The following is a 48,894-nucleotide window of genomic DNA, read 5'->3' on the forward strand; positions in this document are numbered from 1 at the left end:
GGACAAGTCCCGGTGGCCCCCGCCTCTGTGCGCGCCTCCTGCCGCGGGCCTTCCGCCACCGGCTCTCCCACCACCTGACTCCTCATGCGGCCCTGTCAGCGCCGGCGGAGGGTTCCGATGCCCAGGAGCAGAGTCATGACCCGATGCGACGGAGACCGTGCAGTGCGTCGGTCCATGCCTCGATACAGCGCACGAGGGCGTCACGGTCGGTCGGCGCCACCGCCCTCTTCTGCTCGCGCACGTCGATGACGCGCTCCAGCCAGCAATGCCTCTCGTACTCGTCGGAGGCCTCGTCGTGCAGGACGACGTAGTGCGCGGCGAGCTCAGTGCTCACCGCGACGAATTCCTCCTGTAGTAGAGCGAGGTCGGCACGGTGGCGGTGACTCACGGTGCTGGTGTCCCATCGTGTCGGCGAGGCCCGGCGGCAGCGGCCGGCTTCGCTCCACGCGGTCGCGATCGGTGCGGGAGCGGAAGCACGGCAGAACACTCGCATCCTACCCTTACGTAAGAGTAGAAATACGGTTCGGCTCACCGCGGGAACCCTGACGTGTCTGCGGCGGGACTGCTGGAGAGCCGTGGCGACCGTTCGGGGATTCGACGTGAGCGCGTCGGCAGGCGCCGGGGTCCGAGTCCACCCGCACAACGAGCAGGAGGGACCGATGAGTGCCCGGTCCCAGGAACTCATCCGGTGGGCGACGCCGACGGGAGGGCTCACTCTCCGGCCCCGGCACGACCTCCGCGGAGCGGGCTCCGGTCCAGCCGATGAACCCTTCGCCGTGCGGGCGCCGGTACGGCCGCACTGAGCGGAATTGACGGCGGCACGGCGGAGTGGTGACATTTGGGCATGCTGATGTCAGCCGACGGCCACACCACCGACGAACCCGGGCCGAGCACCGGAGGCGACCCCGCGGGGGTGGCGGTGAAGCTGTTCGGGGATCCTCTGCGCGCCCGGATCGTGCACCTGCTCTCCACCGAGCAGATGTGCACGTGCCACCTGGTCGAGGAGACCGGCGCCCGGCAGTCCACCATCAGCCATCACCTGCGCGTCCTGCGTGAGGCGGGGCTGGTCTCCGCCGAGGCCCGTGGCAGGTTCACCTACTACGGTCTGCGGCCCGAGACCCTGGCCGCGCTCGCCGCGGACGTCACCGCGCTGGCGGTTCGGGCAGAACGGGCACGCACACTCCGGCGCCCCTGCGACTGAGCAGTGCTGGGCGGTGGGCGGGGTCCGCACCGCCACCCACCCCTCCCGGGCGGGTCCGGCACACACCGCGAGCTTCGGTGCAGCCCTCCTCGCGAAGGCGGTAGCCGGCTCAGGGGGCGGGGCAATCGGAGCCGTCCGCGCAGGGAACCGTGCCGGGCCCGGTCTCTCCCTCCGGACGCCGCCTCTCCAGCAGGACGGTGTCGCGCCAGATGCCGTGGTGGCGGGCGATGCGTTCGCGTATGCCGACCGTGCGGAAACCCGACTGGTGGTGCAGGGCCAGGCCGGCGCGGTTCTCGGGGAAGATCGAGGCCTGCAGGGTCCACAGCCCGGCGGTATCGGCCTCGGTGACCTGCCGGTACAGCAGTGCCTTGCCCACACCTCGACCGCGGGCGTCCTCGGCGACGTAGACCGACGTCTCGACCGCCCCGGAGTAGGCCTCGCGCGCGGAGATGGGCGATGCGGCGGCCCAGCCCACCACGCGGCCGTCGTCCTCCGCGACCCAGCGGTGCCCCGGGATCCACGGGCTCTTCAGGGCTTCCGTCCCGGGCACCTCGGTCTCGAAGGTGGCGTGGCCGGTCGCGATGCCCTGGGCGTAGATGTCCCGGACCGCCTCCAGGTCCGCGTCGGCCATGGCGCGGGTGGTGATGCCGGCGGGCAGGTCGGTGGGGCAGCAGGGCCGGGCGTTCAACATGCCCATCACGGCGTCGGCGGCGTGGGGCAGGCCGGTGCAGCAGTCGGGGTTGACCGCCACCCGGGTGGAGGTGCCGACCCTGGTGAGGGTCACGAAACCGACGTCGGCGAGCTTGCGCAGGTGGTGGGAGACCGTGGGCTGGCGGACGTCCACCATCTCGGCGAGCTGTCCCACGCTGACCGAGCCGGGGGTGGTGGCGATGGCGTGGAGCAGCTGGACGCGCATGGGCTCGGCCAGGCAGGCGAACCAGGCGGCGTAGGTCTCGGCCTCGGGCTGGGCCAGGGCGGGTGCGGTGTGCTCGGGTTGCGTCACGGTCATGCCTCACATTATCGACGACGATCTATGGTTGCGTCCATCGGTGAGCATCGATAGAGTTCCATTTCATAGACACCAATCGATGAAAGAGGTGTGTCATGGCAGAAGAGCGTCCCGTCGTGGTGATCGGAGCCGGACCCGCAGGGCTGGCAGCGGCAGCGGAACTGGTCGCACGCGACCTTCCGGTCCTGGTCCTGGAAAAGGGCGACCGGGCCGGAGCGGCCGTGTCCGAGTGGGGGCACGTGCGCCTGTTCTCGATGTGGCGCGACCTGGTCGACCCCGCGGCCGAGAAGCTGCTCGCCGCCACCGGCTGGCCGCGCCCGGACGACGGCGGATACCCGACCGGCCGCGAGTGGGTCGACTCCTACCTCGCCCCCCTCGCCGAGGTCCTCGGCGACCGCGTCCGCTTCGGCGCCGAGGTGACCGGGGTGAGCCGCCTGGGCCGGGACCGGGTCGTGGACGCCGAGCGCGGCGACCAGCCCTTCACCGTGCGCTTTCGCACCCGGGACGGCGAGGACCGGCTCCTGGCCCGCGCGGTCGTGGACGCCTCGGGCACATGGAACTCGCCCAACCCGGTGGGTGGTGACGGACTGCCCGCCCTGGGCGAAACAGCTGCGGCCGCACACCTGACCTACCGGATTCCCGACCTGGGCGATGAGAGCGCTCGCAGCCGCTACGCCGGACGGACCACCGCCGTGGTCGGGCGCGGGCACTCGGCGCTGACCGCGCTGGTGGCCCTGGCCTCACTGGCCCAGGAGAGCCCGGGGACGAAGGCGGTGTGGGTGCTGCGGCGCGGGGAGATCGGCGACGCCTTCGGCGGCGGGGCCGCCGACCAGCTCGCCGCGCGAGGCGCCCTGGGCCAGCGGGCCCGTGCGGCCGTCGAGGCGGGGCACATCGCGGTGGTGACCGGGTTCCGCACCACCGAACTGCGACCGGTGGACGGCCGCCTGGTCCTGGTGGACGAGGGCGGCAGGCACCTGGAGCCGGTGGACGAGGTCGTGTCCCTGACCGGTTTCCGACCCGACCTGTCCTCGCTGTCCGAGGTCCGCCTCGGCCTGGACACCACCCTGCAGGCGCCGGTGGAGCTGGCACCGCTCATCGACCCCAACCAGCACTCGTGCGGCACCGTCTACCCGCACGGCGCAGCCGAGCTCTCCCACCCGGAGGAGGGGTTCTTCCTCGCGGGGATGAAGTCCTACGGGCGCGCCCCGACCTTCCTGGCCCTGACCGGCTACGAGCAGGTCCGCAGCATCGCCGCCCACCTGGCCGGCGACCACGAATCCGCAGCCCGCGTGGAGTTGGTCCTGCCGGAGACAGGGGTGTGCGGCGGCGCCGGCCTGTTCGAGGACCCCACCGCCACCAAGTCCGACGCGGGCGACTGCTGCGGCACCGCCCCCGAGTCCGTGGAGGAGCCCACCGCGGAGCAGGGCGGCTGCTGCGGCGGCCCCGCCGCCTCCGAACGGCCGGTGATCTCCCTCGGTGAGAGCCCCACCGTGCCGGAGACGGCTCCGTCCGCCGGGAGCGGTTGCTGCGGCGACCCGGCACAGCAGGCCGAACCGGCCCGGGTTTCGTGACACCTGCGCCCGACAGGGTCTCCGGCGCGCCCGCTCCCACCGCGGTCGGTGCGCGCCGGGGCCTGTGGGCCCTGTGCGTCACCGTCACCACCGGCTACGGGGTGCTGTTCTACGCCTTCCCCGTGCTGGCTCCGAGCATCACCGCCGACACCGGGTGGTCCTTGGCATCGGTGACCGCGCTGTTCTCCGCCTCCCAGGTCGTGGCGGGGCTGGCGGGCATACCGGTGGGACGGTGGGTGCAGGCCCGGGGCCCGCGTCCGGCGATGACGGCGGCGGCCGTGGTCGCGGCCCCTGCTGTGGCGGCCATCGCCCTGGCCCCGAACCTGTGGGCCTTCGCCGCCACCTGGCTGGTGGCGGGAGCGGCGATGGCCGGGCTGTTCTACCCTCCGGCCTTCGCCGCCCTGACCCACTGGCACGGGAAGGGGAGGGTGCGGGCTCTGACCACCCTGACCCTGGTCGCCGGGCTGGCCAGCACCGTCTTCGCTCCCCTGACCGCGGCTCTGGAGGGGATGTGGGGGTGGAGGGGCGCCTATCTGGTGCTCGCGGTCGTGCTGCTGGTCGTGGTGGTGCCCCTGCACGCCTTCGCCCTACCGCGGGGGTGGACCCGCGACGACGTGAGGCGCCCGGCCGACCCTGGCCGGGAGGCGCGTGCCGTGATGCGCAGCCGGGCGTTCCTGGCCTTGACAGCGGCCCTGGCCCTGGGGTCCTTCACCGTCTACGCGGTCGTGGTCAACATCGTCCCCCTGCTGGAGGAGCGGGGCTTCGGTACGACGGAGGCGGCCTGGGCCCTGGGCGTGGGCGGCGTGGGGCAGGTGATCGGCCGCCTGGCCTACGCGCCCGTGGAACGGCGGACCGGCCCGGTGACCCGCGCCGCGGTCGTACTGGCCGCCTGCTCGGCGACCACCCTCCTCCTGGCGCTGGTCCCGGGGCACCTGGGGCTGGTCCTGGCCATCGCGGTCCTGGCGGGCGCGGCACGGGGCATCCTCACCCTCCTGCAGGCCACCGCCGTGTCCGACCGGTGGGGGACGGGGCACTACGCGGTCCTCAACGCCGTCATGCACACCCCCCTCATGCTGGCCATCGCGCTGGCGCCCTGGGCGGGCGCCGCGCTGGCCGGTCCGCTGGGCGGGTACCCGGCGGCGTTCGTCGCGCTGGGAGCCCTGGCCGCTCTCGGTGCGCTGACCGCCCTGGCCACCCGCGCCAGGAGCGAACGGGCCACCTCCACCGCCCTTTCCTGACCATCCCCCCGGGACGCTCCCCCGCGCGGCGCTCCACCTCCCCCAAACGAAGGGATCCCCCTCATGGAGGACGTCCACCTCGCCGTCATCGGAGCCGGTCAGGCGGGCCTGGCCACGGCCTGGGCCGCCAACCGCCGAGGCGTGCGGCCCCTCGTCCTGGAGGCCGCCGACCGACCGGGCGGCTCGTGGCCGCACTACTACGACAGCCTCGCCCTGTTCTCCCCCGCACGCTTCTCCTCCCTGCCCGGGCACGCGATGCCCGGTGACCCCGAGCGCTACCCGGGACGGGACGAGGTGGTGGACTATCTGCGTGACTACGCCGCACGCCTCGACGCCGACCTGCGCTGCGGCAAGCGGGTGGTGCGCGTCGATCGCGACGGGGACGTGTTCGTGCTCGCCACCGCCGACGGCTCCCGGGTGCGGGCCGCGGCGGTGGTCGCCGCCACCGGAGGTTTCGCCCGGCCCCACCGTCCCGCGCTGCCGGGGTTGGAGGGCTTCACCGGGACCGTGCTGCACGCGGCGGAGTACCGCTCCCCCGAGCCCTTCGCCGGTCAGCGCGTCGTGGTGGTCGGGGGCGGCAACTCCGGGGTCCAGATCGCGGCTGAACTGGCCCGGGTGGCCAGGGTCAGCCTGGCCACCCGGGCTCCGGTGGCCTGGGCGAACCAGCGCCCCCTGGGCCGGGACGTCCACTGGTGGCTCGTGCGCAGCGGGCTGGACGCCGCCCCCGTGCGCCGGGTCTGGGAGAGGGGCCCGGTGCTGGTCAACGACGACGGCCGGTACCGTGGCGCGTTCGCCTCGGGCAACCCCGACCGGCGGGAGCTGTTCACCCGGTTGGAGGGCGGGAAGGCGGTGTGGGACGACGGCACGGTGGAGGAGGTGGACACCGTCCTGCTGGCCACCGGCTACCGGCCCGCTCTGGACTACCTCTCCCCCACGGGGGCGCTGGACTCCCATGGGCGCCCACCGCACCGCGGTGGAATATCCGCCGCGGTCCCCGGGCTGGGATACGTGGGACTGGAGTTCCAGCGCAGCTTCTCCTCGGCCACCCTGCGCGGGGTCGGCCGGGACGCCCGTCACGTCGTGCGGCGGCTTCTCGCCGGAGCGCGCCGATGACGCGGGCGTCCGAGTCCGTCCGACGGACACACGCGCCGGAGGCCGTCCGAACCGGATCACCCGCCTTGGAAGGACGAGGATCATGCAGCAGGTAGAGGCCACCGTGTCAGGGACGAGCAGTTCGGAGGAGCAGGCGGTCTCCCTGCGCCACCTCAGCGCGGCCAGGCGCCGGGCGCTGCGTACCCTGTGCGATGACGGTCCGGCCTCGGCCGAGGACATCGCCGACATGTGGCGGGCCCGGACTCCGCTCACGGCCCGGGCCCACCTCATCGCCCGGCTGCTATGGGTCCTGGAGTCCCTGGACTACGCGGAGCCCACCGGGGCACCGGGGGTCTACCGTGCCACCGCGCTCGGGGCGCGCGCCCTCCAGTGGCACTGAATCCGCGCCCCCTCACCGCCTGGCGGCAGGTACCCCGCCTTCGAGGTCCCGGGTGATCTGTGCGACGGTCGCCTTGGCCGTACGCGCCGCGCCGATGAGGGTGGCCGAGGTCGGCCCCGTCCAGTCCCCGTAGCCCAGGAGGTGCAGGCGGGGTTCGGCCACCACCCGTGTGCCCTCCACCTCGACCCGGCCCCACCGGTCCCCTGTCACCAGGGGTGCGAGGTGGTCCAGGACCGGCCGGAATCCCGTGCACCACAGGATCACGTCGCAGTCCTGGGTGGAGCCGTCGGCCCAGGCCACACCGGTGCGGGTGAGGTGGTCGAACATCGGCTCGGCCTTGAGGGCCCCGCGTTCGCGGGCCTCGCGCACACTCGGCACGACCACGATGTCGCCCAGGTCGCCGATGCTGCTGGGTTCCGGTCCTCCTTGCGCGGCTGCCTTCTGGGCACCGGTGGCGATGGCGAAGAGGGCCCGCCCGTCGATGTCGTCGGGCAGGAACCGGGGCGGTCGCGGGGTGGCCCAGGTGGTCCGCGCGACCGAGGACAGCTCGGCGAGGATCTGGGCGGCGGAGTTGCCCCCGCCCACGACCACCACGCGCCGCCCGGCGAACTCGTCGGGGCGGCGGTACTCCACTGTGTGCAGTTGTTCGCCCTCGAAGACGTCCCGGCCCGGGATGTCGGGGGTGTAGGGGGCGCGCCAGGTTCCGGTGGCACTGATCACCCGCCGGGCCAGCCAGGTGTCCCCGCCGGTCACCAGCCGCAGCCGGTCATCGGCCCGCTCGACCCGCCGTACCCGGACCGGGCGGTGGACCGGCAGGTCGTAGCGGCGTTCGTACTCTCCCAGGTACCACGACACATGGGAGGCCGAGGGATACTCCTGCCCCTCCTCCTCGGGCATCCACCAGCCCGGAAGCATGCTGTGCGCCGCCGGGGAGAACAGGCGCAACGAGTCCCAGTACTGGGGCCAGGCCCCTCCCGGACGGTCGTGGTCGTCCAGGATGACGAAGTCGGCCTTGGCACGGCGGAGGAAGTACCCGGCGGCGAGTCCGGCCTGACCGCCGCCGATGACGGCGACGTCGACGAGGTGTTGTTCGGTGTGCATTCCCGCTCCTTCGGGGGTGGTCGGTGCTCCGGCGGCCGTCGCCCGGCAAGGCGCCGTGCGCGGAGGGGCGGGGCCCGCGCGGAACCGCCGGCACCGGGCCCCGCCCCCTGACGCGCCTCCTAGCGCAGGCTGGGGGCGAAGCGCTTGCGCCAGGCCAGGGACACGTAGACCAGGGCGATGAGCACCGGCACCTCGATCAGCGGGCCGACGACCCCGGCCAGGGCCTGGCCGGAGGTGACACCGAAGGTGGCGATCGCGACGGCGATGGCCAGCTCGAAGTTGTTGCCCGCCGCGGTGAAGGCCAGCGTGGTGGTCCGGTCGTAGTTCATACCGATCGCCTTGCCGAAGGCGAAGCTGCCGAACCACAGGATGACGAAGTAGGCCAGCAGGGGCACGGCGATGCGCACCACGTCCAGCGGCCGGCTGGTGATCGTCCCGCCCTGGAGGGCGAAGAGCAGCACGATGGTGAAGAGCAGGCCGTACAGCGCCCACGGGCCGATCCGGGGCAGGAAGGCCGACTCGTAGCGCTCGCGTCCCATACGCCTCTCGCCGAGGAGGCGGGTGAGGAACCCCGCGACCAGGGGGATGCCGAGGAAGACCACCACGTTGAGGGCGATGGTCCAGGCGGAGACGTCGAGACCGCCGGTGTCCAGGCCCAGCCAGCCGGGCAGCAGGTCGAGGTAGAACCAGCCCAGCAGGCCGAAGACGAGCACCTGGAAGACCGAGTTGAGCGCGACCAGGACCGCTGCGGCCTCGCGGTCGCCGCAGGCCAGGTCGTTCCAGATGATGACCATCGCGATGCAGCGCGCCAGGCCGACGATGATCAGCCCGGTGCGGTACTCGGGAAGGTCGGCCAGGAAGATCCAGGCCAGGGCGAACATCACCGCGGGGCCGACGAGCCAGTTGATCACCAGGGAGGAGACCAGCAGGCGGGTGTCGCGGGTGACGGTGTCCAGCCGGTCGTAGCGGACCTTGGCCAGCACCGGGTACATCATGATCAGCAGGCCGAGCGCGATCGGCAGGGAGATCCCGCCGACCTCCATCGCGGCCAGGAGTTCGTTGAGCCCGGGGATCAACCGCCCCAGGCCCAGACCGATGACCATGGCGAGCAGGATCCAGACCGCCAGGAACCGGTCCAGGAACGAGAGCTTGGCGACGACGGACCCACCCGGGTCCGTCGTCGTCCTGTCGGTCGAGGTCATCAGCAGGGCCTCCTGTTGCGGTCGGCGCCGGTGGCGCGGGCGGTGGCGGCCAGGTCCGCCAGGTGCGACGCCACGGTTTCGAGGGACTCCGGACGCAGTCGGTAGTAGGTGAACCGGCCGCAGGGCTCGGTCTCGACCACCCCCGCCTCGCGCAGTATCCGCAGGTGGTTGGACAGGTTGGTCTGCCGCGCCCCGGTCTCCTCCATCAGGTGCGTCGTACACAGGGTCTCGTGGGCGAGGAGGGACACGATCCGCAACCGCAGCGGGTCGGCCAACACCTTCATCACATCAGCTTCTACTGATATCAGCATATTCTGATACTATCGCATCAACCAAGGCTGATGAGTTGTCGAACAGTCCCGCCCCTCACAGAGGAATCCGGAGCATGACCACACCCGACCCCCAGCCGCTCCCGAACCAGCACGCCACCGTGGGAGCCGCACGCCTGGCCGCCCGCCACGAGGGGCGCTTCTCCGTCGAGACCGTGCAGGCCCTCATTCTCGACTCACACCGGCTTCTGGCGGCCACCGCCCGGATCACCGGCCACCTGAACATACTGGCCGAACGCCTGGCGGCCGAACGCCTGGACGCCCTCGCCTCCGTTCAGCAGGCACCCGGCCCCCGGCCCCCACGGGTACTGTTCGTGTGCACGCAGAACTCCGGGCGCTCACAGCTCGCCGCCGCCCTGCTGGCCCATCGAGCCACGGGACCGGTCACCATCTCCTCCGCCGGCACCGCACCCGTGGCAGACGTGGAGCCGGAACTGGCCCGCGTCCTCCAGGAGGTGGGTGCGGACCTCGGACCCGCCTTTCCCAAACCGCTGACCCAGGAGGTCGTGGAGGCAGCCGACGTCGTGGTCACCCTGGGCTGCGGGGACGCGTGCCCGGTGGTCCCCGGTCGCCGCTACCTCGACTGGCCGACGGACGACCCCCACGGCGCCTCCGTGGCGGACCTTCGCCGCATCCGCGACGCCATCGACACCCACGTCAGCGACCTCGTGGCCTCCCTGGCCTCACCCTCCACCACCGAAACGAAGTAGGGGCAGTGACCATGACCGACTCCGCCAAGCCGTCCGTGTTGTTCGTGTGCGTGCACAACGCCGGGCGCTCCCAGATGGCCGCCGCCTGGCTGCACCACCTGTCCCAGGGCCGGATCGAGGTGCGCTCCGCCGGATCCGCGCCCGCCGACACCCTCAACCCCGCCGTGGTCGAGGCCATGGCCGAGGTCGGCATCGACATCACCGACCAGCACCCCAAGCTCCTCACCGTCGACGCCGTCGAGGCCTCCGACGTGTGCGTCACCATGGGCTGCGGCGACACCTGCCCGATCTTTCCCGGCAAGCGCTACCTCGACTGGGAACTGCCCGATCCCGCCGGGCAGGGCGTCGAGTCCGTGCGCCCCATCCGCGACGAGATCAGGAAGCGGGTCGAGGAACTGATCGAGGAGACCGCCCCCCACCAGGGCGCCTGACGGCGCGGGCCCCGCCCGTGCCGGGTTCCGGTGCCGCGTCGGCGTGCGCACGAACGTCCGTGCGCACCCGGGACCCGGAGCCCTCGCGATCGGCACCGGCTCCGGACGGGGCCCACCTCTGCCGTGACGCCCGGGGAGCCCACCCGGTCTCAGGTGAACAGAGACCACAGGAAGCCCGCCAGCGACGCCGCGAAGGCCGCGGACGCGCAGAGGATCGTCATGCGTTGCGCGTCCCTGAACACGGGAGCGGGTCGAGTGGAGATGAACAACCCCTCCTCCTCGTCGGCACAGACCACGACCCCGCCGGTTCTCCGCGCAACGGTCCCGTGCACCAGTAGCCGGGTCCCCGGGGCAATGGCCCACTCCCGCAGTGTGCACCCGCTGTCCGTGGCCACACGTTCGGCGGGTGACCCCGCACCGATCGGTTCCCCCTCCTCCGGTTCGAAGGATTCGTGGGTGAGGGGAAGCCTGTCCCCCGAGGCGTCGTCCGGTTCGCACAGCACCGCCCCGGTTCGGTCCCGCAGGGTGAACGGCGTGCGGCTCTGCCTCGTGTACAGCAGGGTGTGGTGGATCCGTTCGTGGTAGGTGTCGGGGTTCGGGCGGCGGTCCCACACCTCGATCCGGTACCAGACACAGGCAGCCCCCGAGTACGGTGCGGTCAGAAGTCCGTCGGGGCCCGCTTCGGCGTTGCCGTCGACCACGACCTCCGTGCCGGCCTCGGGCAGGTCCCGCAACGGCGGGTCCTGCGCCTGCTCCAGCGTGCGCAGCCGGGTGTGGGCCCGGTGGGCGAGGCGGAGCAGCAGCCCGGTGGCCACCGTGGCCATGAGCGTGAGCACCTGCAAGGCGGTTCGCGCCTCGCCCACCAGCATGTCATCCATGAATTCACCTCCCTCCCGCCCCCGGCGGCACGGTTCAGTCCTGTCCCCGGGGCGGCACCTGGTCGGTCTCGGCGAGGTCGTCCCGCCGGGTGTCCGTGGCGATGGGGGTGTCTGCCAGGTATCCGGCGCGGGCAAGGGCGTTGCCGCCCACTGCCGCGGTGGCCAGCTGCACGATCAGGGCCAGGCCGATCTTGAGGGCGTTCTCCACGGTGGGGAACCACAGCAGCAGCCCGAGCAGCAGCAGTGCCGTTCCCAGGCCGGCCGAGACGGAGATCCCGTGCAGGCGGGCGTAGAAGTCACGCAGGCGCACCAGGCCCCAGGCTCCGACCGCGAAGACGGACGCACCCGCGAGGACGCAGAGAACGGCGAGTCCTTCGAGGAGGGTCATCGTTTGCCTCCGGAGACGAGTCGGGCCAGGGACAGGGCGGCGAGGAACCCGACCAGGGTGCACACCAGGACGACGTCGACGACCACGGCCGAGCCCAGCCGCAGGCCCAGGACGATGACGATGCCGACGAAACCGAAGAAGACGATGTCGGATCCGGCCCCCCGGTCGGCCTGGTCGGGACCAATGAGGATCCGGTAGACGGCGGCCACCATGGCGACTCCGAGGAACAGCAGGGCGATGTCGAGCGGGTTCAACGGTGCTCCTCTCCCGCAGCGGTGCGCGGGTGCGTGCTCCGGGGACGGGTAATGGCCAACAGGTAGTCCTCCATCTGGCGGATGTCGTCGTGGAAGGCCTGCTCATCGGCGGTGTACAGGCCGTGGACCCACAGGGTGGGCGGGTCCAGGCGCGTGGCCACGGTCACCGTGCCAGGAGTCAGGGAGACCATGTTGGCGATGGCCGTGACCTCCATGTCGGTGCGGCAGCGCAGCGGCACCCGGAGGAACGCGGGCGTCGCCGAACTGCCGGGAGTGAGGATGTCCCTGGCGACCTGAAGCGAGGAGGCCACCACCCGGGCGCCGTAGAAGAAGGGGAACCACGCGATGCGCGCGGCCCTGCGCAGCAAGTCGTTCATCGACTCGTCACCGCCTCGACGTAGGTGGAGGTGTCCAGCAGGTGGGCGGCGGCCTGCGCGCTCAGGTCGAGCAGGACCTGGCCTCCCAGGCCGAGGCCGAGGGTCACGGCGGTCAGTGCCACGGCCGGCAGGACCAGTCCGGTCCGGATCCGGACGGGGGCCCGGGTGGCGATGGCGGTGTCGCCTCCGGCAGGCTCTTGCGGATCGGGTTCGGGCGGTCGGCCCCAGAACACCGAGCCCCAGATCTTGAGCATCGACATCAGCGTGATGAGGCTGACCGCGATGGCGACCACGGCGACGGTCCACTGACCGGCCTCGAAGGCCGCCGCGACCAGGGTCAGCTTGGCGACGAACCCGGAGAAGGGCGGCAGCCCGGCCAGAGACAGGGCCGCACCCAGGAAGGCCAGCGCCAGCAGGGGTTCTCTGCGCACCAGGCCGCGCAACCGTTCCAGGTCACCGGTGCCGTGGACGTGCTCGATCGCGCCAGTGGACAGGAACAGGGAGGCCTTGACCACCATGTGGTGGACGAGGTAGAAGATCCCGGCCATGAGTCCGAGTTCGGTGAACAGGGCGACACCGAGCAGGATGTACCCGATCTGGCTGACCATGTGGAACACCAGGATCGAGCGGGTGGTGCTCTCGCCGACCGCTCCCAGCACGCCGATGGCCATGGTCGCGGTGAACACGACCAGGCCGATCCACAGCAGTGAGGCGTCGCCGTCGAAGACGAGGGCGTACAGGCGGTAGACGACGTAGATGGCGACCTTGGTGTGCAGCCCGGAGAACAGGGCGGTCACGGCAGGGGAGGGCGCGGTGTAGGTACGCACCAGCCATCCGTGCACGGGGACGACCGCTGCCTTGATCATCATCGCCACCAGGACCAGCCCCGTCGCGACCGCGATCACGGGTGACTCCTGGGCGGCGCCGGCGAGTTCGCCCAGCTGCACGGTTCCGGCGGTGCCGTACACCAGGGCGACACCGGCGAGGAAGAGAGTGGAGGTGAGCAGGTTGGCGGTGACGTAGGTGCGCCCGCCCCGCAGGCCGTGCAGGGTTCCGGCGATGGCCATCAGCCCGTACGAGGGCAGCAGCATCACCTCGACGAAGACGAACAGGTTGAACAGGTCGGCGGTGAGCAGCGCCCCGTACACACCGGCCGACAGCACCAGGACCAGCGAGGCGAAGAAACGGCGTTCGGCCTCCCCGGTGGCGATCGCGAAGGCCGAGCACACCAGGACGAGCAGGGCGGTGGTGGTCACCATCAGGGCGCTGAAGGTGTCGGCCACGAACGGGATGGCCACTCCCGCCGGCCACAGGCCCACCTGGTGGGCGTACACCTGTCCGTCCCGGGTGGCCCAGAGCAGGGACAGCCCGGCGGTGAGCGCCCCTGCGCTGGTGCCCAGGAAGAGGATGCGGGAGACAGGGCCGGTGGTCAGGACGGTCAGCAGGGCAGCACTGAGCAGGGGCACCGCGACCAGGAGCGGGAGGAGCACGGTGTTCATGAGGCGTCCTCGGTGTCGTCGCCCTTGCCTGTGGCGGCGAGGGTGAGCATGTAGATGGTGATGGAGAAGGCGATGACGATGGCGGTCAGGACGAACGCCTGCGGCAGCGGGTCGGCCAGGAGGCCCCCGGTCCCCTGCGCCAGGAGGGGCTCGCCCCGCCGGAAGACCCCGCCCGCCGACATCAACAGGAGGTTGACGCCGTGGCTGAGCAGGACGAATCCCAGGACGATGCGGACCATGCCGCGCTGCAGGATGAGGTAGACGGCTCCGGCGGTCAGGATGCCGATGGTGATGGCCAGGGTCATCGGGTTCCTCCGGTGGCCAAGCCGTGCGGGACGGGATCGGCTGTGTGGTCGGGGTCGGTCCCGGGGCGCGGCAGACCCAGCTGGTTGAGCGCGGTCAGCATCACGCCGACCACGGCCAGGTAGACGCCGACGTCGAAGACGAGCGCGGTGGTGAAGTGGTAGTAGCCGCCCCACGGCAGCGGAATGTCCGCGTGCAGTGGCCTGAGGAAGGAACCGTCGGCGAAGCCGAGAAGCCCGGTGACCACGGCGATGACGACACCCGCGGCGATGAAGGCCGGGTAGGCCAGGCGGATCCGCGCCACGGAGGCGCTGGGCGCCACCAGGTAGGCCAGGGCGAAGGCCGAGCCGCCGACCAGACCGCCGATGAACCCGCCTCCGGGAGCGTTGTGGCCGCGCAGGAGCAGGTAGAACGACCAGACCACGAGAAGCGGGATCAGGACGCGGGCGACGGTGCGCATGATGACGGTGTTGGAGTCGGCGTCCCAGACCGGGCTGGTGCGGGCCACCGCCGGAGGGGTCCCGCTGGTGGCGGTGAGTCCCGCGGAGTGCAGGACGGCGATGATGATGAGACCGGCCACGCCCAGGACGGTCAGTTCGCCCAGGGTGTCCAGGGCCCGGTAGTCGACCAGGATGGTGTTGACGACGTTGGTGCCGCCGGTGTCGGCGGGGGCGTTCTCCAGGAGGTGGGCACTCACCGCCGAAGGCTCCCTGCGTCCGGTGAGCAGGTAGGCGCCCAACCCCGCCGCCGTACCGAACGCGATGGCGATCACCGCGGTGAGGACGGTGCGCGATGGACGGGCCCGGTGGAACCGGGCGGGCAGTCGGCGCAGGACCAGCACGGCCACGACCACGGTCAGGACCTCCACCAGCAGCTGGGTCAGGGCCACGTCGACGGCGCCCAGGAAGAGGAACCAGACCGCGACGGCGAACCCCGCGACACCGATCAGGGCCAGTGCCGCCAGCCGGGACCGGGTCACCACGGCGGTGAGCACCGAGACCGCCACGAGGGCGACCACCAGCCAGTCCAGGGGCTGGGAGGTGTCGCCCATCGGTGTCCCGTAGTCCAGGCCCAGGGCGGCCACCGCGCCGGCGAACACGATGATCAGGACGAAGGGGACAACCAGGTGGCGGGTCGGTGCATCGCTGCGGGTCGGATCCCCGGTGCGCACACCGACGGCGATCACCCCGGCGTGGATGCTCTCGAAGACCGCCGTGCCCCGCACGGGGACCCTCCAGCGGGACGCCGCGGGACCCCACGCGAAGGAGCCCCGGACCAGGAGTGCGCCGATGAGCAGAGCGGCGGCCGACATCGCCAGGGCCGGGTTGAACCCGTGCCACAGCGCCAGGTGGGCCTGGGCCTGTTCACGGGTGGCATCGGTTGCGGCGCGTTCGACCATCGGATTCATCAGCGGCACCACCAGCCCCAGGGCCAGACCGGCCAGGGCGGTGACGGCCGGAGCGGCCAGGAAGAGGGCACCCGCTTCCCGTGGCTGTTGCGAACCCGGGTGGCGCACCTGGGGGCCACCGAAGGTTCCGTACACGAACCGGAAGGCGTAGGCGACGGTCAGCGCTGCGGCCAGGACCGCGGCGGCAGCGGCGGGCGGGCCGATCCAGGAGGGGGTGGGCGTGTGCAGCAGGGCCTCGAAGACGTTCTCCTTGCTGACGAACCCCAGCAGCGGTGGCACCCCTGCCATGGAAAGCGCTGCCAGCGCACTCACCGTCGCCGTCACCGGCATGGCCCGTGCCAGTCCGCCGAGCCTGCGCAGGTCCCGGGTACCGGTCTGGTGGTCGATGACGCCGACCGCCATGAACAGCGTCGCCTTGAACAGGGCGTGGGCCACGGTGTGCACGGCGGCGGCGATGAGCGCCTGGGGGGTTCCCACACCGATGACGGCGATGAGGAATCCCAGCTGGCTGACCGTGGAGTAGGCGGTCAGCTCCTTCAGGTCGTGGCTGCGCAGGGCGAGGAGCGCTCCGATGAGTGCGGTGACCAGGCCCGTGACGAGCATGGTGGTGCCCCACACAGCCGTGTCGGCGAAGGCAGGGGAGAACCGCATCGCCAGGTAGACACCGGCCTTGACCATGGCCGCGGCGTGCAGGTAGGCGCTCACCGGGGTGCTGGCGGCCATCGCATCGGGGAGCCAGTAGTGGAAGGGGAACTGGGCCGACTTGGTGAACACCGCGACGATCACCAGTACCGCGACCGCGGTGGTGAACCCGGTGTCCTGGGTCCAGGAGAGGTCGCCCAGGATGGTGCTGAGCCGGGTGGTCCCGGTGCGCACCCACAGCAGCACGACCGCGGCCAGGAGCGCCAGCCCTCCCAGAGCGGTGAGCAGGAAGGTGCGCAGCGCCGGGCGCGAGGCGGCCGGGCCGGACAGCCCGATCAGGTAGAAGGAGCAGATCGTGGTCAGCTCCCAGAAGACGAACAGCAGGACGAGGTCGTCCGCCAGTACCAGGCCTGTCATCGCCAACGCGAAGGCGCTCATCAGCACGTAGAACCCCGTACGGCGCCCGGGCGGGAAGTAGCGGGCGGAGTAGGCCATGACGAGCGCGCCCACACCCAGGACCAGGACGCAGAACAGCCAGGCCAGGCCGTCCATGCGCAGGTCCAGTCCGATGCCCAGTGTCGGCATCCAGGGCACGGACGCCTCCAGCGCCGGGGCCCCGTCCCAGAGGCCGGGGCCCCAGGTCAGGACCGAGGCGGTGAGCAGGGCGAGCACCGCGGCCAGAGGCCAACCGGTGGCGCGCCCCAGCAGGCGGTCGAGCACGGGAACGCACAAGACGGTCACGGTGAGTACAGCAAGGAGGAGGAGCAGCGGCACGCCGCGTCCTTTCGCGATTCCTCGCCGGTTCCCCGGGCATGCGGGCGCACGCCGAGGGAGGCCGTGCCAACGGGCACGTCCACCGGCGATCAGGGAACGAGGATGTGGTGGGGCACTTCAGGAGTGCCGCGCACACGACCGTGACGGGAAGGACCCGTCGACTCCACTACCGCGGACTGGAGCCCGGGCACGCCGAAGCGTCCCGTGCGGCAGGAAGGTCGTGCGAAAAGGAGAAGAGCCCTCGGCAGAGGGACGGGTCAGCTGCGTCCGGGCGGGCAGGCGCTGAGCTCACCGTGGGCGCTGGTACCCCACGAGGTGGAGTAGCCGTTGGTGCCCAGGGGCCGGGGGTTGCGCACCAGAATCCTGTGGCGCTCCGTGAAACGCAGTCGACCGGCGGCGAGAAGAGAGAGTCGCGCGCGGGACGGCGGCTGTCGGCGGGAATCGGGTGAACGGTGGTTCACCGGAAGTGAGGTGGCGAAGGGAAGCGGCGACATCATGACCGACTCCCTTCCGTTCCTCGCACAACCGACAACGACACCAACCCTACCACCTGCCACTTCCTGGGACGAGGGGGGTACCCGAGGACACATTCGCACTCCTCGGTCACACCTGGAGACAGGGTCCGCAGCATCCGCCGCCGGACGCGGGCCCCGCGGAAGTCCTGTCAGGTGGTGAGCAGGTGGGGGGCGAGCAGGACCGTCCCGGCCACTCCGGCGGCCACCGTCAGCACCACTCCGGCGAAGCCCCTGCGCAGCGGCTTCGCGGGGATCAACCTGGCGAGGCGTCCGGCCAGGAGGGAAGCGGCCACGGCTGCGGCGGCGAATACCGCGATGACGGCGTGGTCGAGGTCGGCCGCGGCTCCGGCATGAGCGGCCAGACCCGAGACGGCGTTGACGGCGACGATGGCGAGGGAGGTGGCGACGGCCTCAGTGGTGGTCAGGCCCAGCAGCAGGACGAGGGCGGGAACGATGACGAATCCACCGCCGACACCGAACAACCCGGTGAGGAACCCGACGGCCGCGCCAACAGTGAGCGCCTTGGGCAGGCAGCTGCGCCAGTTGATCCCGCCCGCTCCGGTGCGGCACGCACCGTCCTGCTCCGTCTGGCCGCGGAGCATGCGTACGGCGACGACGAGCATGAGTGCGGCGAAGCCCAGCATGAGCCAGCGTTCGGACAGGAGCCGGCCGATCGCGGCTCCCGCGAAGGCGGTGGGAAGACCCGCGATGCCGAAGACCAGGGCGACCGGCCAGCGAACCACGCGTTGGCGCAGGCGCGGGACCAGCCCGGCCAGGGCGGAGGCACCGACCACGACGAGGGAGGCGGGAACGGCCTCCTGCAGGCCCATGCCCATACCGAAGACCAGTGCCGGCACGGCGAGGATGGATCCTCCCGCTCCGAGCAGACCGAGCAGCAGCCCGATGAGCAGCCCGAACAGTAGCGCCATGGTCATGGTGTGAGCTCCCTCGATTCGCATCTGCGTCGCCGGCCGGGCGCACGGGTCCCACCACGGAGGGCGACGGTCCGGCGGAGGCTCCCTTGTACACCCCGGGGGGTATGCGACCAACAAATATGAGCGCGGCAAGAATCACTTGCCGCGCGTTCCGGTCAGGCCAAGGCGAGGAAGAGCTTCTCCAACTCCTGCTCCGTCATCGGCGGCTCCTCTCCCCGCTCACGCGCGGCCTGGCAGTGCCGCATTCCGCTGGCCACGATCTTGAAGCCCGCCCGGTCGAGCGCCCGGGAGACCGCGGCGAGTTGGGTGAGCACCGCGGCGCAGTCCTCGCCCTCCTCGATCATCGAGATCACGCCGGTCAACTGACCCTGCGCGCGGCGCAGTCGGGTGAGGGCATCGCCGACCATCTCCGGAGAGACATCCATGTTCCACCGCCTTTCACCGCTTCCAACGTACCCCCCCTGGTATATGTTCCCCGCCCGGGACCGGGGCTCCGTCCGCGCCACACCCCTTACCGGGGTGCCGGTCGACCCTGTTCGACCTGGCCGCAGACCGAGGGCGCGGTCGGTTCGCGGTCGTGCTCGCGCCGGGAATAGGTACACCCCGGGGTATGTTGTGGCGAAACAGAGTGATGACGAGCGGGAGCGCAGGCCCCGAGCCAGAGGGGCGCGGTGGACCGGCCTCTGCGGGAGCAGGTCCGACCGGGTTGCGAAGGCCCACCGGCCACACAGCCGGGGAAGGCTTCCCGAAACTCGTCCGACCCGCCCGCAGGACTCTCCACCGTGCCTCCGGGGGCGAAGGGTCTCCGAAGGCAAAGGTGGGAACCGATTTCGGGATACCCCCGGGGGCATACAGGTCAACCTGATACCCCCCGGGGTTTCATAGACAAGGAGTGAACCGTGATCTTCACCCAGTACTACCTGGACTGCCTCTCCCAGGCGTCCTACCTGGTCGCTGACGAAGGCACCGGCAAGGCCGTGGTCATCGACCCGCGTATCGACGTCGACGAGTACCTCGACGAGGTGCGCGACCGTGGCCTCACCGTCGAGGGGGTCATCAACACCCACCTGCACGCCGACTTCATCTCCGGGCACTTCGAGATCGCCGAGCGCACCGGAGCCTGGATCGGCTACGGCGAGACGGCCGAAACCGAGTTCCCCGTCCGCCGCCTGGCCGAGGGGGAACGCATCAGTCTGGGCGAGGTCACCCTGGAGATCATGCACACCCCCGGCCACACACCTGAGTCCATCAGTGTGCTGGTCTACGAGAAGCCCGACCACACGGTCCCCTACGGTGTCCTGACCGGTGACGCGCTGTTCATCGGTGACGTGGGACGACCCGACCTGGCCGCCTCCTTCGGGCACACTCCGGACAAGCTCGCCCCGATGCTCTACGACTCGGTGCACAACAAGCTCATGGCGCTGCCCGACGCCACCCGCCTCTTCCCGGGCCACGGCGCGGGGTCGGCCTGCGGCAAGAACATCTCGACCGACACGCAGTCCACCATCGGTGACCAGCGCCGCTCCAACTACGCGTGCCGGCCGATGAGCAGGAAGGCCTTCGTCGAACTGGTCCGCGAGGGACAGGAGGCCATCCCGAACTACTTCCCCTACGACGCGGCCCGCAACAGGCAACAGCGCGACCCCGTCGACATCGACGCCCTGGTCCGGCCGCTGGAACTGGACGCGTTCATGGCCCTGCGCGCCGGGGGCGCGGTGGTGGTCGATGCCAGGGACCAGCAGTCCTTCAGCGCCGGACACCTGCGCGGCGCCCTCAACATCGGCACCGAGGGCCGCTTCGCCGAGACCGCGGGGATGATGGTCGAACCCGGGAGTTCGATCCTGGTCGTCACCGACCAGGGCCGGGAGCGCGAGACGGTCACCCGTCTGGTGCGGGTGGGGCTGGACGACATCGCCGGTTTCCTGCCCAGGCCCGAAACGGCCATGGCCCAGGTCCCCGGAGAGACCGCGCAGGCCCCGCGCGTCAGCGTCGGCGAACTGGACAGCGCGCTGCGGGACGGGCGGGCGGCGCCGGTCGTGGTGGACGTGCGGGGCGGTGCCGAGCGCGAGGGCGGCTTCATCGAGGGCTCGGTGCACATTCCGCTGGCCAACCTTCCCGAGCGGATGGACGAACTGGACGCCGACCGCCCCGTGGTCGTGCACTGCGCCGGCGGCTACCGCTCCAGCGTCGCGGCGAGCTACCTTCGTTCCCGCGGCTTCCAGGACGTGGCCGACCTGGTCGGTGGCTTCAACGCCTACCGGCTCGCCTCCTCCTGACCCTCGAACGCCCCCGCGGATGCCTTTCCGTTGGCCCCACTCTCCCGAACTCGCGGCTCCGTAGCGGACCGGCGCCCGGGAACCGACCACACCAGGAGCCACCCATGCCCGCACAAGCCGTCGATGTCGCCACCGTCCGTGCTCTGGTCGAGGCCGATCCGCACGTCCTGCTCGTGGACGTGCGCACGCCCGCCGAGTTCGAGAGCACACACATCGAGGGTGCGATCAACCTGCCGTTGGGGCAGGTGGACCGCCATCTGGAGCAGATCTCGCAGGACGCCGGTGGTCGGATGGTACTCATCTGCCAGTCCGGCAACCGCGCCGAACTGTGCCAGGACAAGCTGGCCGGGGCCGGGCTGCGGGAAACCGCGGTGATGTCGGGCGGCATGAACGCCTGGGCCGCCGCCGGGGCGCCTGTCGTCCAGGGTCCCGAGCGCTGGGCGCTGGAACGTCAGGTACGCCTGGTTGCCGGGAGCATCGTGCTGCTGTCCGTGATCGTCGGCCTCTGGTGGCCGCCCGCGGTGTGGGGCGCCGGATTCATCGGTGCCGGACTGACCTTCGCCGCGATCACCGACACCTGTGCCATGGGTATGGCCCTGACCAGGCTGCCCTACAACCAGCCCCGGAACAAGGTGGATGTCGGGGTCTCCCTGAGCAGGATCAGCCGCGACGCGGACTGAGCAGGGGAGATCGGTGTGCTCCCGTTGGGGGCTCACCGGCCCGCTCCGGGACCTCCGCCCCGACGGCCGGGCCCAACGGCCCGGGTCCCCGCGGGCCGGGAACGGCAAGGATACGGAGAGCACACGGGACACGCGGGACCCTTCCCGGCAGGGAGGGAGGTCACGCCAGGAGGCAGGGAGGAGGTGTCGGTCCCATGGGCAGCGATCTCAGCCGCAGGGTCGCAGCGCGCCGGGAGGAGCTCGGGCTGACCCGGGAAGAGGTCGCGAGCCTGGCCGACATGGATCCCGGGTACGTGGCCTACCTGGAGGAGCACGCTCCCCGGTTGACCCGGCAGGCGCTGTACCGTCTCGCCGCCGCGCTGGGCACCACCCAGGACTACCTGTTGGGCGCCGACACCGCCGTACCGCCCGGCTCCGCGACCACGGCTGCACCCCTGCCGACGACGACCGAGCTCTCTCCGCACAGGTGCATGGAGCTGGTCGGCCCGGGCGGCGTGGGAAGGATCGGCCTGGTGGCCGGGGGCGACACCGCACCGACCATCCTCCCCGTGAACTACCTCGTCCGTGACGGCGTCATCGTGTTCCGGACGGCGGAGCACGGGGTGATCGCCGCCCATCTCCCCGGCCAGGCCGCCTTCGAGGTCGACCGCGTCGACGGCGCGATGAGCGAGGGATGGAGTGTCCTCGTCACCGGTCGGGCCGAACCCGTCGCGGAGGAGTCGGAGGCCGTGGCCCTTCGCGTTCGTGCCCCCGTGCGTCCGTGGGCGGGGGGCGAACGCGACCTCTTCGTCCGAGTCGTCCCGGACAGGATCAGCGGGCGCCACGTGAGCGGCCGGAACCTCCACTGACGTGTCCGGGCACGTCAGTGCCGACGTCCGCGCCTCGAAGGCAGGTGCCGGACCGCCCTTGTGGGTATAGGCACAGGACACGCGACGGAGCGCGCCCCGGTCCGGCGAAGGTCACCCTGTCGGGGCGTCACGCTCTCGTCCGTGGGGAGGGGGTGCTGGGCGATGCCGAAGGCAGACCAGACCGTCCGCGTCTTCCTGGTCGACGACCACGACGTGGTGAGGCAGGGGATCATGGCTCTGCTCCAGGACGAGGAGGACCTGGAGGTGGTCGGCGAAGCGGCCACGGCGTCCGAGGCCCTCAGACGTGTGCCGGCCGCACGGCCCGACGTCGCGGTCCTGGACGTGCGCCTGCCCGACGGCAGCGGGGTGGAGGTCTGCCGGGAGCTACGGGACCGGTTCCCGGACCTGGCGTGCCTGATGCTGACCTCCTACGCCGACGACGAGGCCCTCCACGCCGCCGTCATGGCCGGAGCGGCGGGCTATGTGCTCAAACGGATCCACGGTTGCGACCTGGTAGGCGCGGTCCGCACGGTCGCCTCCGGCGAGTCCTTGCTCGACCCACACAGCACGACCCACGTCATGCGGCTGTTGCGAGAGGGAGCGGACTCCGAGGACCCGCTGACCGGTTTCTCCGACAAGGAGAGACGCGTCTTCGAGCTGATCGGGGAGGGGCTGACCAACCGGCAGATCGGTGAGCGGATCTTCCTGGCCGAGAAGACGGTGAAGAACTACGTCTCCAGCGTGCTGTCCAAACTGGACATGCAACGCCGTTCCCAGGCCGCCGCGCACGCCGCACGGCTCAAGGCCCGTTCCACACGTGGTGAGCCCTGGTGAGGCCGTCCCGGCGCGGCTCCGGAGGGAGCGGGCACCGGAGGAGGCACCCGCGCCCCGACGAACCCGTGGCGTCGGGGGTGGCCCCGGTCCTCGGGGCCGCCCGGCCGGGACGTCCGTCCCCGGGGCAGGCGCCCACGCGCTCCTAGCGTGGCCTACACGGTTCCACAGCCGTATTTGGAGGAAGCCATGGCCGAGACAGCGCACACAGCCATCGTGGCCGCGGTCAACGGTTCACCGGCGAGCGAGCGGGCCCTCGACTGGGCTGCGGACGACGCACGTCAGCGGGGCCTTCGCCTGCGCATCGTGTACGCCTTCGACTGGCCGCTCTACCATTCACCGCCGCGTGGCCTTCCGGGGTTCGACGCGGACGAGTTCGCTCGCCGCATCGTGGACGAGGCGCGCCGCCGGGCGCTGGAACGGGTGCCCGAGCTCGCCGTCGAGGCGGTGCACATCACCGGTGACCGGGAACCGGTCCTGCTCCTTGAGAGCCAGAAGGCCCACACACTGGTCATCGGGGCACACCGTATGAGGACCATGGACGCGGTGTTCCCGAGCTCCACCACCCTGGCGCTGCTGGTCTCGGCCTCGTGCCCCGTCGTGGTGGTGCCCGACCGCGAACCGGGTCCTCCCACCGGCCGTGTCATGGTCGGCGTGGACGGGTCGGCGCACGCGGAGGTCGCAACCGGGTGGGCGTTCGCGACGGCCGACGCCCGAGGTGAGGATCTGCGCGCGGTAGCGGTGTCCAAGGGGGTCTCCCGGGAGCGTTCGGGCACCCTGGGGGAGTCTCCAGCGGTTGCGGAGGCCGAGGCCCGGACGGCCGCGGCCGTGGAGGAGACCCGCAGGATGCTGGCGGAGTCGCTCGCGGGCGAGCGCGAGCGCAGGCCGCAGGTGCGGGTCGAGGAGGTCGTGAAGGTGGGGCACCCCGTCGAGGTGCTCTCCACCATGGCCGAGGACTGCGACCTGATGGTCGTGGGATCGCGCGGGCGGGGCGGCTTCGCCGGGATGCTGCTGGGCTCGGTCAGCCGGAACGTGATCTCGCACAGTCCGTGCCCGGTCGCGGTGGTACGCGCTCCCCGGCACTGACGGGGAGCGGCCGTACGTCCGCCGGCAACGGCGCTCACGCAGCCCGTCGGAGATCCTCCCGTGCGGTCCCCGAGCGGATCCGTGCCGGTTCGCACAACCGTACGTCCCCGCGCGCAGGGACGTACGTCCTGTTCGCACGCGCCCCAGGGCCCTGCTCGCGCGGCACCGGAGGGGGCAGTGTCCGAGGGGAGGCGGCGGGCAGAGGGTCTGCCCGTGGGGAGGTGTCCCGACATGGCGTACGGCGGACGTTATCCGGTACGGGTCGAGGCGGTGCCGGATCCGGGGGTGGGCCGCTGGCTCTGGCTGTTCAAGTGGCTGCTGGCGATCCCCCACTACATCGTGCTGTTCTTCCTGTGGATCGCCTTCTGCGTACTGACCGTGGTGGCCTTCTTCGCGATCCTGTTCACCGGCCGCTATCCGCGTGGGATATTCGCGTTCAACACGGGGGTCCTGCGGTGGAGCTGGCGGGTCGGGTTCTACGCCTACGGGGTGCTGGGCACCGACCGCTACCCGCCGTTCGCCCTGTCCGCGGACGTCGACTACCCGGCACGGCTGACGGTTCGGGAACCGGAGCGGATGTCCCGGGGGCTGGTCCTGGTCAAGTGGTGGCTGCTGGCCGTGCCCCAGTACCTCGTGGTGGGGCTCTTCGTCCACGGGGGCGTGAGCTTCGTCGCGAACGGCGCACGGGCGAGGACCCCCGAGGCAGGGGACGTGGTGTTCCAGTCGCCGGGCCTCATCGGCCTCCTGGTCCTGTTCGCGGCCGTTTCCCTGCTCTTCACCGGAACCTATCCGCGGGGCCTGTTCGACCTCGTGGTCGGCCTGAACCGGTGGGTCCTGCGGGTCACGGCCTACGCCGCGCTGATGACCGACCGCTATCCGCCCTTCCGTCTGGACCTGGGCGGGTCGGAACCGGACGGCGTGGGTGCGGACGCCACCCGCGGGAGCCCCGCCGGCGGCGGGGAGGTCTGACACGGGGCTGCCCGAGGGCCCGTGCCGGAGGAGCCGGGGAATCGTTCAGGGGGTCGATGCCGTCACGGGTACGGACGGCCGCCTCCGGGCCCGGCCCACCTCGCCCACACGGACCCCGGCCTTCCCCTGCCACCCACCCCTGTTCGGGCGGCTCAGGCAGAAGTCGGAGGCTGTGGGCCGCCACGGCCCAGGTCTTCCGGTCCCGCGCCTGCGTCCACATCGGCGAGCACGTGGAAGTTCTCCTCCTCCTGGGTGAAGCGCAGGCGCAGCACCGCGTACAGCTCGATGGCGAGCCGGGCCGCACGTCGGCGCGCCTCCGAGTCCCCGACCTCCTCCAGGGACGAGCGCATGCGCCTGGTCAACTCGGCGATCTCCGTGTGCCCACGGCTCATCGTGGCGGTCGTGTCGGGCCCGCCCAGGGCCAGCAAGGGCGACGACGTCGCTTCCCAGCCTCCGGCTGAGCAGCGATCGAACGCCCCACACGGCCGAGGCGACGGTGGTGGCCGCCAGCAGGGCGGCCGGAACGGTCAGGTGCGGGTTCCTCCCGCGTTCCCCAGTGCCCATGCCGTCCGTTGTGAGCCGCCCCCGAAGCGCGTGGCAGAGCAGAATGTCGTGTCCGGACGGACACGATGGTCCCGGACAACGGGTGGTCAGCAGGGCTCCCGCGCCCCTTGGGGCAGGAGTTCGGCCAGGTCGGACACCACCACGTGTGCCCCCCGCTCCAGCATCTCCCCGCGCACGCCGGTCCGGTCCACCCCGACCACCAGGCCGAAGCCCCCGCGCTCGCCCGCCTGCACGCCGACCAGTGCGTCCTCGGCCACGGCGGCCAGACCCGGCTCGGCCCCCATCAGCCGAACCGCTTCCAGGAACAGCGCCGGGTCGGGTTTTCCGGGCAGAGCCAGGCGTATCGCGTCGACACCGTCCACACGGACGTCGAAGAGGCCGTCCACCCGGGCGGCGCGCAGCACCCTGGCGCAGTTGCGGCTCGCCGAGACCGCGGCGACCGGCACACCGGTCGAGCGCAGCGCACGTACGAACGCCACGGTGCCGGGGAAGGCCCTGACCCCGTGGCGACCCACGAAGTCCAGGAAGTGGCGGTCCTTGCGGTCGGCCAGCCACTCCACCGTCACCGTTTCGGCGTGGTCCGGTACCGCTTCCTCGGGCAGGTGGAGACCGCGTGAGGCGAGGAAGGTCCGCACACCGTCCGCGCGCGGCCGTCCGTCCACGTAACGCAGGTAGTCCTCACGCATGTCGAAGGGGCGAAAGCGTGGCCCCCCGGACCGGGAGCGGTCGAGCAGGAACGCGTCGAACACGCGCTTCCACGCAGCCGCGTGCACGGCGGCGGTGTCGGTGATGACGCCGTCGGTGTCCAGAACCACTGCGCGCACGCGGTCGAGCAGCAGTCCCCTGTTTCCCCCGGTGCCCATGGGAGCCACCTCCTTCCCCCGCCGGCAGCCGCCGGACAGGACCGGTGCGTGTGTCCGCCACCTCCGCGGCGCGGCCACCGTCATCGCCCCGTACGCACCTGGCGGGGGGCGACCCGGGCTCACGGACGCAGTACCGCCGCCCCCTTCACCCGGTCGGCGGCCAGGTCGGCCAGGGCCCGGTCGGCGGACTCCAGCGGGTACGGGGTCACGGCCACGACCAGCCGGTTCCCGGCCGCGAAGTCCAGGAACTCGCGTGCGTCCGTGCGGGTGTTGGCGGTGACGCTGCGCAGCGAACGCTCCTGGAACAGGTCCCGCTGATAGTCCAGGGCGGGGATGTCCGACAGGTGGATGCCCGCCACCGCGAGCGTCCCGCCGCGGTCCAGGGCCCTGAGCGCGGTGGGCACAAGCTCTCCCACGGGTGCGAACAGGATGGCGGCGTCCAGCGGCTCCGGAGGCGTGTCGTAGGCACCCGAAGCAGAGTGGCAGCCGAGCTCCAGGGCCAGCGCGCGGGCTTCCCCGGACCGTGTCATCACGTGCACCCTCGCTCCCCGGGCGAGTGCCACCTGGGCGGTCAGGTGGGCCGAGGCGCCGAATCCGTAGAGACCGAGCACTCCCTTCTCGGGCAGTTCGGCGCGTTCGAGGGCTCGGTATCCGATGACGCCCGCGCACAGCAGTGGTGCCGCCGTGATGTCAGGCAACGCCTCGGGCAGGGGGTGCACGAACCGCTCGTCGGCGGTCAGGTACCGGGCGAACCCTCCGTCGCGGTCCCAACCGGTGTAGGTGGAGTACGGGCACAGGTTCTCGTCACCGCGACGGCAGTAGGCGCAGTCGCCACACGTGGAGGCGAGCCAGGCGACGCCCACCCGGGCCCCCGGTTCGTACAGACCCGTGCCGGGGCCGCAGGTGTTGACCCGGCCGACCACCTCGTGCCCGGGAACCGTGTCGGGGCGGCGTGGTGCGAGATCGCCCTCGGCGAGGTGCAGGTCGGTACGGCATACGGCGCAGGTGAGCACCTCGATCAGCAGCTCGCGTTCACCCGGCTCGGGAACCCGTCGGCTCACCCGGTTCAGGGGCCCGGTCGCGATCGGCCCGGGGCGTGTCACCGCCCAGGCTTCCATCATCGGTTCCATACGCCCAGCACAGCACGCCGACCCGCCACGGCCCAAGGGGCCGACCGTCCCGTGACGGCGGAGTCCATGGTCCCGGCGCGATCGGAGGCGGAGGGCGAACTACAGAGGTGACGGCGGGAGAACCTGGAGTGGTCCACCGCCCCAGGGCCTGGGGGCGGCGATCCTACGGGTGTGTCATCCGACGTCGTCGGGGAGCGGCACGCTCCACCGCAGGACTGTTCCGCCTTCCGCACCGGGCCCGGCCGCGAAGGTACCGCCGAACCGCGCCGCCCGCGCCGCCAGATTGCGCAGCCCGCTGCGGCGCCCGCCCCCGGGAAGGCCCACGCCGTCGTCGGTGACCTCGACAGTGAGGTCACCGTTCACCGCCACCCGCGCGTCCACCCGCCGGGCCCTGGCGTGCCGGGTGACGTTGGACAGCGCCTCCTGGAGCACGGCGACCGCCTCATCCGCGAGGTGGGCGGGCACCCGGCTGTCGAGTGGCCCGTCCATCCTCAACCCGGTCACGAAACCCAGGGCCGTGTTGGCTCCGTTCACCGCCTCCACGATCCGTTCACGCAACCAGGGGTGTTCCCTGCCCTCCTGGGCGGTGCTCAGGGCGAAGATCGCCGTACGGATCTTGTGGACGGTGTCATCGAGGTCGTCCACCGCCTGGCCGACACATCGGGAGGCCGTCGGCTCGTCGATACGTCCGACCGCCCCGGTGAGGGACAGCGCGACCGCGAACAGCCGTTGGATGACGATGTCGTGCAGGTCGCGGGCGATGCGGTCCCGGTCCTCCAGCACACTGACACGCTCTGCGTCGGCACGCGCCTCGGCGAGTTCCAAGGCGATCGCCGCGTGCTCGACGAAGGTGTGCAGGGTCTGCACCGTCGATGGGGAGAACTGCTCGGCACCCACTCCCCTGCCCAGGCACAGGACTCCACGAACGGTGTTCCTCTGTCCCAGTGGCAACAGCAGAACCGGACCGACCCCCATGTCGCCCAGCAAGGGCGCGCCGCGTGAACCGGAACGGGAGATGTCGGTGGTCACCGGCTCGCCCGAGGTGTAGGCCCGACCGACGAGCGACCCCTCCACGGCCACACCGCGCTCTCTCATCCCGTCGGCTCCCCCACCGCTCGCGGTCCGCACCACGAGTTTTCGGCCGGTGGTGTCGGGGCCCACGACGACCGCTGTGTCCGCCTCGGCCATGCGGCAGGCCCGCCGGGTGATCATGAGGAGGACATCGTCGGCGTCGGCTCCGCTCAGCAGCCGCGTCGTGACCTCTTCCGCCGCGTCCAACCACATTTCGCGCTGCCGTGTGCGCTCGTGGACGCGGGCGTTCTCGATCGCCGCCCCGGCTGCCGCGGCCAGCGCCACCATAATGGACTCGTCGTCCTCGTCGAAACGGCCGCCGCCGCGCTTCTCGGTGAGGTAGAGGTTGCCGAACACCTTGCCGCGTACGCGGACCGGAACGCCCAGGAAGCCGCGCATGGAGGTACGGCCCTCGGGGAGGCCGTACGACACGGGGTGGTCGGAGACGTCGTCCAGGCACAGCGGCCGGGGGGCCTCGGCCGACAGCCCCAGAGCGCCCCGCACCTCGGGCAGGTTCGCGATACGGGCGATCTCCGCGACGTCGGGGCCGGCCGGGACGAACCGCTCCGGGAAGCCGTCGCGCCCGACCACGCCCATGGCTCCGTGGCGGGCCCCGACCAGGGTCGTGGCGGCTTCGACGATCCGCCGCAGGGTGCCCTGCAGGTCCAGACCGCTCCCGATCATGACCACGGCGTCCAGGAGGAAGAGAAGACGTTCGCGGCCGACCAGGGCCTCGTCGACGTGCGACCGCGGTTCCTCGTGCGGCCGGTCGGACTCCGCCTCCGGATACGGCCTGCGCCTCCGTCCGTCCAAGGATCGGGCATCCTCGCTCACAGCCACCACCCCGCGACCACCACAGCGCTCGTCTTCCCCTGCGCCCACTCTAGGCCGGGCACCCCTCGGAACGAAGGTGCTGCGCCCGGCGGGCCCGACGTCCCCGCGCGGGAAGCCGTTGGTCCCGGTGCAGAGCGGGTGGGTGCCGGGCACGTTCTGGGGGAGTCAAGGACGACGTCTTGTGGCCGGTACCAGGAGGGAGTCGTCCGCGGGCGGTACGAGCCGCCCGACGCCGGAGCACCCGTCAGCCCTCACGGCTCCACCATCAGGGGAGCGAGCGCATGAGCCGGTGGACACTGGTCTACGAAGGGTCGGACCCGTCCGGCACGGGCATGCGCGAAGCCCTGTGCACGCTGGGAAACGGCTACTTCGCCACACGCGGCGCACACCCCGAGGCCCGTGCCGACGGAACCCACTACCCGGGTACCTACGTCGCGGGCTGCTACGACCGCGCCTCCTCCGTGGTGGACGGCCACCGGGTGGAGAACGAGGACCTGGTCAACGCCCCCAACTGGCTGCCCCTGACCTTTCGCACCGGCGACGGCGACTGGTTCGAGCGCCCCGAGCCGACGCTCCCCCAGCGCACGGAGCTGGACATGCGCCACGGGGTACTGACACGCACCTTCCACGTGGTGGAGGTCGGCAGGAGGACCCGGGTCACCCAGCGGCGCCTGGTGTCGATGGACGCCCCCCACCTGGCGGCGTTGGAGACCACACTGGTTCCCGAGGACTGGAGCGGGCCCCTGGTGGTCCGGTCGGCCCTGGACGGCACGGTGTCCAACTCCGGAGTAGCCCGGTACCGCGACCTGAACGGCCGGCACCTGTGCCCGCTGAACACCGGATCCGACGCCCCCGGACTCGCCTGGCTGCGATGCCGGACCCTCACCTCGGGTGTCGAGGTCGTGCTCGCCTCCCGGACCCGCGTCACCCGGGGCCGCGAGCCCTCGTCCTCCAGGACACACGCGCTGGGGGACTGGGTGGCCACCGACCTGTGCCTGGACCTGAGGAGGGGCGAGCCGACCACCGTGGAGAAGACGGTGGCCCTGTACACCTCACGCGACCACGCCGTCGGCGGCTGCCTCGGCGCGGCCCGCGACGCGTCGGCCGAGGCGGGGGGCTTCGGCGAACTGCTGCGCCGCCACACCACCGCCTGGCGGCACCTGTGGCGCTCCTGCGCGCTGGACGTCGGCGACGAGGAGGAACAGCGCTTCCTCAACCTCCACCTCTTCCACCTCCTGCAGACGCTGTCCCCCCACACCGCCGACCTCGACGTGGGTGTGCCGGCGCGAGGGCTGCACGGCGAGGCCTACCGGGGCCACGTCTTCTGGGACGAGCTGTTCGTCCTCCCGTTCCTCAACCTCCGCTTCCCCGAGACCGCGCGTGGACTGCTGCGCTACCGGTGGCGGAGGCTGCCCCGAGCACGCGCCGCCGCACGCGCGGCCGGGCTGAGAGGTGCGCTGTTCCCCTGGCAGAGCGCGAGCGAGGGCCGCGAGGAAACCCAGCGCATGCACCTCAACCCCCGGTCCGGGCGGTGGCTTCCCGACAACTCCCACCTGCAGCGCCATGTCGGCCTCGCGATCGCCTACAACGTCTGGCAGCACTACCAGGCGACCGGTGACCTCTCCTTCCTGGCCGATTTCGGGGCGGAGCTGCTCCTTGAGGTCGCCCGCGCGTTCGCGGACATGGCCGTCCACGACAAGGCGCTGGACCGCTACGTGATCCGCGGGGTCATGGGTCCCGACGAGTACCACGACGGCTACCCCGGACGGGAGACACCAGGTGTGGACGACAACGCCTACACCAACGTCATGGCCGTGTGGGTGCTGTTGCGCGCCCTGGACACCCTGCGGGTGCTGCCGGCCCCGCGCCGACGGGACCTGCGGGAGACCCTCGGTCTGGGGGCCGAGGAGATCGAGCGGTTCGAGACCATCACCCGCACGATGTACGTCCCCTTCCACGAGGGGGTCATCAGCCAGTTCGCCGGTTACGGGGAGCTGGAGGAACTCGACTGGGAGGCCCACCGCGGCGTCCGGCGCCTGGACCGCTCCCTGGAGGCCGAGGGCGACAGCTGCAACCGTTACCGTGCCTCCAAACAGGCGGACGTGCTCATGCTGTTCTTCCTGCTCCCCGCCGAGGAGATCGCCGAGATCCTCGACCGACTCGGCCACACCTACGATCCCGAACTCATCCCCCGCACGGTCGACCACTACCTCGCACGCACCTCCCACGGGTCCACCCTCAGCTCGGTGGTGCACTCCTGGGTGCTCTCGCGCACCAACCGGGAAGCCTCCTGGGGCTTCTTCCGCAGGGCCCTGAGCACGGATGTCGAGGACTCCCAGGACGGGACCACGGCCGAGGGCATCCACCTGGGCGCCATGGCGGGCACGGTCGACCTCCTCACCCGGTGCTACACCGGTCTGACCACACGCGGCGGCGTCCTGCACCTGAGCCCGCTGCTGCCCGCGGAACTGGACCGCCTCTCCTACGACCTGCGCTACCTCGACCACTGGGAGGTGCGTGTGGACGTGCGCCGCGACCATGTGCGCGTCACCGTGCCGCCGTCGAACGGAGCTCCGATCCAGGTCCAGGTCAAGGGGACCAGAGCCTCGGTCCTTCCTGGTTCGTCCTGCTCCCTGCCGCTGCGGTGAGCGGGCAGGGGGCAGGGTCATGTCGAGGACGCACGCGCCACGACCACCGGCACCACCGCATGGTGCAGCACCGCCCGGCTGACCGAGCCCAGCAGCAGCCCGGCGAAACCGCCGCGCCCCCGGGAGCCCACGACGATGAGGTCGGCGTCCCCTCCCCTGGCCAGCAGTGCGTGGGCGGCCTGGTCCTGGACCACCTCGATGTCGGCACGAACGTCCATGGTGTGTTCGCGGCGCGCCTCCTGCACCAGTGCCCGGACGTGCTTGTCGGCGACCACCATCTGGGACTCGCGGGCAGCGGTGTAGGCGGCAGGGTCCAGGGGCGTGAGGTCGATGGACACCGGTACCTCCCATGCGTGCACCGCCACGAGGTCGGCGCCGGTACGGGCCGCCTCCTCCAGGGCGAAGTGCAGGGCGGCCTCCGCACCGGACGAGCCGTCCAGTCCCACCACCACGCGGTTGCGGCCCCCGTGGCCGTGCCGTTCCCGGCCGGGCTCCGCCTCCTCGGGGTCGGGTACCACCGCGACGGGACAGAGCGCGTGCGCGCTGACGCGGAGGCTCACCGACCCCAGGAAGGCCGAGGCGGGGCCGCCCAGACCCCGGGAGCCCACGACGACCACCGCGGCTTCGGCCGAGGCCGCGATCAGGGCCTGCGCCGGGTCCAGTTCGGATATTTCGGTACGCACCTCCAGGCCGGGGTGGAGCGGGGCGACTCCGTCGACGGCCGCCCGGAGCAGCTGCCCGGCCCACTCGGCGAGCTCCCGCCTCAGGGTCCTGCCGATCGCGAACCCCGGCGGTGCGGCGATCGCTGGCACACCCGCCGCGTGCAGGACCACCAGCCGCGAGCCGCGGGCCCCGGCCTCTCGGGCCGCCCAGTCCAACGCCGCCAGGCTGGGGGGCGAACCGTCCACTCCCACGACGACGGCCGCCGCCCCGCTCCGTGACCGGGCCCGCCCGCCGTCTTGGGCGCTGTCGTTGGTGCTCATGGGGTGCCCCTCTCTCCTGCGGTACGAGGGCCCTGCCGCCGGATGTGGTCGGCGGCGGTACCCGTGGTCTCTTCCCCACCGCGCCGGACCGAGCCCGTGCTCCGGTGACGATCCAAGTCTGTCCGGAGCGCGCCTGGTGTGTCAGCGCCGTCGTTCCCGCAGCTGGGCGACCTTCGTCCCGGCTCCGGGGCCTGCGTCTGCACCGGAGGGCCCGGTCCGCCCCGCGCGCCCTCTGCCCGCACGTGGGGCCACCCCCGTTCCGGCCGCGCGGCGGAGCGGTGTGCGCCGACGGCATCGCCGACTTGCATCTCAAGGCGCTGGAGATCCCATAGTGGCCCCATGCACGACGAAGAGTTGTACTCCATAGGAGACGCCGCGCGCCGCAGCGGCCTGAGCGTCAGCACCGTCCGGTTCTACTCCGACGAGGGGGTCATCGATCCGACAAGCACGACAGAGGCGGGCCACCGCCAGTACGACGTCCACGCCATCGCCCGGTTGGAACTGGTCCGCACCCTGCGGGACCTGGACACGGGCCTGGACGAGATCCGCCGACTGCTCCGGGGCGGAACGACCCTGCAGGGCCTGCTCACCGCGCACCTGGAGGTGGTCGAGCGCCAGGAGCACGTCCTGCGCGCCAGACAGGCGGTGCTGAGAGCGCTGATCAAGCAGGGCGGCACGACCACGCAGGCCGACCTGATGCACCGGCTCGTGTCGATGTCCGACGAAGAACGCGAACAGACCATCGAGGACTTCTGGAACGAGGTGGGTGAGGGTCTGGACGTGCCGGACGGTTTCGTCGACCGGTTGGGGACGATGCGCCCGCGCCTGCCCGAGGACCCCACGGCCGCCCAGCTCCAGGCGTGGATCGAGCTGGCCGACCTGGTGCGCGACCCGGCGTTCCGCGACGCGGTCCGCGCCTATCTGAGGGACGGCTACTCCACGGCGCCGGGGAGTGTCATCGCGTCCGAGCCGATGCAGGAGTTCATCCACACGACCGGTGCGCCGATCACGGAGGACCTCATCGCCGCCCACCACGCCGGAGAGCCCGCCCGGTCCCCGCGGGTGCAGGAGCTCGTGGAGCGTTTCGTCGAGGCGACCGCCGCCCTCGCCGACGGCCAGGACACCTCGCGGATGCGCGATCGGCTGGCCTCCGCCTTCCTCCTCGCGGACGAGTTCATGAGGGAGGAGGAAGGCCCGTACGCGGCCGGGACCGCCTGGTACGACCAGACGCACGGCCGGTACCTGTCCCTGGTGGCCGTGATCAACGGAACCGCGGCCGAGGAGAGCGATCCGGTGCCCTACCTCTCCTGGATCGCGGAGGCCCTGCGCTCCTCGGCCTCCGACGCCTGACACCGCCGCGGCCCAGCCTCCGGCACGGGTGTCACCGCACGTCACCGCCGTGTCATCAGCGGACGGGCACCCGGCCGGAGAATGAAGGGCCCATGAACTGCAACTTAAATTGCACAGCAAGCTATTGATGCAATTAATCTTGCTGTAGCGTGAGTGTCGTGAACTTCCACGAGCGTGTGAACGAGCACCGCGACCAGCTGACCAGGTCGGATCGGGTTCTCCTCGACGAGCTTCTCGCCCACCCGGCGGAGGCTCCGCTGTGGCGGGGCGGCGACGTCGCGCAGCGGGCCGGGGTCCACCCGGCGGCTGCCACCCGCCTGGCGCAGCGGCTGGGATACCAGGGGTACCTGGAACTGCGGGAGGACCTGCGGCAGGCCCACGAGGCCAGCCTCCAGGGCGCCGGTGACCGGTTCCGGGCGGAGCTTCGCGGGCAGGGGCGCGTCCTGGACACCCTCCTGGCCACCGAGCTGGACTCGCTGGCGGCGGTCGGCAGGCACGTGGACCAGTCACAGATCGACGAGGTCGCGGACCTCCTGGTCGGCGCGCGGGTGGTCTACCTCTTCGCGCGGGGCAACTCGGGGGTCCTGGCCGAGCTGCTCGACGGCCGTCTGCGGCGGTTCGGGATGCACGCCGTCAACCTCGTCGGCCCCGGCCGCGAGGTGGCCGAACGGGTTCTGGCGATGTCGGGGTCCGACGTCGTCGTCTCCTTCGCCTTCCGCCGCGCACCGCGCAACCTCACGGACCTCTACGCCCGCGCCTCCGCGGTGGGCGCCCGGTCCGTCCTCGTCACGGACACCCTCCACACCCTCGACCCGGCGCCGACCACCGTGCTGTCCGCCCCCCGCGGCCACCAGGAGGGCTTCTCCTCCCTGAGCGTCCCGATGATGATCGCGAACGCCATCGTGCTCACCATCGCCCAGCGGCACCCGGACACCGTCCTCTCCGCCCTCGACCGACTCGACGGCCTGCTCACCGAGTTCGACTGACGCCCCGGCCGCCCACCCACGGCGGCCCGGTTCGTCCAGCCCCCCACCTGCGCGAGAACTGACACAAAGGACCTGTCATGCGCTTTCCGAGAATGCTCAAGGCCTCCGCCGTCCTCACCCTCACCGCGACCCTCGCCGCCTGCGGCGGAGGCGCCCCGGAGACTCCCCCCACCGACGCCGCGTCCGGGCCCCACGAACTCGACGGCGCCACCCGCGACGAACTGGTCGAACTGGCCGTGGAGGAGGGGACGGTCACCGTCTACTCCTTCACCTCGCGGATCGCCTCGATCGAGGCGGAGTTCGAGGCGGAGTACCCCGGGATCGACCTGGTCGGCCACGACATCTCCTCCTCCGAGCAGATCACCCGGCTGATGGCCGAGTCCCAGGCCGGCACACCGTCGGCGGACGTCGCCTACATCTCCGACGCCCCGGTGGTCATCACCGAACTCGTCGCGGGCGGCATCCTCCAGAACCACGTCCCACAGCGCGTCGCGGAGACGGTTCCCGAGGAGTACCGCGAGCCGCTGCTGGCCAACCGGCTCTCGACCAAGATCCTCATGTACAACGAGGAGGCCCACCCCGACGGCACCCCGGTCGAGAACCTGTGGCAGCTGACCGAGGAGGAGTGGAACGGCAAGGTCGTCATGGTCGACCCCGGCGTGCGCGGCGACTACCTCGACCTCATGGCGGAGATCATCCGACAGTCCGACGCGATGGCGCAGGCCCACCTGGAGCTCTTCGGCTCCGAGGTCGCCCTCGACGAGGGCGTCGAGAACGCCGGACAGCAGTTCGTCAAGGACCTCTACGCCAACGGGCTGGTCCTGGTCGACGACACCGACAACGTCAACGCGGCGGTGGGCGCGACCGACCAGGACGACCCGCCGGTCGGTTTCACCTCGTACTCCGACCGCCGGGACAACGAGGAGGAGGGGTGGGCGCTCCAGGCCTCCCTGGGGACCGCCCCGTCCCCGGGCATCACCTTCCCGGCCTACATCGGCATGGTGAACGGGTCCGGCAGCCCCGCCGCGAGCCGCCTGGTCGCGGACTTCCTCATGGGGGACGACTCGGAGACCGGCGGCGCGGCCTTCGAGCCCTTCTACGTTCCCGGTGACTACCCGGTGCGCACCGACATGGCGGCGCCCGAGGGCGCGGTCTCCCTCGATGAGCTCGCCGCCTGGGACATCGCCCCCGAGGAGACGGCGCAGATCCGCGACGACGTGTCCGACTTCCTGCTGACCCTGTAGAGCCGGCCCCCTCACCCCCGTCAGCGAAAGGACACCATGACGACGGCACCCGCCCCCCGCCGCACCACGGTCGGCCGCACCGCGGCCCGTGCGCGGACCGCTCTTCGGCAGCCGACCGTGGTGCTGGGAGCCGGCACCCTGCTCGTCCTCGCCGTCCTCGTGGTGGCGCCGCTCGTGGGGTTGGTCAACACCACCCTGGCGGACGGCAACCGCGAGGCCTGGACGGACGTCTTCGCGAGCCCGATGTCGGAGAACCTCCTGTGGAGGCCGATGGGCAACTCCGTGCTCATGGGCACCGCCACCGCCATCGGTTCCACGGTGATCGGCGGGTTCCTCGCCTGGGTCGTCGTCATGACCCGCCTCCCGGGGCGCGGGATCCTCGGCCTGCTGGCGACGATCCCGTTCGCGCTGCCGAGCTTCGCCCTGGCGCTGGCGTGGGAGTCGGTCTTTCGCAACGACCTCATCGGCGGCTCCACCGGCATCCTCATGAACATGGGGATCGCCGTCCCCGACTGGTTGGCCTGGGGGCCCGTGCCGATCGCGGCGACGCTGACGGCGCACTACTTCTCACTGTCGTTCATGCTCATCGCCGCGGCCCTGGCCGGCGTCAACGGGGACCTCATGGAGGCCGCCGAGCTGACGGGGGCCTCCACGCTGCGCGTGGCCCGCGACATCGCCCTGCCGGTCGTGGCGCCGGCGGTGGTCTCCGGCGCGCTGCTCGCCTTCGCCGAGGGGGTCTCCAACTTCGTCACGCCCGCCCTGCTCGGCCTGCCGGTCCGCTTCCACACGCTCTCGACCCGGCTGTACGGGGCGATCTCCACCGGTGACGTCGCACGCGGCTACGTGCTGTCGATCGTGCTCATCCTCGTCGCCGCGATGATCATGTACGCCTCGACCAGGATCACCGGGGGCAGGCGCAGTTTCGCGACCATCACCGGCAAGGGGGGCCGCCGCAAGGGCATCGAACTGGGCGTGTGGGGGCGGCCGGTGGCCGCGGCGGCGTGGCTGCTGGTCACGTTCACCACGATCGTCCCCGGGCTGGTGCTCGTCCTGAGCTCGCTGACCCGCCGCACCAACGACTTCGCGTCGGGGCTGACCCTCCACTACTGGATCGGCGGCTCCGACCCCGCGTTCGCCCAGGGGCAGCGGGGCATCCTGAACAACCCCCAGATCCTCCAGGCCACCTGGAACACCGTGCTCCTCGGGGTGGCCGTGGCGGTCTGCGCGGGTGTGCTCGGCCTGCTCGTCTCCTACGTCATCACCCGGTCCCGCGGCCCGAGGTGGCTGCCCGGAACCCTGGGCGTCGTCTCGTTCGTGCCGTTCCTCATCCCCGGCATCGCGTTGGGCGCCGCGTTCATCGCACAGTTCGGGGCGCCCATCGGTCCGCTGCCGAGCCTGTACGGGACCTTCGCGATCCTCGTGCTGGCCGGGGTCGCGGCGACGATCCCGTTCTCGGTCCGGTCGGGCACCTCGGCCCTGAGCCAGGTGTCGAGGGACGTCGAGGAGTCGGCGGTGATGGCGGGGGCCGGGCTGTTGCGCCGGATCGGCGCCGTCATCGCACCGCTGACGGCACGCGGCCTGTTCACCGGCGGGGTGCTCGTGTTCGTCCAGATGGTGCGCGACCTCTCCCTGGTCGTGCTGCTGGCGACCCCGGCGATGCCGGTCCTGGCCGTCCTCACCTACCAGTACTCCTCGGAGAACTTCACCCAGTTGGCCAACGCGGTCACCGTCGTCATCGCGGTGATCTCGGTCGCGGCGACCATCCTCGCGCGGCGCTTCGAAGGCGCCGCCCAGCCCTGGAACTCGAACTCATGACCTCCACGACCGGCACCGACCGAGCGGAAAGGACCGGTATGCGCTCCGGAGCGTCCTCGGCCTCCCTGACCATCACCGACCTCAGGAAGGACTTCGGCGGCACCGCCGCCGTCGACGGCATCTCGATCGACGTCCCCGCGGGTTCCTTCCTCGTCCTGCTCGGCCCCTCCGGCTGCGGGAAGACCACGACCCTGCGGATGCTCGCGGGCCTGGAGAACCCCACCGGGGGCGAGATCAGGTTCGGTGACCGCGTCATCGCCCGGGGGGACGGCACCGCGCTCGTCGCCCCCGCAGAACGGGAGGCGGGCCTGGTCTTCCAGTCCTACGCGCTGTGGCCGCACAAGACGGTGCGGCAGAACGTCGAGTGGCCGCTGACGGTGGCCAGGTGGTCGAGGGCCGACCGCCGGGCCCGTGGCGACCGGGTGCTGTCGCTGCTGGCGATCGCCGACCTCGCCGACCGCTACCCGGGGGAGATCAGCGGCGGGCAGCAGCAGCGCGTGGCGATCGCCCGCATGATCGCGCCGCAGCCCAAGGTGCTGCTCTTCGACGAGCCGCTGTCCAACCTCGACGCGCGGCTGCGTGTGGAGACGCGCGGGGAGCTCGTGCGCGTCCACCGCTCCACCGGGGCCACGAGCGTCTACGTCACGCACGACCAGGTCGAGGCGATGACCATGGCCACGCACATCGCGCTCATGAAGGACGGCCGCATCGAACAGTTCGGTACCCCGCGCGAACTGCTGGAGGCTCCGCGCACGGCGTTCGCCGCGACGTTCATCGGCACTCCCCCGGCCAACATCGTCGAGTGCCGGGTTCGGGACGGGAGACTGTGGGCGTACGGCTCCGACTGCGGCGCCGCGCCCCCAGCGGCAGCGGACGGGATCGTCAGGGCGATGTACCGGGCGGGCTGGCTCACGTCCACCGAGGAGTCGACGGGCCCCGGCGTCGTGGCGGCCACGTTCGCCGACCAGGTGCCGATGGCCGACAGGTGGGTCCTGGGCGTCGACCTCCCCGACGGGACGCGGGCGCACGTCTCGCGTGACACCCCGGTCGCTCTGCTGCCCGGTGACGGGCTCGGCGTGCGCCTGCCCTCGGAACCGGACGCGTACTTCGACGCCGCCGGTGAGCGGCTGGACTCCGGGGAGAGCCGATGATGCGTCTGCTTCTGGTCCGCCACGGCGAGACCGCGTGGAACGAGGAGCGCCGCCTCCAGGGGCAGCAGGACGTCGGGCTGTCCGAGGCCGGACGGCGGCAGGTCCGCGCGTTGGCGGAGACGGTCGGGTACCTGGCCCCGGGGTACGTGGTCACCTCGGGTCTGCGCCGCACACGGGAGACCGCCGAGGTGCTCGGCGTCCGGGCCGACGCACGCGATCCCCGGTTGAACGAGGCCTACCTGGCCGGGTGGGAGGGGCGGTACTCGGCGCAGGTCAAGGAGGAGGACGGGGGTGTGTACGCCGCGTGGCGCGCGGGCCGGTTCCACCCCCCGGGTGCCGAGAGCTTCGGCGCGCTCACCGAACGGGTGCTCGCCGGGATCGGCGCCGCGGTGCGCAGGGCGGAGGCCGAGGGGCACGGGCAGCTCATGGCCGTCACCCACGGCGGCCCGGTCCGGGCCTTCCTCACGGCCGCCGTGGGACTCGACCCGGCGCGTACGGTACCGAGCCACCCGGCCGGTCTCAGCATCGTCGACATCGACCCCCGGGCCGGTTCGCTCACCGAACCGGGGGCGGCCAGGCTGCGGCTGTTCAACTACTCCCCCGCGATGTCACCGCTGGACCCGGCGGACTGACGACGGCGGGCGGTGGAGGCCCCGCGGTGCGGCCGGAGCCCGCTGACCCCGGCGGGCGCGGTCCGCGGGGCCGCTCCGGGCGCGCTTCGGCGAGGTTCCCCGGGTCAGACCTCGCGCAGGCGGGCCAGCGCCGGGATCATCCGCTCGCCGATGTCGTCCGGGCCGGGGAACACGCGGGAGACGGACCGCTGGTGGGCGAGCCCGTGCAGTCCGAGCCACAGTCCGAAGGTGTCGGTGCCCGGGTCGGCGCTCGTGGAGAGCCCGGCCTCCGCGCACTCGGTCAGGATCTCGCTGAGGATCCGCAGGTTCGCGTCGCCGAGCGTCACGAGGTCCTTCTCGGTCACCGAGGTCTCCGCCAGGGTCGGCATCCACAGGCCACCGAACATGGTGCGGTACCGCTCGGGGTGCGTGCGGGCGAAGTCGAGGTAGGCGCGGCACACGGCGTACAGCCGCTCGCGGGGATCCTCTCCCGCGTCGCGCACGGCGGAGCGCAGTACCGCTTCGAGCTCGGCGAACGCCCGCCGGACCACGGCCAGCATGATGGAGGGCTGGTCGGAGAAGTGCGGGTAGATGGAGGGCGCGGCGATCCCGACACGGCGCGCGATGGATCGCAGGGTGATGGTGCGCTCGTCGCCCGTCTCGTCGAGCAGGGCGACCGCCGCGTCGACGATGTCCTCGCGCAGACGACCACCCTCGCCGCGGCGGTTCCTTCTGCGGGGCGTCGCGGTGTCCTTCGTATCCTTCATGGCGTCACCTTACAGTTGTGAGTTTTCCCGGGACCTCTTGCACCACTAGGATTACAGGCGTAAGGTTACAATCGTTAGCACGAATTTTCCACGAGGAGCCCCCATGAACCCCGGCACCGCCGCCAGCACCACCCCGGCCACCCAGGTCCTCCTGCCGGGAAAGGTGGAGCCCGAAGGCCTGCAGGTGCGCGTCCAGGACCTGCCCGCCCCCGGCGCCGGACAGGTCCTGCTCCGCATGGAGGCGACCGGGGTGTCCTTCGCCGAGCAGCAGATGCGCCGGGGCAAGTACTTCGACCAGCCCCCGTTCCCGTTCGTGCCGGGCTACGACGTCGTCGGCACCGTCACCGCCGTCGGGCCCGGCGTGGACACCGCGCTCGCCGGAGGCCGGTTCGCCGCCGTCACGAAGACCGGCGCCTGGGCCAGCCACCTGCACCTCGACGCCCGCGACCTCGTCGCCGTGCCGGACGGCACGGACCCCGCCGCCGTCGAGACACTGCTCGTCAACGGCATCACCGCATGGCAGATGCTGCACCGCATGGCCGCCGTGCCGCGCGGCGGCACGATCGTCGTCCTCGGCGCCAACGGCGGGGTCGGCACCACACTGCTCCAGCTCGCCCGGCACGCCGGGATCACCGTGATCGGCACCGCCGCGCAACGTCACCACGAGGCCGTGCGCGAGCTCGGCGCCACCCCCGTCGACTCCCGCGCCGACGGTATGTACGACCAGATCAGAACCCTGGCGCCGAACGGCGTGGACGCGGTGTTCGACCACGTCGGCGGTGAGGGCCTGGTCCGGTCCTGGCGCCTTCTGCGGCGCGGTGGCACGCTCGTCTCCTACGGAACCGCCTCGACCAAGGACCTCGAAGGCAACTCCCAGCTTCCCGTGCTCAAGCTCTTCGGCCGCCTCGGCCTGTGGCACGCTCTGCCCAACGGCCGCAGTGCCCGCTTCTACAACTTCTGGGCCGGGCGCCGACGCGCCGACGCCTTCCGCGCCCGACTGCGCGAGGACCTGACCCAGGTGCTCGGCCTGCTCGCCGCGGGCGTCCTGACGCCGCAGGTCGGCGCCCGCATCCCCCTCTCGGACGCCGCGGCGGCCATGACCCTCGCCGAGTCCCGCACCGTCCTCGGCAAGGTCGTGCTCGTCTCCGACGCGTAGGGGCCGGCCCCGGGCCCGTCCGATCCGTCTTCCCCGCTCGCCCGCGCACCCTGGGATCACAGCCGTAACCTTACGGTCGAACCCCCCGCGGTCGCCCCCAGGAGACCCGCCGCGCCGACGTCCGCGCGGCGCGTACGCCTTCCGAACCACTCCCCTCCGCGGCCCGTCCCCGCGGCGAAGGTCCCACCCGGGCATCCGGGTGGGACCTTCGCGTCTCACAGGGGGTGTCCCCGGGCAGCGACGGCACCCCGGGGTGTGTCGGGCGCGTCCGCGATCCGGATCACGGCGACGTCGGCGCGCGCTCCCGGTGCGGGTGTGCCGCTCGCGCCGTGTCCCGTCAGGTCGCGGCCGACCCCGGGGGCGCGCACCTGCGCCAGGGACGCCTCGTCGCGGAGCGGGTGCGTCCGGGCTGCGGTACTCATGGGGTTCCCCATGTCCTGTCCTTCTGTCCTTGCCCGGTGGTGGGGGTGGACGGCGGGTGGGCGACCGGTGTCAGTGCCCCATCCGCCCGCGCAGACGGTCTCGCGAGTCCTGGACCCGGGCGCGCAGGGCCGCCAGGTCCACGTCCAGGACCTGCCCGTCCCACTTGCGCGGTTCGCCGTCGACCAGGACGGCGGTGACGTTGCGGGCGTCCGAGCCCAGGACGACCGTGCCGACCGGGTCGTTGAGCGGCATGTTGTTCAGGTCCTCCGCACGGATCACCAGCAGGTCGGCCCGCTTGCCGGGTGTGAGGGAGCCGGCCACCTCCTCCAGGGCGTTGGTGCGCGCACCCTGGAGGGTGGCGAAGTCCAGCACGTCGTGGACGCCGATCCGCGCGGGTTCGGCGTCGGTGCCGTAGGCGGCGTTGACCGCCCGCATCCGCTGGACGGTGTGCAGGGTGCGCATCTGCGTGAACATGTCCCCGGCCAGGGCCACCTCCACGTCGATGCTCAGACCGGGGCGCACGCCCGCGGCCAGCGCCTCGTCGATCGCGGGCACCGCCGTCTCCAGGCCGATCTGCGCGTCGGAGGTCGGCGCGAGGGAGACCGTGGTCCCGGTGGTGCCGATCGCCTGCCACGCCCGGTCGGTCAGACCGGTGGCGTGGATGAGGGTGAGGTGCGGGCCGAGGAGCCCCTGCTCCTCCCACTCCAGGACGGCCTGCGACGAGGGGGCGCCGAAAACCGCGTCCACGCTGACGCCGATGTCCAGGTCCTTGGCGATCCGGGCCAGGCCCGGCCCGTAGGCCAGGTCGGGACCCCCGATCGCGGCCGTGGCGAGCGCCCCCGCCCGCAGGGTCAGCATCCGGCCCGAGCCGTCCGTGTACCGCTCGCGGAGCCGGGCCAGGTCCTTGGGCCACTGCCGGTCCCAGTCGCCGAAGTGCGGCCCCATGGAGGCGTGGACCCCGCGGATGCCGGTGTCGAGCAGAGCCTGGACGGCGGCGTCGGAGTGCTCGCGGGTACGGGAGTTGTGCGAGAAGTCGAGCATGCAGGTGATGCCGCTGTCGATCGCGGACAGCGCGGCGAGCCTGGTGCCGATGTACATGTCCTCGGGGCCGTAGAGGGGGGCGTACCCGGCCAGGGTGGTCGTGACGTAGGACGCGAGGTCGTCCACGTCCGGAAGGGAGCGGCGCAGCTGGGACTGCCAGGCGTGCCGGTGGGTGTCGACGAACCCCGGGGTGAGGACCGTTCCCGCGGCGTCCACCACGACCGCGCCGTCCGCCTCCAGTCCGGGTCCCACGGCCGCGATCGTGTTCCCCTCGACCAGGACGTCGGCGCGGTCCAGGATCCCGAGCCCGGGGTCCATGGTGACCACGGTGGCGCCGGTGAGCAGAATGCGCCTGTGCGGGTCGCCGGACCGGCGTCGGATCTCCTCCAGCGTGTCTGCCCCTCCGGGGTTCTGTGCGATGGATGCGGAGCCCATGGGCGCCCCTCCCGTTCGTGCGGCGCGGTGGGACGGCCCCACCGCCTCACACGGAAGTCTCGCTCCGCCCCGCAGTGGCAGCCAGGCCGCCGTCAGCCCCGGTGCGGCACTCCTGGGCGGGCCGGTCCGCGGGCCCGGCCCCGAAGTGGTTCCCGCCTGTCCGCTGGGGAGTGTTTTTTGGAGGTTTTCGGGTCGGCGAGCGGCCGTCCAGGCGATCTCTCGCAAGACGATGTGCGAAGTTCAGCCTGGTTGTGCTTCACGAGCGCAGAGGCGCAGTGAGAGGAAGCCTGGTGGACGCGAGCCCGGAAGGATCCAAAAAACACGACCTAGGACCGCGCGCCGACCACGGGAGGAGGAGCGGGAACGGGAGGCTGCACGGTGCCCGGAGGCCGCAGGATCGGGCCCGCCGACCGCTCGGGAACGCCCGTACCGGTGCGCCGGAACTCGCTCGGGCTGACGCCCCGGATCCGTTTGAACGCCACGCTGAAGGCGAAAGCGTCGGTGTAGCCGACGGCGCGGGCGATCTCGGCGACCGTCGACGTCTCGCGCTCGACCAGCAGGTCCGCCGCGAGCGTCATGCGCCAGCGGGTGAGGTAGGTCAGCGGTGGTTCTCCGACCAGGTCGGAGAACCGCTTCGCCAGCGTGGAACGCGACACCCCGGTCCGATCGGCCAGAGAGGAGACCTTCCAGGGTGCCGCCGGTTCGGCGTGCAGCAGGCGCAGCGCGTCGCCGACCACCGGGTCCCGCTGGGCGGCGTACCAGGCCGGCGGCTCGCCGCCGGGCCGGTCGAAGTACTCGCGCACCGCGCAGACCAGCATCCAGTCCAGCAGCCGGTCCAGGACCACCTGCTGGCCCGGGGTGTCGGCGGCGACCTCGGCGGCCAGGTGGCCTCGTACGGCGTCGGTCCCGCCGTCGGAACCCACGCGCAGCACCACGGGCAGCGCGTCCAGCAGCCTGCGGCTGATCTCACCGCGCACGGGGTAGGCGCCGACGATCAGCGTCGTGGCGCCCTCGCCGGGGTCGCCGCAGGCGTCGTTCCATCCGATCCGGTACCGGGTCCCGCCCTGATCGGGCGTTGCGCAGTGCTCGCCGCACGTGATCGGTTCGGCCGGGGTGCCGACCTCGTCGACGAAGGTGAACGGCGCGGGGCCCCGCACGATGACCGTCTCGCCGGCCCGGAGCTGTTCGGGCGGGCGGTGCTCCGGCACGATCCAGCCCGACCCGCCGATGACTGTGCACAACGTCAGAGGCGCGCCGTCCACGAAGTGCAGCGCCCAGGGCGGGGACAGGATCGTGTTGCCGAACAACGAGCCCTGAGCCCGCATCCCGCGGAAGAGGTCACCGAAAGCGTCCATGCCATCGAGATTAGACGATGACAAAGGAGATCCGGGTTCTTACCCATGGAGTCGTCCGGGTGGGTGCCGTTGAATCACTGTCATGAGCAATGACACCACTCTCGTCCTCGGCGCCACCGGCAAGACCGGCCGACGCGTCGCCGCCCGTTTGCGACTGCGCGGCACGCAGGTGCGCACCGCCTCCCGCTCCAGCCCGACCCGCTTCGACTGGGCCGACCCCGACGGCTGGGATCCGGTCCTGCGGGGGGTCACCACCGCCTACGTGGTGCCCCCGTCCGTGCCCGGACCGGTGCACGAGTTCGTGGCGCGGGCCGAGGCCGCCGGGGTGCGGCGCCTGGTCCTGCTCTCCGGGCACGGCGCCGACACCTGGGGCGACTCCGTGTTCGGTCTGGACATGCGCTCGGCCGAGGACGCCGTGCGCGGCTCGGCGCTGGAGTGGACCGTTCTGCGGCCGTCGAACTTCGACCAGAACTTCGACGAGGACTTCTTCCACGCCCCTCTGGTCGCCGGCGAGCTGGCGCTCCCGGCCGGCGCGGTCCCCGAGCCGTTCATCGACCTGGAGGACGTCGCCGACGCCGCGGCCGCGGTACTGACCGAGCCCGGCCGCCACGCCGGACGGATCTACGAGCTGACCGGACCGCGCGCGCTGACCTTCGCCGAGGCCGTCGAGCTGATCTCCCGGGCGTCCGGGCTGCCCATCGCCTACAAGCAGGTCTCCCCCGCCGAGTACGCCGCGGCGCTGGTCGAGGAGGGCTGGGGCGAGGACGACGCCCGCCACGTCGCCGACATGTTCGTGCTGATGGAGCGGGGGGTGCTCGCCGAAACGACGGACGGCGTCTCCACCGTGCTGGGGCGCGCACCCCGGACCTTCGAGGACTACGTGGTGCGGGCCGCGGCAGCGGGTGCCTGGCGCCCCTGACCCCTCCGGCGGCCGGCCCGGGGAGGCACAGGACCCCGGCGCGCGGGACCACTGCGCGCCGGGTGCCACCCTCGTACACCCGGTCGTCCACGGTGGCGACGTAGTCGCCGGAGTCGCCGGTCGGGGTCGCGTTGCCCGGCCCCGGCCGGTGCACGGTGTCCAGGAGTGACGTCCAGGCCGCGCCATCGGAGAAGCCGGTGCGCACCAGCAGACCCTCGTTCCTCTGCGCGAGCAGAGGTAGGGCCCTGGCCGGGGCCTCCTAGCAGGGCGGGGGGTCCAGCGTCTCCAGGTGGGCACCCACGGGGTCGGGGAGTGCGGACTCCCGTCCCTCCACCGTCTCGTCCTCGTCGAACTCCCATCCGGGTTCGGCGGGGGCCTCCTCCTCGAAGTCCTCCAGGATCGATTCCAGGTACGGACGGTGCAGCACCAGGTAGGCCAGGGCCGCTTGGCGGGGCGTGATGCGGAACGTGTCACCGCCGGTGCCGCGAAACGCCAGCAGCGGGCGCAGGCGGGTGTTGACCGCGGTCCTGTCGTTGGCGAGCAGGACCAGGTCGGGAACCCACACCCCGTCCCGGTTCAGGGCCTCGCCCACCTCCTTCGGGGTGGCACCCTGCCAGGCGGGGTCCTCCACCACGGCCAGGTGCCGGGGGACCGCCTCCTCCCCCGGCACCGCGTGGGCCTCGGGGCGGCGCCGGAAACGGCCAGACCGGGCAGTTCGCCCATGCGGGAGCGCACGTCGTTTCATGCCTCGTCGTCGCCGTGGTCGGTGCGGATCAGTAGCATGCCGCACACGCGCCGCGTCGTCGGCCGGTGGCAGGGCAGGACGACGCGTCGGGGTACCTCACAACGGTCGTGGAACGCGGATCTCCGTTGCATCCGACGGCTGCGACAAGGCGGCCGTGAGCCGCACGCCCCGGTGCGCGAACGCCTTGCCCGCGCAGCCGGGCCTGGGCCTTCGAGCAGGCGTCGGGCCTGTGCCGGTACCACGAGCACGGCAACCCGCCCCTGAGCCGCATCGGTCGGCGCGCCCGGCGGACGGCTCCCCGCGGGCACCACGCGACCGATCTCCCGGACGGGCCGCACTGGAAGCGGGGGTCGCCCGGACAAGCGCCGGTATGGACTGCCCGCAGCCCTTACCTGGGGTTCGGCGACCGGTTGTGGGAGGCTGGTGCGACCCGGAAACGGGCAGGAACGACACATTCACCAACAACATCGGAGACAACAGCAGTCATGGAGAACTACGGGGTTCAAATCGGCCTCGTCCTGGTCCTCGTCCTGGTCAACGCCCTCTTCGCCGGCAGCGAGATCGCCCTGATCACCCTGCGCGAGGGGCAGATCAAGCAGCTGGCCGAGCGTGGGCCCGGCGGCAGGGCCGTGGCCCGCCTGGCCCAGGACCCCAACCGTTTCCTCGCCACCATCCAGATCGGCATCACCCTCGCCGGCTTCCTGGCCTCGGCCACCGCGGCCGTGGCCCTGGCCCAGCCCCTGGTCGAGCCACTCGGCTTCCTCGGCTCCGCCGCCGGACCCGTCTCGATCGTCCTGGTCACCATCGTCTTGACCTTCATCACCCTGGTCCTCGGAGAGCTCGCGCCCAAACGCATCGCCATGCAGCGCGCCGAGACCTGGGCCCTGGCCGTCGCGCGCCCCCTGAACCTGCTGGCCATGCTGTCGCGCCCCGTGGTGTGGCTGCTGAGCGCCTCCACCAACCTGGTCGTGCGCCTGACCGGTGGTGACCCCTCCGCCGCCAAGGAGGAGGTCGGTGAGGAGGAGCTGCGCGAGATGCTCGCCACCCAGCGCGGCATGACCCGCGAGCAGCGCACCATCATCTCGGGCGCCTTCGAGATCGACGACCGGCGGCTGCGCCAGGTCGTCGTCCCGCGCGGCGACGTCTTCACCATCCCGGCCCGCACCCCGGCAGAGGAGGCCGCCCGCATGTTGGCCGAGCACGGCCACTCCCGGGCTCCCGTCGTCGCCGACGACGACCTCGACGAGGTGATCGGCGTGGTGCACTGGTCCGACCTGGTGCGCGGTGAGGGCGCCGCCGGGGAGCTGGCTCGGGAGCCGATGCTGCTGCCCGACTCCCTGGTGGTCTCCCTGGCCCTGCGCCGGATGACCGCCGAGCACCAGCAGCTGGCCGTGGTGGTCAACGAGGTGGGCGGCATCGACGGCATCGTCAGTCTGGAAGATCTCCTGGAGGAGATCGTCGGGGAGATCTACGACGAGACCGACTCCGACATCCGTACCGTCGTCTCCAACGACGACGGCACCATGACGCTGCCGGGCACCTACCCGGTCCACGACCTGTCCGACCTGGACCTGCAGCTGAACGATCCTCCCGAGGGCGACTACGTCACCGTCGCCGGTCTGCTGATCGCGATCCTGGGCCACATCCCCACCGAGCCGGGGGAGAAGATCTCCTTCGGCGACTGGGAAGCCGAGGTCGCCGAGACCAGTGGGCGCACCATCACCGCCGTGAAGGTGCGGAGCACCACGGCCGCCGACCCCTCCTAGTGTCCTGAGTCTCAAATATCCATATAGTTGTGTGATGGTACGACCAGGACCCAAACTCGCGCCGCTGGACCTGACCGCTGACGACAAAGC

47 protein-coding genes and 1 pseudogene are annotated in these 48,894 nt (G+C 71.8%); 23 read left to right on the forward strand and 25 right to left on the reverse strand.

Features of this window, described 5'->3' with window-relative positions; genetic code table 11:
- Positions 1 to 133 precede the first annotated feature (133 nt).
- Positions 134 to 334, reverse strand: a complete 201-nt coding sequence (locus ACFWTE_RS17035) for a hypothetical protein (RefSeq protein WP_378780402.1) — start codon at positions 332 to 334, stop codon at positions 134 to 136.
- Between the two features lie 510 nt (positions 335 to 844).
- Here ACFWTE_RS17035 and ACFWTE_RS17040 point away from each other — a divergent pair.
- A complete protein-coding gene (locus tag ACFWTE_RS17040) occupies positions 845 to 1,201 on the forward strand; it encodes an ArsR/SmtB family transcription factor (RefSeq protein ID WP_378780403.1) in 357 nt (118 codons plus the stop codon).
- A gap of 109 nt (positions 1,202 to 1,310) precedes the next feature.
- On the opposite strand, the gene ACFWTE_RS17045 is transcribed toward ACFWTE_RS17040, so the two are convergent.
- Entirely contained in the window at positions 1,311 to 2,210 is a 900-nt protein-coding gene (locus ACFWTE_RS17045) for a helix-turn-helix domain-containing GNAT family N-acetyltransferase (protein WP_378780404.1), read from the reverse strand.
- A 95-nt stretch (positions 2,211 to 2,305) separates the two neighbouring features.
- On the opposite strand from ACFWTE_RS17045, the gene ACFWTE_RS17050 reads away from it, so the two are divergent.
- From ACFWTE_RS17050 to ACFWTE_RS17065, 4 genes are all read left to right on the forward strand, one after another.
- On the forward strand, positions 2,306 to 3,781 hold the full coding sequence (locus ACFWTE_RS17050) for an NAD(P)-binding domain-containing protein (RefSeq protein WP_378780405.1): 1,476 nt from the start codon (positions 2,306 to 2,308) through the stop codon (positions 3,779 to 3,781).
- Positions 3,778 to 5,019, forward strand: coding sequence for an MFS transporter (locus ACFWTE_RS17055; RefSeq protein ID WP_378780406.1), 1,242 nt, complete (start codon positions 3,778 to 3,780; stop codon positions 5,017 to 5,019). Before ACFWTE_RS17050 ends, ACFWTE_RS17055 begins: the two co-directional genes overlap by 4 nt.
- Before the next feature lie 63 nt (positions 5,020 to 5,082).
- Complete coding sequence (locus tag ACFWTE_RS17060) at positions 5,083 to 6,132, forward strand: flavin-containing monooxygenase (protein WP_378780407.1); 1,050 nt, start codon at positions 5,083 to 5,085, stop codon at positions 6,130 to 6,132.
- Positions 6,133 to 6,214: 82 nt separating this feature from the next.
- On the forward strand, positions 6,215 to 6,511 hold the full coding sequence (locus ACFWTE_RS17065; RefSeq protein WP_378780408.1) for a hypothetical protein: 297 nt from the start codon (positions 6,215 to 6,217) through the stop codon (positions 6,509 to 6,511).
- Between the two features lie 12 nt (positions 6,512 to 6,523).
- Here the strand turns inward: ACFWTE_RS17065 and ACFWTE_RS17070 are convergent, their stop codons facing one another.
- From ACFWTE_RS17070 to ACFWTE_RS17080, 3 genes are all read right to left on the reverse strand, one after another.
- Positions 6,524 to 7,612 (reverse strand): ArsO family NAD(P)H-dependent flavin-containing monooxygenase, encoded by a 1,089-nt coding sequence (locus ACFWTE_RS17070; protein WP_378780409.1) that lies wholly within the window; start codon positions 7,610 to 7,612, stop codon positions 6,524 to 6,526.
- 119 nt (positions 7,613 to 7,731) lie between these two features.
- Entirely contained in the window at positions 7,732 to 8,814 is a 1,083-nt protein-coding gene (arsB, locus tag ACFWTE_RS17075) for an ACR3 family arsenite efflux transporter (protein WP_378780411.1), read from the reverse strand.
- The gene (locus ACFWTE_RS17080; RefSeq protein WP_378780459.1) at positions 8,814 to 9,098 is read right to left on the reverse strand and encodes an ArsR/SmtB family transcription factor; all 285 of its coding nucleotides are present in this window, start codon (positions 9,096 to 9,098) and stop codon (positions 8,814 to 8,816) included. The genes arsB and ACFWTE_RS17080 overlap by 1 nt, the downstream gene beginning before the upstream one ends.
- Positions 9,099 to 9,199: 101 nt before the next feature.
- On the opposite strand from ACFWTE_RS17080, the gene ACFWTE_RS17085 reads away from it, so the two are divergent.
- Both ACFWTE_RS17085 and ACFWTE_RS17090 read left to right on the forward strand, forming a co-directional pair.
- On the forward strand, positions 9,200 to 9,853 hold the full coding sequence (locus ACFWTE_RS17085; protein WP_378780412.1) for a low molecular weight phosphatase family protein: 654 nt from the start codon (positions 9,200 to 9,202) through the stop codon (positions 9,851 to 9,853).
- Between the two features lie 11 nt (positions 9,854 to 9,864).
- The gene (locus ACFWTE_RS17090; protein WP_378780413.1) at positions 9,865 to 10,284 is read left to right on the forward strand and encodes an arsenate reductase ArsC; all 420 of its coding nucleotides are present in this window, start codon (positions 9,865 to 9,867) and stop codon (positions 10,282 to 10,284) included.
- A 149-nt stretch (positions 10,285 to 10,433) separates the two neighbouring features.
- Here ACFWTE_RS17090 and ACFWTE_RS17095 read toward each other — a convergent pair whose 3' ends face one another.
- From ACFWTE_RS17095 to ACFWTE_RS17135, 9 genes are all read right to left on the reverse strand, one after another.
- Positions 10,434 to 11,162 carry a GIDE domain-containing protein gene (locus tag ACFWTE_RS17095; RefSeq protein ID WP_378780415.1) on the reverse strand — a complete coding sequence of 243 codons (729 nt, stop codon included), beginning with the start codon at positions 11,160 to 11,162 and terminating at the stop codon, positions 10,434 to 10,436.
- Between the two features lie 34 nt (positions 11,163 to 11,196).
- Positions 11,197 to 11,550: a cation:proton antiporter gene (locus tag ACFWTE_RS17100; protein WP_378780417.1), complete on the reverse strand. Its 354-nt coding sequence runs from the start codon at positions 11,548 to 11,550 to the stop codon at positions 11,197 to 11,199.
- A complete protein-coding gene (locus ACFWTE_RS17105) occupies positions 11,547 to 11,804 on the reverse strand; it encodes a monovalent cation/H+ antiporter complex subunit F (protein ID WP_378780418.1) in 258 nt (85 codons plus the stop codon). Before ACFWTE_RS17105 ends, ACFWTE_RS17100 begins: the two co-directional genes overlap by 4 nt.
- Positions 11,801 to 12,181, reverse strand: a complete 381-nt coding sequence (locus tag ACFWTE_RS17110; RefSeq protein WP_378780420.1) for a Na+/H+ antiporter subunit E — start codon at positions 12,179 to 12,181, stop codon at positions 11,801 to 11,803. The genes ACFWTE_RS17105 and ACFWTE_RS17110 overlap by 4 nt, the downstream gene beginning before the upstream one ends.
- Entirely contained in the window at positions 12,178 to 13,680 is a 1,503-nt protein-coding gene (locus ACFWTE_RS17115; protein ID WP_378780421.1) for a monovalent cation/H+ antiporter subunit D family protein, read from the reverse strand. Before ACFWTE_RS17115 ends, ACFWTE_RS17110 begins: the two co-directional genes overlap by 4 nt.
- Positions 13,677 to 13,985 carry a sodium:proton antiporter gene (locus ACFWTE_RS17120; RefSeq protein ID WP_378780422.1) on the reverse strand — a complete coding sequence of 103 codons (309 nt, stop codon included), beginning with the start codon at positions 13,983 to 13,985 and terminating at the stop codon, positions 13,677 to 13,679. Before ACFWTE_RS17120 ends, ACFWTE_RS17115 begins: the two co-directional genes overlap by 4 nt.
- Positions 13,982 to 16,807: a DUF4040 family protein gene (locus ACFWTE_RS17125; RefSeq protein ID WP_378780423.1), complete on the reverse strand. Its 2,826-nt coding sequence runs from the start codon at positions 16,805 to 16,807 to the stop codon at positions 13,982 to 13,984. Before ACFWTE_RS17125 ends, ACFWTE_RS17120 begins: the two co-directional genes overlap by 4 nt.
- Before the next feature lie 664 nt (positions 16,808 to 17,471).
- Positions 17,472 to 18,257, reverse strand: a complete 786-nt coding sequence (locus ACFWTE_RS17130) for a sulfite exporter TauE/SafE family protein (RefSeq protein ID WP_378780424.1) — start codon at positions 18,255 to 18,257, stop codon at positions 17,472 to 17,474.
- Positions 18,258 to 18,412: 155 nt separating this feature from the next.
- The gene (locus ACFWTE_RS17135; protein ID WP_378780425.1) at positions 18,413 to 18,682 is read right to left on the reverse strand and encodes a metal-sensitive transcriptional regulator; all 270 of its coding nucleotides are present in this window, start codon (positions 18,680 to 18,682) and stop codon (positions 18,413 to 18,415) included.
- 474 nt (positions 18,683 to 19,156) lie between these two features.
- Here ACFWTE_RS17135 and ACFWTE_RS17140 point away from each other — a divergent pair, with 474 nt between their 5' ends.
- The 6 genes from ACFWTE_RS17140 to ACFWTE_RS17165 all read left to right on the forward strand — a co-directional run bounded on the left by ACFWTE_RS17140 (position 19,157) and on the right by ACFWTE_RS17165 (position 24,947).
- Positions 19,157 to 20,533: a rhodanese-like domain-containing protein gene (locus ACFWTE_RS17140; protein ID WP_378780426.1), complete on the forward strand. Its 1,377-nt coding sequence runs from the start codon at positions 19,157 to 19,159 to the stop codon at positions 20,531 to 20,533.
- Between the two features lie 104 nt (positions 20,534 to 20,637).
- Positions 20,638 to 21,213 (forward strand): rhodanese-like domain-containing protein, encoded by a 576-nt coding sequence (locus ACFWTE_RS17145; protein ID WP_378780427.1) that lies wholly within the window; start codon positions 20,638 to 20,640, stop codon positions 21,211 to 21,213.
- Positions 21,214 to 21,407: 194 nt separating this feature from the next.
- Positions 21,408 to 22,061 carry a helix-turn-helix domain-containing protein gene (locus ACFWTE_RS17150; RefSeq protein WP_378780428.1) on the forward strand — a complete coding sequence of 218 codons (654 nt, stop codon included), beginning with the start codon at positions 21,408 to 21,410 and terminating at the stop codon, positions 22,059 to 22,061.
- A 162-nt stretch (positions 22,062 to 22,223) separates the two neighbouring features.
- Positions 22,224 to 22,895, forward strand: coding sequence for a response regulator (locus tag ACFWTE_RS17155; protein ID WP_378780429.1), 672 nt, complete (start codon positions 22,224 to 22,226; stop codon positions 22,893 to 22,895).
- Between the two features lie 186 nt (positions 22,896 to 23,081).
- Positions 23,082 to 23,978 carry a universal stress protein gene (locus ACFWTE_RS17160; protein WP_378780430.1) on the forward strand — a complete coding sequence of 299 codons (897 nt, stop codon included), beginning with the start codon at positions 23,082 to 23,084 and terminating at the stop codon, positions 23,976 to 23,978.
- 231 nt (positions 23,979 to 24,209) lie between these two features.
- Positions 24,210 to 24,947, forward strand: coding sequence for a DUF4389 domain-containing protein (locus tag ACFWTE_RS17165; protein WP_378780431.1), 738 nt, complete (start codon positions 24,210 to 24,212; stop codon positions 24,945 to 24,947).
- A 152-nt stretch (positions 24,948 to 25,099) separates the two neighbouring features.
- Here ACFWTE_RS17165 and ACFWTE_RS17170 read toward each other — a convergent pair whose 3' ends face one another.
- The 4 genes from ACFWTE_RS17170 to ACFWTE_RS17185 form a co-directional block, all read right to left on the reverse strand.
- Positions 25,100 to 25,339: a hypothetical protein gene (locus ACFWTE_RS17170; protein ID WP_378780432.1), complete on the reverse strand. Its 240-nt coding sequence runs from the start codon at positions 25,337 to 25,339 to the stop codon at positions 25,100 to 25,102.
- 258 nt (positions 25,340 to 25,597) lie between these two features.
- A complete protein-coding gene (locus tag ACFWTE_RS17175; protein WP_378780433.1) occupies positions 25,598 to 26,374 on the reverse strand; it encodes an HAD family hydrolase in 777 nt (258 codons plus the stop codon).
- Between the two features lie 119 nt (positions 26,375 to 26,493).
- Positions 26,494 to 27,504 (reverse strand): zinc-dependent alcohol dehydrogenase family protein, encoded by a 1,011-nt coding sequence (locus tag ACFWTE_RS17180; protein WP_378780435.1) that lies wholly within the window; start codon positions 27,502 to 27,504, stop codon positions 26,494 to 26,496.
- Positions 27,505 to 27,678: 174 nt separating this feature from the next.
- Positions 27,679 to 29,388 (reverse strand): GAF domain-containing protein, encoded by a 1,710-nt coding sequence (locus tag ACFWTE_RS17185; RefSeq protein ID WP_378780436.1) that lies wholly within the window; start codon positions 29,386 to 29,388, stop codon positions 27,679 to 27,681.
- Between the two features lie 302 nt (positions 29,389 to 29,690).
- Between ACFWTE_RS17185 and ACFWTE_RS17190 the strand changes: the two genes are divergently transcribed.
- Positions 29,691 to 32,057, forward strand: coding sequence for a glycoside hydrolase family 65 protein (locus ACFWTE_RS17190; protein ID WP_378780437.1), 2,367 nt, complete (start codon positions 29,691 to 29,693; stop codon positions 32,055 to 32,057).
- Positions 32,058 to 32,074: 17 nt separating this feature from the next.
- Here the strand turns inward: ACFWTE_RS17190 and ACFWTE_RS17195 are convergent, their stop codons facing one another.
- Positions 32,075 to 33,040, reverse strand: coding sequence for a universal stress protein (locus ACFWTE_RS17195; RefSeq protein WP_378780438.1), 966 nt, complete (start codon positions 33,038 to 33,040; stop codon positions 32,075 to 32,077).
- A 339-nt stretch (positions 33,041 to 33,379) separates the two neighbouring features.
- Here ACFWTE_RS17195 and ACFWTE_RS17200 point away from each other — a divergent pair, with 339 nt between their 5' ends.
- From ACFWTE_RS17200 to ACFWTE_RS17225, 6 genes are all read left to right on the forward strand, one after another.
- Positions 33,380 to 34,390, forward strand: coding sequence for a MerR family transcriptional regulator (locus ACFWTE_RS17200; RefSeq protein WP_378780439.1), 1,011 nt, complete (start codon positions 33,380 to 33,382; stop codon positions 34,388 to 34,390).
- 158 nt (positions 34,391 to 34,548) lie between these two features.
- Positions 34,549 to 35,376 carry a MurR/RpiR family transcriptional regulator gene (locus ACFWTE_RS17205; protein ID WP_378780440.1) on the forward strand — a complete coding sequence of 276 codons (828 nt, stop codon included), beginning with the start codon at positions 34,549 to 34,551 and terminating at the stop codon, positions 35,374 to 35,376.
- A 77-nt stretch (positions 35,377 to 35,453) separates the two neighbouring features.
- Positions 35,454 to 36,620 carry an extracellular solute-binding protein gene (locus tag ACFWTE_RS17210; protein WP_378780441.1) on the forward strand — a complete coding sequence of 389 codons (1,167 nt, stop codon included), beginning with the start codon at positions 35,454 to 35,456 and terminating at the stop codon, positions 36,618 to 36,620.
- Between the two features lie 36 nt (positions 36,621 to 36,656).
- Positions 36,657 to 38,435, forward strand: a complete 1,779-nt coding sequence (locus ACFWTE_RS17215) for an ABC transporter permease (RefSeq protein ID WP_378780443.1) — start codon at positions 36,657 to 36,659, stop codon at positions 38,433 to 38,435.
- A complete protein-coding gene (locus tag ACFWTE_RS17220; protein WP_378780444.1) occupies positions 38,432 to 39,586 on the forward strand; it encodes an ABC transporter ATP-binding protein in 1,155 nt (384 codons plus the stop codon). The genes ACFWTE_RS17215 and ACFWTE_RS17220 overlap by 4 nt, the downstream gene beginning before the upstream one ends.
- Positions 39,583 to 40,218, forward strand: coding sequence for a histidine phosphatase family protein (locus ACFWTE_RS17225; RefSeq protein ID WP_378780445.1), 636 nt, complete (start codon positions 39,583 to 39,585; stop codon positions 40,216 to 40,218). The genes ACFWTE_RS17220 and ACFWTE_RS17225 overlap by 4 nt, the downstream gene beginning before the upstream one ends.
- 104 nt (positions 40,219 to 40,322) lie before the next feature.
- On the opposite strand, the gene ACFWTE_RS17230 is transcribed toward ACFWTE_RS17225, so the two are convergent.
- Entirely contained in the window at positions 40,323 to 40,964 is a 642-nt protein-coding gene (locus tag ACFWTE_RS17230; RefSeq protein WP_378780447.1) for a TetR/AcrR family transcriptional regulator, read from the reverse strand.
- A gap of 103 nt (positions 40,965 to 41,067) precedes the next feature.
- Here ACFWTE_RS17230 and ACFWTE_RS17235 point away from each other — a divergent pair, with 103 nt between their 5' ends.
- Positions 41,068 to 42,120, forward strand: a complete 1,053-nt coding sequence (locus ACFWTE_RS17235; protein ID WP_378780449.1) for a medium chain dehydrogenase/reductase family protein — start codon at positions 41,068 to 41,070, stop codon at positions 42,118 to 42,120.
- Between the two features lie 215 nt (positions 42,121 to 42,335).
- Here ACFWTE_RS17235 and ACFWTE_RS17240 read toward each other — a convergent pair whose 3' ends face one another.
- The 3 genes from ACFWTE_RS17240 to ACFWTE_RS17250 form a co-directional block, all read right to left on the reverse strand.
- Positions 42,336 to 42,542: a hypothetical protein gene (locus ACFWTE_RS17240; RefSeq protein ID WP_378780450.1), complete on the reverse strand. Its 207-nt coding sequence runs from the start codon at positions 42,540 to 42,542 to the stop codon at positions 42,336 to 42,338.
- A gap of 70 nt (positions 42,543 to 42,612) precedes the next feature.
- Complete coding sequence (locus ACFWTE_RS17245) at positions 42,613 to 44,019, reverse strand: amidohydrolase family protein (protein WP_378780451.1); 1,407 nt, start codon at positions 44,017 to 44,019, stop codon at positions 42,613 to 42,615.
- 326 nt (positions 44,020 to 44,345) lie between these two features.
- On the reverse strand, positions 44,346 to 45,374 hold the full coding sequence (locus ACFWTE_RS17250) for an AraC family transcriptional regulator (protein ID WP_378780452.1): 1,029 nt from the start codon (positions 45,372 to 45,374) through the stop codon (positions 44,346 to 44,348).
- An 82-nt stretch (positions 45,375 to 45,456) separates the two neighbouring features.
- Here ACFWTE_RS17250 and ACFWTE_RS17255 point away from each other — a divergent pair, with 82 nt between their 5' ends.
- On the forward strand, positions 45,457 to 46,293 hold the full coding sequence (locus ACFWTE_RS17255) for an NAD(P)H-binding protein (RefSeq protein WP_378780454.1): 837 nt from the start codon (positions 45,457 to 45,459) through the stop codon (positions 46,291 to 46,293).
- A 52-nt stretch (positions 46,294 to 46,345) separates the two neighbouring features.
- Here ACFWTE_RS17255 and ACFWTE_RS17260 read toward each other — a convergent pair.
- Together ACFWTE_RS17260 and ACFWTE_RS17265 are read right to left on the reverse strand one after the other, a co-directional pair.
- Positions 46,346 to 46,498 (reverse strand): annotated as a pseudogene (locus ACFWTE_RS17260) (hypothetical protein); the annotation flags it as partial.
- A 54-nt stretch (positions 46,499 to 46,552) separates the two neighbouring features.
- Positions 46,553 to 46,963, reverse strand: a complete 411-nt coding sequence (locus ACFWTE_RS17265; protein ID WP_378780457.1) for a DUF6924 domain-containing protein — start codon at positions 46,961 to 46,963, stop codon at positions 46,553 to 46,555.
- Positions 46,964 to 47,523: 560 nt separating this feature from the next.
- Between ACFWTE_RS17265 and ACFWTE_RS17270 the strand changes: the two genes are divergently transcribed.
- Positions 47,524 to 48,804 carry a hemolysin family protein gene (locus ACFWTE_RS17270; protein ID WP_378780458.1) on the forward strand — a complete coding sequence of 427 codons (1,281 nt, stop codon included), beginning with the start codon at positions 47,524 to 47,526 and terminating at the stop codon, positions 48,802 to 48,804.
- Positions 48,805 to 48,894 lie beyond the last annotated feature (90 nt).

Source organism: Nocardiopsis sp. NPDC058631 (assembly GCF_042716955.1).
GTDB lineage: Bacteria > Actinomycetota > Actinomycetes > Streptosporangiales > Streptosporangiaceae > Nocardiopsis.

Coding starts and splice junctions, on each gene's coding strand:
- arsB (WP_378780411.1), bottom strand. CDS start 8,814: ATGACCTCGACCGACAGGACGACGACGGACCCGGGTGGGTCCGTCGTC.
- ACFWTE_RS17100 (WP_378780417.1), bottom strand. CDS start 11,550: ATGACCCTCCTCGAAGGACTCGCCGTTCTCTGCGTCCTCGCGGGTGCG.
- ACFWTE_RS17045 (WP_378780404.1), bottom strand. CDS start 2,210: ATGACCGTGACGCAACCCGAGCACACCGCACCCGCCCTGGCCCAGCCC.
- ACFWTE_RS17210 (WP_378780441.1), top strand. CDS start 35,454: ATGCGCTTTCCGAGAATGCTCAAGGCCTCCGCCGTCCTCACCCTCACC.
- ACFWTE_RS17170 (WP_378780432.1), bottom strand. CDS start 25,339: ATGAGCCGTGGGCACACGGAGATCGCCGAGTTGACCAGGCGCATGCGC.
- ACFWTE_RS17180 (WP_378780435.1), bottom strand. CDS start 27,504: ATGGAACCGATGATGGAAGCCTGGGCGGTGACACGCCCCGGGCCGATC.
- ACFWTE_RS17165 (WP_378780431.1), top strand. CDS start 24,210: ATGGCGTACGGCGGACGTTATCCGGTACGGGTCGAGGCGGTGCCGGAT.
- ACFWTE_RS17250 (WP_378780452.1), bottom strand. CDS start 45,374: ATGGACGCTTTCGGTGACCTCTTCCGCGGGATGCGGGCTCAGGGCTCG.
- ACFWTE_RS17090 (WP_378780413.1), top strand. CDS start 9,865: ATGACCGACTCCGCCAAGCCGTCCGTGTTGTTCGTGTGCGTGCACAAC.
- ACFWTE_RS17200 (WP_378780439.1), top strand. CDS start 33,380: ATGCACGACGAAGAGTTGTACTCCATAGGAGACGCCGCGCGCCGCAGC.
- ACFWTE_RS17245 (WP_378780451.1), bottom strand. CDS start 44,019: ATGGGCTCCGCATCCATCGCACAGAACCCCGGAGGGGCAGACACGCTG.
- ACFWTE_RS17130 (WP_378780424.1), bottom strand. CDS start 18,257: ATGACCATGGCGCTACTGTTCGGGCTGCTCATCGGGCTGCTGCTCGGT.
- ACFWTE_RS17235 (WP_378780449.1), top strand. CDS start 41,068: ATGAACCCCGGCACCGCCGCCAGCACCACCCCGGCCACCCAGGTCCTC.
- ACFWTE_RS17190 (WP_378780437.1), top strand. CDS start 29,691: ATGAGCCGGTGGACACTGGTCTACGAAGGGTCGGACCCGTCCGGCACG.
- ACFWTE_RS17230 (WP_378780447.1), bottom strand. CDS start 40,964: ATGAAGGATACGAAGGACACCGCGACGCCCCGCAGAAGGAACCGCCGC.
- ACFWTE_RS17220 (WP_378780444.1), top strand. CDS start 38,432: ATGACCTCCACGACCGGCACCGACCGAGCGGAAAGGACCGGTATGCGC.
- ACFWTE_RS17110 (WP_378780420.1), bottom strand. CDS start 12,181: ATGAACGACTTGCTGCGCAGGGCCGCGCGCATCGCGTGGTTCCCCTTC.
- ACFWTE_RS17195 (WP_378780438.1), bottom strand. CDS start 33,040: ATGAGCACCAACGACAGCGCCCAAGACGGCGGGCGGGCCCGGTCACGG.
- ACFWTE_RS17240 (WP_378780450.1), bottom strand. CDS start 42,542: ATGAGTACCGCAGCCCGGACGCACCCGCTCCGCGACGAGGCGTCCCTG.
- ACFWTE_RS17225 (WP_378780445.1), top strand. CDS start 39,583: ATGATGCGTCTGCTTCTGGTCCGCCACGGCGAGACCGCGTGGAACGAG.
- ACFWTE_RS17040 (WP_378780403.1), top strand. CDS start 845: ATGCTGATGTCAGCCGACGGCCACACCACCGACGAACCCGGGCCGAGC.
- ACFWTE_RS17255 (WP_378780454.1), top strand. CDS start 45,457: ATGAGCAATGACACCACTCTCGTCCTCGGCGCCACCGGCAAGACCGGC.
- ACFWTE_RS17070 (WP_378780409.1), bottom strand. CDS start 7,612: ATGCACACCGAACAACACCTCGTCGACGTCGCCGTCATCGGCGGCGGT.
- ACFWTE_RS17175 (WP_378780433.1), bottom strand. CDS start 26,374: ATGGGCACCGGGGGAAACAGGGGACTGCTGCTCGACCGCGTGCGCGCA.
- ACFWTE_RS17050 (WP_378780405.1), top strand. CDS start 2,306: ATGGCAGAAGAGCGTCCCGTCGTGGTGATCGGAGCCGGACCCGCAGGG.
- ACFWTE_RS17215 (WP_378780443.1), top strand. CDS start 36,657: ATGACGACGGCACCCGCCCCCCGCCGCACCACGGTCGGCCGCACCGCG.
- ACFWTE_RS17080 (WP_378780459.1), bottom strand. CDS start 9,098: ATGAAGGTGTTGGCCGACCCGCTGCGGTTGCGGATCGTGTCCCTCCTC.
- ACFWTE_RS17145 (WP_378780427.1), top strand. CDS start 20,638: ATGCCCGCACAAGCCGTCGATGTCGCCACCGTCCGTGCTCTGGTCGAG.
- ACFWTE_RS17270 (WP_378780458.1), top strand. CDS start 47,524: ATGGAGAACTACGGGGTTCAAATCGGCCTCGTCCTGGTCCTCGTCCTG.
- ACFWTE_RS17150 (WP_378780428.1), top strand. CDS start 21,408: ATGGGCAGCGATCTCAGCCGCAGGGTCGCAGCGCGCCGGGAGGAGCTC.
- ACFWTE_RS17155 (WP_378780429.1), top strand. CDS start 22,224: ATGCCGAAGGCAGACCAGACCGTCCGCGTCTTCCTGGTCGACGACCAC.
- ACFWTE_RS17115 (WP_378780421.1), bottom strand. CDS start 13,680: ATGAACACCGTGCTCCTCCCGCTCCTGGTCGCGGTGCCCCTGCTCAGT.
- ACFWTE_RS17095 (WP_378780415.1), bottom strand. CDS start 11,162: ATGGATGACATGCTGGTGGGCGAGGCGCGAACCGCCTTGCAGGTGCTC.
- ACFWTE_RS17065 (WP_378780408.1), top strand. CDS start 6,215: ATGCAGCAGGTAGAGGCCACCGTGTCAGGGACGAGCAGTTCGGAGGAG.
- ACFWTE_RS17060 (WP_378780407.1), top strand. CDS start 5,083: ATGGAGGACGTCCACCTCGCCGTCATCGGAGCCGGTCAGGCGGGCCTG.
- ACFWTE_RS17160 (WP_378780430.1), top strand. CDS start 23,082: ATGGCCGAGACAGCGCACACAGCCATCGTGGCCGCGGTCAACGGTTCA.
- ACFWTE_RS17120 (WP_378780422.1), bottom strand. CDS start 13,985: ATGACCCTGGCCATCACCATCGGCATCCTGACCGCCGGAGCCGTCTAC.
- ACFWTE_RS17135 (WP_378780425.1), bottom strand. CDS start 18,682: ATGGATGTCTCTCCGGAGATGGTCGGCGATGCCCTCACCCGACTGCGC.
- ACFWTE_RS17085 (WP_378780412.1), top strand. CDS start 9,200: ATGACCACACCCGACCCCCAGCCGCTCCCGAACCAGCACGCCACCGTG.